General features: G+C 28.8%; 58 protein-coding genes and 2 pseudogenes (1 of these 60 running past the window's edge). 27 read left to right on the top strand and 33 right to left on the bottom strand.

What is annotated here, in order from left to right; translation table 11 throughout:
* Together ACH2BC_RS03320 and ACH2BC_RS03315 are read right to left on the bottom strand one after the other, a co-directional pair.
* Positions 1–1,819, bottom strand: the 5' portion of a protein-coding gene (locus ACH2BC_RS03320; protein WP_395052566.1) for a chloride channel protein. The gene continues 2 nt to the left of window position 1, outside the view; the window shows 1,819 of its 1,821 coding nt (coding positions 1–1,819); the start codon lies at positions 1,817–1,819; the stop codon is cut by the window's left edge — 1 of its three bases falls inside, at position 1.
* Positions 1,820–1,858: 39 nt separating this feature from the next.
* A complete protein-coding gene (locus tag ACH2BC_RS03315; protein ID WP_395052565.1) occupies positions 1,859–2,443 on the bottom strand; it encodes an ACP phosphodiesterase in 585 nt (194 codons plus the stop codon).
* Between the two features lie 242 nt (positions 2,444–2,685).
* Between ACH2BC_RS03315 and glmM the strand changes: the two genes are divergently transcribed.
* Together glmM and ACH2BC_RS03305 are read left to right on the top strand one after the other, a co-directional pair.
* Positions 2,686–4,086 carry a phosphoglucosamine mutase gene (glmM, locus tag ACH2BC_RS03310; protein WP_395052564.1) on the top strand — a complete coding sequence of 467 codons (1,401 nt, stop codon included), beginning with the start codon at positions 2,686–2,688 and terminating at the stop codon, positions 4,084–4,086.
* A gap of 208 nt (positions 4,087–4,294) precedes the next feature.
* A complete protein-coding gene (locus tag ACH2BC_RS03305) occupies positions 4,295–5,905 on the top strand; it encodes a S41 family peptidase (RefSeq protein ID WP_395052563.1) in 1,611 nt (536 codons plus the stop codon).
* 56 nt (positions 5,906–5,961) lie between these two features.
* Here ACH2BC_RS03305 and ACH2BC_RS03300 read toward each other — a convergent pair whose 3' ends face one another.
* The 4 genes from ACH2BC_RS03300 to ACH2BC_RS03285 all read right to left on the bottom strand — a co-directional run bounded on the left by ACH2BC_RS03300 (position 5,962) and on the right by ACH2BC_RS03285 (position 10,887).
* A complete protein-coding gene (locus tag ACH2BC_RS03300; protein WP_395052562.1) occupies positions 5,962–6,657 on the bottom strand; it encodes a hypothetical protein in 696 nt (231 codons plus the stop codon).
* Between the two features lie 82 nt (positions 6,658–6,739).
* Positions 6,740–8,062 carry a hypothetical protein gene (locus ACH2BC_RS03295; protein WP_395052561.1) on the bottom strand — a complete coding sequence of 441 codons (1,323 nt, stop codon included), beginning with the start codon at positions 8,060–8,062 and terminating at the stop codon, positions 6,740–6,742.
* A gap of 21 nt (positions 8,063–8,083) precedes the next feature.
* A complete protein-coding gene (locus tag ACH2BC_RS03290; protein ID WP_395052560.1) occupies positions 8,084–9,901 on the bottom strand; it encodes an OmpA family protein in 1,818 nt (605 codons plus the stop codon).
* Positions 9,902–9,927: 26 nt separating this feature from the next.
* Entirely contained in the window at positions 9,928–10,887 is a 960-nt protein-coding gene (locus ACH2BC_RS03285; protein ID WP_395052559.1) for a hypothetical protein, read from the bottom strand.
* A 300-nt stretch (positions 10,888–11,187) separates the two neighbouring features.
* Here ACH2BC_RS03285 and ACH2BC_RS03280 point away from each other — a divergent pair, with 300 nt between their 5' ends.
* From ACH2BC_RS03280 to ACH2BC_RS03260, 5 genes are all read left to right on the top strand, one after another.
* Positions 11,188–11,898 carry a hypothetical protein gene (locus tag ACH2BC_RS03280; protein ID WP_395052558.1) on the top strand — a complete coding sequence of 237 codons (711 nt, stop codon included), beginning with the start codon at positions 11,188–11,190 and terminating at the stop codon, positions 11,896–11,898.
* 10 nt (positions 11,899–11,908) lie between these two features.
* Positions 11,909–12,559 (top strand): hypothetical protein, encoded by a 651-nt coding sequence (locus tag ACH2BC_RS03275; RefSeq protein WP_395052557.1) that lies wholly within the window; start codon positions 11,909–11,911, stop codon positions 12,557–12,559.
* The gene (locus ACH2BC_RS03270; RefSeq protein WP_395052556.1) at positions 12,538–13,311 is read left to right on the top strand and encodes a sensor histidine kinase; all 774 of its coding nucleotides are present in this window, start codon (positions 12,538–12,540) and stop codon (positions 13,309–13,311) included. Before ACH2BC_RS03275 ends, ACH2BC_RS03270 begins: the two co-directional genes overlap by 22 nt.
* Positions 13,312–13,947: a response regulator gene (locus tag ACH2BC_RS03265; protein WP_395052555.1), complete on the top strand. Its 636-nt coding sequence runs from the start codon at positions 13,312–13,314 to the stop codon at positions 13,945–13,947. It abuts the gene before it with no gap.
* 364 nt (positions 13,948–14,311) lie between these two features.
* Positions 14,312–15,799 carry an aminotransferase class V-fold PLP-dependent enzyme gene (locus ACH2BC_RS03260; protein WP_395052554.1) on the top strand — a complete coding sequence of 496 codons (1,488 nt, stop codon included), beginning with the start codon at positions 14,312–14,314 and terminating at the stop codon, positions 15,797–15,799.
* A gap of 8 nt (positions 15,800–15,807) precedes the next feature.
* On the opposite strand, the gene ACH2BC_RS03255 is transcribed toward ACH2BC_RS03260, so the two are convergent.
* Positions 15,808–16,875 (bottom strand): branched-chain amino acid aminotransferase, encoded by a 1,068-nt coding sequence (locus ACH2BC_RS03255; RefSeq protein ID WP_395052553.1) that lies wholly within the window; start codon positions 16,873–16,875, stop codon positions 15,808–15,810.
* A gap of 290 nt (positions 16,876–17,165) precedes the next feature.
* On the opposite strand from ACH2BC_RS03255, the gene ACH2BC_RS03250 reads away from it, so the two are divergent.
* The 5 genes and pseudogenes from ACH2BC_RS03250 (at position 17,166) to ACH2BC_RS03230 (ending at position 19,590) form a co-directional block, all read left to right on the top strand.
* Positions 17,166–17,690 carry a DUF4920 domain-containing protein gene (locus tag ACH2BC_RS03250; protein WP_395052552.1) on the top strand — a complete coding sequence of 175 codons (525 nt, stop codon included), beginning with the start codon at positions 17,166–17,168 and terminating at the stop codon, positions 17,688–17,690.
* On the top strand, positions 17,690–18,151 hold the full coding sequence (locus ACH2BC_RS03245) for a hypothetical protein (protein ID WP_395052551.1): 462 nt from the start codon (positions 17,690–17,692) through the stop codon (positions 18,149–18,151). The genes ACH2BC_RS03250 and ACH2BC_RS03245 overlap by 1 nt, the downstream gene beginning before the upstream one ends.
* Before the next feature lie 24 nt (positions 18,152–18,175).
* Positions 18,176–18,838 (top strand): annotated as a pseudogene (gene mnmD / locus ACH2BC_RS03240) (tRNA (5-methylaminomethyl-2-thiouridine)(34)-methyltransferase MnmD).
* Between the two features lie 128 nt (positions 18,839–18,966).
* Positions 18,967–19,164 (top strand): hypothetical protein, encoded by a 198-nt coding sequence (locus tag ACH2BC_RS03235; protein WP_395052550.1) that lies wholly within the window; start codon positions 18,967–18,969, stop codon positions 19,162–19,164.
* 207 nt (positions 19,165–19,371) lie between these two features.
* Complete coding sequence (locus tag ACH2BC_RS03230) at positions 19,372–19,590, top strand: hypothetical protein (RefSeq protein WP_395052549.1); 219 nt, start codon at positions 19,372–19,374, stop codon at positions 19,588–19,590.
* Between the two features lie 90 nt (positions 19,591–19,680).
* Here ACH2BC_RS03230 and ACH2BC_RS03225 read toward each other — a convergent pair whose 3' ends face one another.
* The gene (locus ACH2BC_RS03225) at positions 19,681–20,622 is read right to left on the bottom strand and encodes a LysR substrate-binding domain-containing protein (RefSeq protein ID WP_395052548.1); all 942 of its coding nucleotides are present in this window, start codon (positions 20,620–20,622) and stop codon (positions 19,681–19,683) included.
* A 185-nt stretch (positions 20,623–20,807) separates the two neighbouring features.
* Here ACH2BC_RS03225 and ACH2BC_RS03220 point away from each other — a divergent pair, with 185 nt between their 5' ends.
* From ACH2BC_RS03220 to can, 4 genes are all read left to right on the top strand, one after another.
* The gene (locus ACH2BC_RS03220) at positions 20,808–21,044 is read left to right on the top strand and encodes a hypothetical protein (protein WP_395052547.1); all 237 of its coding nucleotides are present in this window, start codon (positions 20,808–20,810) and stop codon (positions 21,042–21,044) included.
* 67 nt (positions 21,045–21,111) lie between these two features.
* Complete coding sequence (locus ACH2BC_RS03215; RefSeq protein WP_395052546.1) at positions 21,112–22,767, top strand: SulP family inorganic anion transporter; 1,656 nt, start codon at positions 21,112–21,114, stop codon at positions 22,765–22,767.
* Positions 22,768–22,772: 5 nt separating this feature from the next.
* Positions 22,773–23,393 (top strand): carbonic anhydrase family protein, encoded by a 621-nt coding sequence (locus ACH2BC_RS03210; protein WP_395052545.1) that lies wholly within the window; start codon positions 22,773–22,775, stop codon positions 23,391–23,393.
* 89 nt (positions 23,394–23,482) lie between these two features.
* Positions 23,483–24,118: a carbonate dehydratase gene (gene can / locus ACH2BC_RS03205; RefSeq protein WP_395052544.1), complete on the top strand. Its 636-nt coding sequence runs from the start codon at positions 23,483–23,485 to the stop codon at positions 24,116–24,118.
* Here can and ACH2BC_RS03200 read toward each other — a convergent pair.
* The 7 genes and pseudogenes from ACH2BC_RS03200 to ACH2BC_RS03170 all read right to left on the bottom strand — a co-directional run bounded on the left by ACH2BC_RS03200 (position 24,115) and on the right by ACH2BC_RS03170 (position 29,121).
* Positions 24,115–25,308, bottom strand: a complete 1,194-nt coding sequence (locus ACH2BC_RS03200; RefSeq protein WP_395052543.1) for an LETM1-related biofilm-associated protein — start codon at positions 25,306–25,308, stop codon at positions 24,115–24,117. The genes can and ACH2BC_RS03200 overlap by 4 nt on opposite strands.
* Positions 25,309–25,366: 58 nt before the next feature.
* A complete protein-coding gene (locus tag ACH2BC_RS03195; RefSeq protein WP_395052542.1) occupies positions 25,367–25,933 on the bottom strand; it encodes a YdeI family protein in 567 nt (188 codons plus the stop codon).
* Between the two features lie 6 nt (positions 25,934–25,939).
* Complete coding sequence (locus ACH2BC_RS03190) at positions 25,940–26,464, bottom strand: superoxide dismutase family protein (RefSeq protein ID WP_395052541.1); 525 nt, start codon at positions 26,462–26,464, stop codon at positions 25,940–25,942.
* Between the two features lie 77 nt (positions 26,465–26,541).
* Positions 26,542–26,781: a hypothetical protein gene (locus tag ACH2BC_RS03185; RefSeq protein ID WP_395052540.1), complete on the bottom strand. Its 240-nt coding sequence runs from the start codon at positions 26,779–26,781 to the stop codon at positions 26,542–26,544.
* Positions 26,782–26,986: 205 nt separating this feature from the next.
* Positions 26,987–28,045, bottom strand: a pseudogene (locus ACH2BC_RS03180) (nucleoid-associated protein).
* Positions 28,046–28,100: 55 nt separating this feature from the next.
* Positions 28,101–28,460, bottom strand: coding sequence for a four helix bundle protein (locus ACH2BC_RS03175; protein ID WP_395052539.1), 360 nt, complete (start codon positions 28,458–28,460; stop codon positions 28,101–28,103).
* 118 nt (positions 28,461–28,578) lie between these two features.
* Positions 28,579–29,121 (bottom strand): hypothetical protein, encoded by a 543-nt coding sequence (locus ACH2BC_RS03170; protein WP_395052538.1) that lies wholly within the window; start codon positions 29,119–29,121, stop codon positions 28,579–28,581.
* A gap of 620 nt (positions 29,122–29,741) precedes the next feature.
* On the opposite strand from ACH2BC_RS03170, the gene ACH2BC_RS03165 reads away from it, so the two are divergent.
* Both ACH2BC_RS03165 and ACH2BC_RS03160 read left to right on the top strand, forming a co-directional pair.
* Positions 29,742–31,157 (top strand): hypothetical protein, encoded by a 1,416-nt coding sequence (locus ACH2BC_RS03165; RefSeq protein ID WP_395052537.1) that lies wholly within the window; start codon positions 29,742–29,744, stop codon positions 31,155–31,157.
* Positions 31,158–31,169: 12 nt separating this feature from the next.
* Positions 31,170–31,769 carry a DUF6705 family protein gene (locus ACH2BC_RS03160; protein ID WP_395052536.1) on the top strand — a complete coding sequence of 200 codons (600 nt, stop codon included), beginning with the start codon at positions 31,170–31,172 and terminating at the stop codon, positions 31,767–31,769.
* Between the two features lie 88 nt (positions 31,770–31,857).
* On the opposite strand, the gene ACH2BC_RS03155 is transcribed toward ACH2BC_RS03160, so the two are convergent.
* The 9 genes from ACH2BC_RS03155 to rsfS all read right to left on the bottom strand — a co-directional run bounded on the left by ACH2BC_RS03155 (position 31,858) and on the right by rsfS (position 39,116).
* Positions 31,858–32,820: a lipid A deacylase LpxR family protein gene (locus tag ACH2BC_RS03155; RefSeq protein ID WP_395052535.1), complete on the bottom strand. Its 963-nt coding sequence runs from the start codon at positions 32,818–32,820 to the stop codon at positions 31,858–31,860.
* Positions 32,821–32,865: 45 nt separating this feature from the next.
* Positions 32,866–33,468, bottom strand: a complete 603-nt coding sequence (locus ACH2BC_RS03150) for a T9SS type A sorting domain-containing protein (protein ID WP_395052534.1) — start codon at positions 33,466–33,468, stop codon at positions 32,866–32,868.
* A gap of 12 nt (positions 33,469–33,480) precedes the next feature.
* Positions 33,481–34,254, bottom strand: a complete 774-nt coding sequence (locus ACH2BC_RS03145; protein WP_395052533.1) for a superoxide dismutase — start codon at positions 34,252–34,254, stop codon at positions 33,481–33,483.
* A gap of 25 nt (positions 34,255–34,279) precedes the next feature.
* Positions 34,280–34,552 (bottom strand): acyl-CoA-binding protein, encoded by a 273-nt coding sequence (locus tag ACH2BC_RS03140; RefSeq protein WP_395052532.1) that lies wholly within the window; start codon positions 34,550–34,552, stop codon positions 34,280–34,282.
* On the bottom strand, positions 34,553–35,203 hold the full coding sequence (locus tag ACH2BC_RS03135) for a phosphatidylserine decarboxylase family protein (protein ID WP_395052531.1): 651 nt from the start codon (positions 35,201–35,203) through the stop codon (positions 34,553–34,555).
* Entirely contained in the window at positions 35,181–36,083 is a 903-nt protein-coding gene (locus ACH2BC_RS03130) for a phosphatidate cytidylyltransferase (RefSeq protein WP_395052530.1), read from the bottom strand. Before ACH2BC_RS03130 ends, ACH2BC_RS03135 begins: the two co-directional genes overlap by 23 nt.
* 2 nt (positions 36,084–36,085) lie before the next feature.
* Positions 36,086–36,685, bottom strand: a complete 600-nt coding sequence (locus tag ACH2BC_RS03125) for an LUD domain-containing protein (RefSeq protein ID WP_395052529.1) — start codon at positions 36,683–36,685, stop codon at positions 36,086–36,088.
* 112 nt (positions 36,686–36,797) lie between these two features.
* On the bottom strand, positions 36,798–38,726 hold the full coding sequence (gene ftsH / locus ACH2BC_RS03120; protein ID WP_395052528.1) for an ATP-dependent zinc metalloprotease FtsH: 1,929 nt from the start codon (positions 38,724–38,726) through the stop codon (positions 36,798–36,800).
* An 18-nt stretch (positions 38,727–38,744) separates the two neighbouring features.
* Complete coding sequence (gene rsfS / locus ACH2BC_RS03115; RefSeq protein ID WP_395052527.1) at positions 38,745–39,116, bottom strand: ribosome silencing factor; 372 nt, start codon at positions 39,114–39,116, stop codon at positions 38,745–38,747.
* A 96-nt stretch (positions 39,117–39,212) separates the two neighbouring features.
* Here rsfS and ACH2BC_RS03110 point away from each other — a divergent pair, with 96 nt between their 5' ends.
* Positions 39,213–39,944: a biotin--[acetyl-CoA-carboxylase] ligase gene (locus ACH2BC_RS03110; RefSeq protein WP_395052526.1), complete on the top strand. Its 732-nt coding sequence runs from the start codon at positions 39,213–39,215 to the stop codon at positions 39,942–39,944.
* A 155-nt stretch (positions 39,945–40,099) separates the two neighbouring features.
* On the opposite strand, the gene ACH2BC_RS03105 is transcribed toward ACH2BC_RS03110, so the two are convergent.
* Together ACH2BC_RS03105 and pyrE are read right to left on the bottom strand one after the other, a co-directional pair.
* The gene (locus tag ACH2BC_RS03105) at positions 40,100–40,492 is read right to left on the bottom strand and encodes an SRPBCC family protein (protein ID WP_395052525.1); all 393 of its coding nucleotides are present in this window, start codon (positions 40,490–40,492) and stop codon (positions 40,100–40,102) included.
* Between the two features lie 91 nt (positions 40,493–40,583).
* Positions 40,584–41,225, bottom strand: coding sequence for an orotate phosphoribosyltransferase (pyrE, locus tag ACH2BC_RS03100; RefSeq protein WP_395052524.1), 642 nt, complete (start codon positions 41,223–41,225; stop codon positions 40,584–40,586).
* Positions 41,226–41,232: 7 nt separating this feature from the next.
* On the opposite strand from pyrE, the gene ACH2BC_RS03095 reads away from it, so the two are divergent.
* Entirely contained in the window at positions 41,233–41,835 is a 603-nt protein-coding gene (locus ACH2BC_RS03095) for an NUDIX hydrolase (protein ID WP_395052523.1), read from the top strand.
* Here the strand turns inward: ACH2BC_RS03095 and ACH2BC_RS03090 are convergent, their stop codons facing one another.
* A complete protein-coding gene (locus tag ACH2BC_RS03090; protein WP_395052522.1) occupies positions 41,836–43,563 on the bottom strand; it encodes a M14 family zinc carboxypeptidase in 1,728 nt (575 codons plus the stop codon).
* A 291-nt stretch (positions 43,564–43,854) separates the two neighbouring features.
* Here ACH2BC_RS03090 and ACH2BC_RS03085 point away from each other — a divergent pair, with 291 nt between their 5' ends.
* Positions 43,855–45,198 (top strand): DEAD/DEAH box helicase, encoded by a 1,344-nt coding sequence (locus ACH2BC_RS03085; RefSeq protein ID WP_395052521.1) that lies wholly within the window; start codon positions 43,855–43,857, stop codon positions 45,196–45,198.
* 284 nt (positions 45,199–45,482) lie between these two features.
* On the opposite strand, the gene ACH2BC_RS03080 is transcribed toward ACH2BC_RS03085, so the two are convergent.
* Positions 45,483–46,535 (bottom strand): oxidoreductase, encoded by a 1,053-nt coding sequence (locus tag ACH2BC_RS03080; RefSeq protein WP_395052520.1) that lies wholly within the window; start codon positions 46,533–46,535, stop codon positions 45,483–45,485.
* A 126-nt stretch (positions 46,536–46,661) separates the two neighbouring features.
* Here ACH2BC_RS03080 and ACH2BC_RS03075 point away from each other — a divergent pair, with 126 nt between their 5' ends.
* The 4 genes from ACH2BC_RS03075 (at position 46,662) to ACH2BC_RS03060 (ending at position 52,316) form a co-directional block, all read left to right on the top strand.
* Positions 46,662–47,792 (top strand): hypothetical protein, encoded by a 1,131-nt coding sequence (locus ACH2BC_RS03075; protein WP_395052519.1) that lies wholly within the window; start codon positions 46,662–46,664, stop codon positions 47,790–47,792.
* Positions 47,793–47,894: 102 nt separating this feature from the next.
* A complete protein-coding gene (locus ACH2BC_RS03070) occupies positions 47,895–49,880 on the top strand; it encodes a KUP/HAK/KT family potassium transporter (RefSeq protein ID WP_395052518.1) in 1,986 nt (661 codons plus the stop codon).
* A gap of 119 nt (positions 49,881–49,999) precedes the next feature.
* Positions 50,000–51,214 (top strand): RsmB/NOP family class I SAM-dependent RNA methyltransferase, encoded by a 1,215-nt coding sequence (locus ACH2BC_RS03065; protein ID WP_395052517.1) that lies wholly within the window; start codon positions 50,000–50,002, stop codon positions 51,212–51,214.
* A 10-nt stretch (positions 51,215–51,224) separates the two neighbouring features.
* Positions 51,225–52,316, top strand: coding sequence for an endonuclease (locus ACH2BC_RS03060; RefSeq protein ID WP_395052516.1), 1,092 nt, complete (start codon positions 51,225–51,227; stop codon positions 52,314–52,316).
* 70 nt (positions 52,317–52,386) lie between these two features.
* Here the strand turns inward: ACH2BC_RS03060 and ACH2BC_RS03055 are convergent, their stop codons facing one another.
* Positions 52,387–53,427 (bottom strand): RluA family pseudouridine synthase, encoded by a 1,041-nt coding sequence (locus tag ACH2BC_RS03055; RefSeq protein ID WP_395052515.1) that lies wholly within the window; start codon positions 53,425–53,427, stop codon positions 52,387–52,389.
* Positions 53,420–54,046 (bottom strand): PASTA domain-containing protein, encoded by a 627-nt coding sequence (locus tag ACH2BC_RS03050; protein WP_395052514.1) that lies wholly within the window; start codon positions 54,044–54,046, stop codon positions 53,420–53,422. The genes ACH2BC_RS03055 and ACH2BC_RS03050 overlap by 8 nt, the downstream gene beginning before the upstream one ends.
* An 83-nt stretch (positions 54,047–54,129) precedes the next feature.
* On the opposite strand from ACH2BC_RS03050, the gene ACH2BC_RS03045 reads away from it, so the two are divergent.
* On the top strand, positions 54,130–55,116 hold the full coding sequence (locus ACH2BC_RS03045; protein WP_395052513.1) for a D-alanine--D-alanine ligase: 987 nt from the start codon (positions 54,130–54,132) through the stop codon (positions 55,114–55,116).
* A gap of 25 nt (positions 55,117–55,141) precedes the next feature.
* Entirely contained in the window at positions 55,142–55,600 is a 459-nt protein-coding gene (gene coaD / locus ACH2BC_RS03040; RefSeq protein WP_395052512.1) for a pantetheine-phosphate adenylyltransferase, read from the top strand.
* Positions 55,601–55,761: 161 nt separating this feature from the next.
* On the opposite strand, the gene ACH2BC_RS03035 is transcribed toward coaD, so the two are convergent.
* From ACH2BC_RS03035 to ACH2BC_RS03025, 3 genes are read right to left on the bottom strand one after another with little or no spacing between them, the layout of a single operon-like run.
* Positions 55,762–56,268 (bottom strand): sensor of ECF-type sigma factor, encoded by a 507-nt coding sequence (locus ACH2BC_RS03035; RefSeq protein ID WP_395052511.1) that lies wholly within the window; start codon positions 56,266–56,268, stop codon positions 55,762–55,764.
* 10 nt (positions 56,269–56,278) lie between these two features.
* A complete protein-coding gene (locus ACH2BC_RS03030; protein WP_395052510.1) occupies positions 56,279–56,692 on the bottom strand; it encodes a hypothetical protein in 414 nt (137 codons plus the stop codon).
* 30 nt (positions 56,693–56,722) lie between these two features.
* Positions 56,723–57,265 carry an RNA polymerase sigma factor gene (locus ACH2BC_RS03025; RefSeq protein ID WP_395052509.1) on the bottom strand — a complete coding sequence of 181 codons (543 nt, stop codon included), beginning with the start codon at positions 57,263–57,265 and terminating at the stop codon, positions 56,723–56,725.
* Positions 57,266–57,671 lie beyond the last annotated feature (406 nt).

Genomic DNA, 57,671 nt, shown 5'->3' with positions numbered 1-57,671 from the left:
ACTCAATTGTCATTTCTTTCAACTGTTCACGATAAGTTTCAAGAATGTCAACTTTAGAAAGTAATCCAAAGAATTTTCCGTTTTTTAAAACTGGTAGAATGGTTTCATTTGTGTTTTCAAATTTCTCCATTATGGTTTCCATTCCGTCATCGTGAAGAATTAATTCTTTAGGTTGCGATAAAACTTCTTTTATCATTGTGAATTTTATTCTAAACGGATTAAAAATTATTGGACGAATAATTTCAAAATCTACAACGCCAACAAGTTTACTTTTTTCATCCAAAACAGGAACCAAATGCTGATTGGAAGTTGATAAATGTTCGACCAAATTTTCTAACGATTTTTCTAAAGAAATTGTTTTAACATCGGTTGCAACCAAATTAAGAAAATCGATACTTTGCAAGATGTTTTTGTCTTTATCACTTGTAAAAACATCACCTTTATCGGCAAGTGCTTTTACATCCATTGAATGTTTTTCAAATTGTTTAGAAACTGCATAACTTATTGAAGATACAATCATTAACGGAACCATTAAATTATAACCGCCAGTAATTTCGCCAATTAAGAAAATAGCAGTTAATGGTGCGTGAAACAATCCGCTAAGAATTCCAGCCATGCCAACAATTGCAAAATTGGTTATTGGTAAATTATTTGTAATACCAATTAAATTCATTGATTTTGCTACAAAAAAACCAAGATACGAACCAACAAACAACGAAGGAGCAAAGTTGCCTCCATTTCCACCAGAACCTAATGTTAATCCTGTTGCAAACGATTTTAATAAGACAATTAGTCCAACAAAAACTAATAAAAACCAAGGATTATTTTTCTTGCTTGCCAAAAAAGTATTTTCTAATAAAACTTCTGGATGCGAAGTTGACAACGCTTTAATACTTTCATAACCTTCTCCAAAAAGTGCTGGAAAAATCACTATTAAAATGGCTAAAATACTTGCTCCAAACAAAGCTTTTTTATAAACACTTCCTTTAAATTTACTGAAATAATGTTCTACTTTTCTAAAATTTCTGGCATGATATACTGAAACCAAACCTGCTAAAATTCCGAGTAAAATATAATATGGAGTGTTGTGATAATTAAATGTTTGAACATTATTAAAACTTAAAAGTACTTCTTGACTCAACAACACTTTAGAAACTAAAGCGCCAGTTGCAGCCGAAATAATTATTGGAATAAAAGCAGAAATACCTACATCTGTCAAAATTACTTCTACAGCAAATAAAACTCCAGCAATTGGTGCGTTAAATGCAGCTCCAATTCCGGCAGCAACGCCACAAGCAAGAAGCAAAATTCTGTCTTTTTGTGATAATTTATATTTTTGTGCAAAGTTAGAACCAAATGCTGCGCCAGTAATTACAATTGGACTTTCTAAACCTGCAGAACCACCAAGACCTACTGTTAATGAACTAGTTATGATTTGTGCATACATTTGTTTTTTGGGAATAATTCCACCTTTTTTTGCAACAGCATACAATATTTTCGAACTTCCTTTTTCTAATTCGCCATTTAAAACTCTTTTTACAACAAGAACAGTTAGCAAAATTCCAATAATAGGAAGTATAAAATTAAAAAAAGGAAACTTTAAAAATCCATTAATATAATTGGCAAAAACAAAAACGTTGTGCGCAAAACTTTTTAAGATAATTACCGCAAAAGCACAAGAAATTCCTACCAATACGCACGATAAATAAATAAAATTTCGTTCAGATAAAAGTTGCTTGCATAGAAAAATAATCGCTTCTAAACGACGTGCTACTTTTCTAAATAATAATCTAAATAGTGCTGAGAATTTGTTTGGCATTATAAAATTTTGGAAATGCAAAAATAGTTATTTTAAATCTTAAAGTTGCGATAATTTTTCTTTAGAATGCAGTATCAATTCTTCAAAAAACAATGTAAATTCTTCTTCAATTTCTCTATAAAATAATTTCACTTCAACAATTGCTTCTTGCATATTGGCTCTATGTTTGGTTCTATAATCCATTTGAAATAAAATCATTTCCAAACCTTCTAAACTTGCATAACTTACCAACCAATTTCTTCCTATCATATATGGTAGCATTTTTTGAGTTTTTACTGTTAGTATTTCAAAATTATCTTGTAATAATTTATAGAAATTTGCGGCATAATCTTCTAGTTTTTCGTCAGAATAAGTATTCCAATTTTTAGCTAAAAAATGATCATAAACAATGTCCATAATTACACCAGAATAGTGTCCGTATTTTTCGTGAAGACGATGCTTACTTTGTCTGTAAATAGAGTTTGCATCTGTAAAAGTGTCAATATATCGATGCAAAAGAATTCCTTTTTTTACTTCTTCTGGAAAATTTAAATAATCGTTACCACGAATTCCGTCTGCCATAAAATTTCCAATTTTTAGCAAGTCGTTATTTCCAGAAAGATAAATGTGTGCTAGGAAGTTCAATTTTTTTGTTGTGGGTTTTGAGTTGTGAGTTTGAACTCGAATAAATTTTCATTATAATTGTAAATGTAGAAAAAAAAATTTGCTTTACTTAATAATTAATTTTGTAAAATATATATTTGTAACTTCATGGTAAATGTTAAATTTATTATCAGTAAAAACTCAAAACTCAAAACTCAAAACTCAAAACTCAAATCTCACAACTCACAACTCACAACTTAAAACTCACAACTCACAACTAAAATATGACACTCATAAAATCTATATCAGGAATTCGAGGAACAATTGGCGGAAAAGTCGGCGATAATTTAACGCCAGTTGATGCTGTAAAATTCGCTTCGGCTTACGGAACTTTCCTAAAACAAGGAAAAGTGAAGAGTGAAGATGGAAGAAAATTGAAAGTTGTAATTGGAAGAGATGCAAGAATTTCTGGACCAATGATTCATAATTTAGTGATGAATACCTTACTTGGATTGGGAATTGATGTGATAGATTTAGGTTTGTCAACAACGCCAACGGTAGAAATTGCTGTACCAATGGAAAATGCTGATGGTGGAATTATCTTAACAGCATCGCACAATCCGAAACAATGGAATGCCTTGAAATTATTAAATTCTAAGGGAGAATTTTTGAGTGGAAAAGAAGGCGAATTGATTCTAGAAATTGCAGAAAGTGAAGCATTTGATTTTGCAGATGTTGATTCTCTTGGTGAAATAACTGTGAATGATGCTTATATGGATATTCATATTGATGAAGTTTTAAATCTTCCTTTGGTTGATGCAGAAGCTGTTGCCAAACGAAAATTTAAAGTTGTTGTTGATGGTGTAAATTCGTCTGGCGGAATTATTATTCCGAAATTGTTGGAGCAAATGGGAGTTGAATGTGTAAAATTATATTGCGAACCAAATGGTCATTTTCCTCATAATCCAGAACCTTTAAAAGAATATTTGGGCGATATTTGTAAATTAGTTTTAGAAGAAAAAGCCGATTTTGGAATTGTTGTTGATCCAGATGTTGATAGATTGGCGTTTATTTCTAACGATGGCGAAATGTTTGGCGAAGAATATACTTTGGTTGCTTGCGCAGATTATGTTTTGAGTAAAACTCCAGGAAACACAGTTTCTAATATGAGTTCTTCTCGTGCTTTACGTGATATTACAAACAAACACAATGGAAATTACGAGGCAAGTGCTGTTGGCGAAGTGAATGTTGTTGAGTTGATGAAAGCTACAAATGCTATAATTGGTGGCGAAGGAAATGGCGGAATTATTTATCCAGAATCTCATTACGGAAGAGATAGTTTGGTTGGCGTTGCCTTGTTTTTAACACATTTGGCCAATTTAGATGTAACTGTAGCTGAACTTAGAGCAAGTTATCCTCAATATTATATGAGTAAAAATAAAATTGAATTGACACCACAATTAGATGTTGATGCAATTTTGGTTGCAATGACAGAAAAGTACAAAGAGGAAAATATTACTACAATTGATGGAGTAAAAATTGATTTTTCAGAAAATTGGGTACATTTAAGAAAATCTAATACAGAACCAATTATTAGAATTTATACTGAAGCCGCAACGCAAGAATTGGCTGATGATTTGGCGGAACGAATTATTGGTGAGATTAAGGTTATTGCTGGGATTTAATCTGAATTTAATCTGAATTTATTTCAGATTCTTTTCATATATACCGCAAAATTTTTCACCACGGATTAAACGGATCAAAACAGATTAAAACGGATTTAAATTTGTAAATAATTTTAAATCCGTGGAATCCGTGAAAATCTGTGGTAAAATTAAATCCAAAAAAATAAAATAATCTGAAATAAACTCAGATTAAATCAAATAAAATTCTATGAAGTTAAAATTACAAAAACAATTACTAATCCTTTCAGTTTCATTAATATTAGTAAACTGCTCTTCGGTAGAAAAATACAATTACAAATTATCACAAACAATTACTGTTGCAAAACTTCAAAAAGACATTAATTATACCCAACATAAATTAGAAAAATTGTATCCAAATTTATACGGTTACATTACTAAAGAAAAACTCAATTTTAAATTTGATAGTATTCGTAAAGTGGTTACAAAACCTATGACAAGTAAAGATTTTTACTTTGTTATAAGTCCAGTTGTAGCTTCTGTTCGTCAAGGTCACATGAGTATGACGCAAGTTTCTAAACGAATTCCTAAAAAAGAAGCCAAACGATTAAAAAAAGCTGGCGATGGACCATTATCGCAATTTGTTTATGAATATCAAAACGATAAATTGTATGTTATAAAAAATAAACCAAAAAAAGTAAAGATAAAATTAGGAACAGAAGTAGTATCTGTAAACGGAATTGTGCCAAGTGCTGTTTTTAAAAAATATAGGAATTCAGTTACTTCTGATGGATTTAATCAAACATTGTTTAGAAAGTATTTAGTAAAAAGATATGTAGGTTATATGACTAACGAAATTGGAATAAATGATAGTTTAACATTTGTTTTAAAACTAAAAGATTCTGTTTTTACTAAAGTGATTTCTAGAAATAAAATTGTAAAAAAAGCAGTTGTTAAAGATGATATAAAAGTAAAAAAAGATAAAGATTCGATAACTAAAATTGCAAAAAATCCGTTAGAAAAAGCAAAGTTAAAATTAGAAAAAAAGAATAAAAATCTTTATGGATACGACTATACTACTAAAGAATATGTAAAAAGTTTTAAAGTTGTTTCAAGTGATACTACTGTTGGAATAGTAAGAATTAAAAATTTCTCTGATGGAAGATTTAAAGAAGCTTATGCAACAATTTTTGATAGTATAAAGTTAAAAAATATTCAAACTCTAGTAATTGATATTCGTGGAAATCCAGGTGGAAGAGTTAATGATGTTGTAAATTTATATTCCTATTTAACAGATAAAGAATACACGTTATTGAAACCAGCAGAAGTTACTTCTAAAACCAGTTTGTGGAAGCTAGGAATGTTTGCCAAATTACCAAAATTGGCATACCCAATTGGAGCTGTTTTTTATCCAATATATATGGGATTTTCTTATTTTAGAACTACAAAAAATGAAGATGGAAGTTATCAATATAAATTAGTTGGTTCAAAACCAAAACCAAATAATCAAAACTATTTTAAAGGAAAAATATATGTAATTATTGATGGTGGATGTTTTTCGGCAGCTTGTATTTTAGCATCATCATTAAAATCTAATCCAAACGTAGTTTTTATTGGCGAAGAAACTGGAGGAAATTTTAATGGAACTGTTGCAGGAATAATGCCAGTTGTGAAATTACCAAATTCTAAAATTGCTTTACGATTGGGCTTAATGAATATTCAAACCATAAATCAAACTGAAACTATTGGAAGAGGAATTTTTCCAGATAAAGAAATTGTGCCAACTGTAGATGATAAAATCTCAAATAAAGATCCAGAATTAGAATGGATTTTGAGTGAAGTAAAAAAACAAAAACCTTGATAAGATTGACTCATCAAGGTTTTACATAAACAAACTAACTTAACAAATTTATTTTTTTAAGGACAACATTGTGTAAATTTAAAATTATCATACCACCATTGTTCAGCAGGATTTGATCCACTATCAATTGGGAAAGATATTCCATCAATGTTTACAATTAATGCATTAAATGCTGCAATATCCGCTGGAGTTGGAGTAGACGAACCACCAATTAAAACCCAATCGCCATAAGCATTGGATGGCAAAGTGCTTCCAGATGCAAGTGATAATGGTACAATTATATTTTTAGTTGTTGCTCCACTTACAATTAAATGAGGTGCTTTCAATACAAAAGCTGCTCTACTTGTAAAAGTTAATGTTGAAAAATTTCCTTTATATATTGATATACTATTTGTTGTACTTGGAGCATTTGAAGTTCCAGCATCATATTCTACATCATAAGTAAATTCGCAACCAGCTTGGGTTAAATCTTTAGGAAAATCAATTGTATTGTATGCATTTGAACCACCTGAACCATCTCTAAAATATAATTTTTTAGAACCCGATTTTACTACCACTTGCATAAAAGTTAGAAATTGTTGTTGCCAATTTCCAGCAGTTCCAATAGTATAATCTTCAAAATCTGTGAGCAATGTGCTTGATGGTACGCAAGGTATTGTTTGATCAGCATCATATCCGCAAGTTTCATCGTCTGCACAAGAAATGCTTACTAAAAGTAAACATATACTAATATTTTTTATGTATTTTTTCATTTTTATTGTTTTAAATTTAATTTTATAAAAGAGTTAGATTTTTTAATTTCTAACTCTTTTAACTAACTAACAAAATTTATTTTTAATTGTTACACGGACAAGAAGAATCAAAAACATCTACATCGCCAATGCCACCTTTGTAATTTGTACTATTATTTCTATCTATAAATAAATCGGTACTTCCATAGGTTGTTGGACTGTTTCCATTGCTACTAATACCTTGAACACCATAAGTTAAATAACTTGTATTAAAAGGATTTGCATAATTTTGAGAAACCCAAACTATATCGTCTGTAGTAAAACTTCCACCAGATTCTCTTGCTCCATAATCAACTCCACCAGCCGAACTTTTTCCTACATTAAAATTATCGCCAGCATAAAACGGTACAGTAACTGTCCAAGTGGTTCCAATTTTTTCATATTCAAATACTGATGCGTTATGATCTGCACCTCGTTCTGCCAACATCATTTTGCCAGTGCAAGAAAATTCTATATCAGTAATTTTATTTTGATTGCCAATTTTTTGAATTACATTTTTAGAACTTGGTGCAGTATCGTTAAAAACATTAGCTTGTAATGGTTGTGGTGTTGCAATAAATTCTCCAGAAGCATTGAGTTGAATAGACCAAATAGAATTAAATCCGGCTTGAGTTCTTGCAAAATATACTTCGGTAATTCCGTTTTGAGTTAACACTCCAATTCCCCAAATTCGTTCGCCAACTGCAACCATTCCGTTGCTAGGAATATCTAATGAAAATGGATCAAAAACACTTTTTACATTTCCAGTTGTTGGATCAAGTCTGTAAATTCTACCATCTTCAAGATTAGTTGCAAACAATTGATTATTGGCTTTATCATAAGCAATATTTCCAATGCTATTTCCAGTATCAAAACCACTATTTGGTAATTGATTGGTTAACGCATAATTCCAAGCATTACCTGTAAAAGTGGATACCAAAGTTGTAGTTGTACCCAGCGAATTGACATTAGTTTTATAAATGCCGCATCTTCCACCAGTTGCACCAAAAATAGTAGAAGCAAAACTGTCATAATTATAAACATCGGTTGCACTTAAATAAATATTAAACGATTTGTCTAATGCAATACCAAAAACATTTCCTATTATATTTGACTTCCAGTTGGTTGGATTTGAACTAACTACTTGACCAGTTCCTAAACTTGGATCGTTCCAATCGCCACCAATTGGCGCATTAGAATTAAAAGTGGTTTCATGAATTACGGCTACATTTCCATTACCATCATTAGCATTAGTACAAACCATAAAACCTTCGGGTTTGTTTTGCACACATTCTGTAACGTAGGCACACGATTCTTTACTGCACGATGCAAATAAAACTAGTAATAACAGACTATTAATTACAAAAATTATTTTTGAATTTTTCATTTTTAAATAATTTTATAGTTATTAGTTTTTAGGAGGACAAATTACCTTCATCTCTGTTCTTCTGTTAATGCTGTGTTGCGCTTCGGTACAATTTACGCCATCGGCACATTCATTTAGTAAAACAGTTTTACCATAACCTTTTCCTGTAATTCTACTTCTTTCAATGCCTTGAGAAACAACGTAATCTACAGATGCATTAGCTCTATTTTGAGACAACGTTTGGTTGTAAGCAAAGCTTGATCTACAATCGGTATGCGAACCAACTTCTACTTTTACAGATGGATTGTCTTGCATAAAACGAACCAATCTGTTCAACTCAGTTTTAGCAATATCTTTAATGAAATATTTATCTAAATCGAACAAAATATTTTTTAGATTTAATGCTTTTCCACAATCTACTTTTTCGGCACACATTTCTAATTTTACATATAAATTTTTATCTCTACTATAATCTGATGCAGAAACCTGTACTATTTGAGAAAAATAATTTTCTTTTCTGCCATATAAATCAAATACTCCAGTTTCTGGCAATTGAAGTAAAAAATTACCTTGTGCATCTGTCATTGTGGTTTTTTTAGTTGCCAAATCTTTATTTTCTAACGTTACATTAATTCCTGCAATTGGAACCGTTGTGTTGCATTCAAATGCACGACCTTTTATAATAAAATTTCTATCGCCATATAAAATTTCTTTAGATATAATTCCATTATTTGCTTGACAATTATTAAAATCGGTAATTGTGATAAAACCATCTATTAAATTCACACTATTTAAACTTCCTTTAATAGAATAATTATCTGGTTTTACATTATCAAAAACCACTACACCAAAACCATTAGTTTTTCCAGAATTGGCTGTTTGACCTGCACCATTTACCAAAACAATATCGGTATCTGGCAAAATTTCTTTGGTATATTTATCTCTAGCTGTAATGCTTACTTTGCAACCACAAGTTGTACAAGCACACATAGGTAATGCGTGGGTTTTTCCACAAACAGTACATTTTACACATTCCATACACTTAGCTTTAGGCGTATTGTTAAATTTGAATGTTATTCCTGCAAAAATTCCAATAGAAGCTAAATCACAATCGCAAGGTGCAACTCTAGATGTTAAATTATTTCCAACTAGTATTTCGCTAGATTGTAAAGTTTGATTTAACGTTTGGTAACCAGCAGAAATTCCTAAAGTTGGATCTACAAGTTCTGTTCCTTTAAAGTGTTTTAAATAATATCCACCAACATGAAATCCTAAACTTCTAGTAAAGAAATAAGTAAATCGTAGTTGTGCTTTCGCAGATAATACGCTAGTTAAATCGTAACCTGCATGAAAATTCAATAATTGATTAGCACTTGTTGAGGTTTCTCTAAGTTCTACTCTTCCACCTTTAATAGATGCTAATCCTACTCTTGTGTTTAACTCAGCTTGAAACCTGTTGTTGTTAGATAAATATCTAAAATCGGGTCCAATGCCATAAAACATTCTAGTAATTTTATTTTCTTGAAGTGTAAAATTAGTTAACGGAATTCCAGAAGTAGTTACTAAATTAGTTAACGGATAAGTACTTTTAGAACCATTATTGATGTAATCAAAATCTACTCCTAGTCCAAACCAAGTCCAATAATAATTTAATGAAGTTCCTAGCTCTAATCCGCCTTTGTAATCAATATAAGGTGTATTATTTTTAAATAACGGAATGTCATATCCTGCTCTTAATGATAATTGTAAACCAGAATTATTTACTGGCGCAGTTGGTGTAATAGTTGGTGTAACTTGAGAATAATTTAATGCAGTTATTCCCAAAAACAAGAGTATAAATATTTTTTTTAAATGTTTCATTATTGTAATTTTTAGTTGTTTTATAGTTAAGGTAAAGCGTTAATTGCTGTAGTTAATTCTTCTTTTGTACCAAGCGTAGTCTCAGATAAATTAAAAGTAGCTTGATGATTGGCTGTAAGAATTTGAGGTTTAATGGCATATCTAAATTTGCCACTTTGTTCAGTTACAAATACTAAATAACAATCCAATCCAACAGGAAATTGCCCAAATGTTTTTCCAAGAGAATTTGGAATAGATTTTACTACAAGAAATACATCACTGTTTCCGTTACCAAATCCAGAAGGAACAAAAGTTGTAATGGCAGTTTTTGGTCCAGCATTATTGTAAAATCTATCGCAATTAAACCAACCGAAACCATCTAGAATCACATTATAATTAAAATTAGTTGTGCCTTGTACTGGCGCAATAAATAATTCTACAGTTGGTGCTTGCGTCCAAGTTAATTCTCCTTCTGCATTTATAGTTCCTTTAAATGGTAACATTGCTGCATCAGTTCCACCAGTTAATGAAGTTGGAATTTGTAATGTTATAGGTGAAGCTAATGTTAATTCTACCTCTTCTTGATATGCTTTAATAAAAAATTCGCCACCAGAAACTAGTAAATTTTGTTCGCCACCATTGTTTCCCATTGTAGCTTTGTTAGCGGTTAACATTGTTCCTTTATCAAAAAGTTCTATGTATTTAACTTTGATTTGACCAGTTACAGGATTTCCATTTTTTCTTAACGAACTTCCGTTAATAGTAAGTTTAACACCTTTAGGAGATGTATAATTTAATGTTGTACTTGCGTCAAATGTTTGAACTGTTGTAAGCGAAGCTAGTTTTCCATCGTATAAATTGTTTAGCGCTTGTGTTGTTGGCAAGTCATCGCCAATAACTGTGTACTCATCTTTGTTGCAACTTAGTAAGCTTGCAGAAACTACTAGTAAAAGTGCAATTGCTTTTGTGTAGTTTTTCATTTGGATACTCATTTTAATGTTTTTCATAAGGGTTTGTTTTAAATTTATATTTGCTAATTTTAATGATATCAATTTCAAGTAAGAATTGTTACCTACAATAATTAATTTTCTTAAAATTTTACTTTACAAAACTGCAAACAAACTGATAATCAATTGATGAGATATTAACTGAAATCACTTTGTGCAATTCACTAAAAAAATACCGTGAAAACACCTAGAGGTTAAATAGTGATAATCCTAAAAAAAATATTTAATAAGTTACATTCCTTTGTAAAATAATTTTAACTATTTTTAACAATTGATACCTAACCCTAAAACAACTTTTTTATGAAATCACAACTTTTAAAATGTTTATTACTTATGCTGTTAACAGCTTTGTTAACTTATTTTATTACCTGCTACTTTTTTTGCAATGACAAAGACAATGGCGGAACAAGAGATTTGGCTTCCATTTGTATGAATTATGAAAGTCAACCGCCAGCAACATTAACAACTAAAATGATTTCAAGTATGGTTGGTCAATATTCTGGAAAGCAATTAAACAGTATACAATCAGATTCGTTAAATCAAATACCTAAAGATGCAAGAGCAATATGGTTTGATTTAGAAACATTAAAACAATTTATGTATCAAATAGAATACAATGCTGGGAAAAACTTCGCAGAAAGTAAGGATAAAAGATTAGGAGTAAGAATTTATTATGCTGCTTATCCAGAAAATGATAAAATGAGAGCAATGGAACCATCTCAAACTGATCCTAATTTTAGTTATAATCCAGCTTACGAAAAATTGCATACTTTAGTAATGATACCAACTATTGCAGAAAAAGAAGGTGTAGACTATGATTTTAATCCACTAGATGTTTCTACTTATAATGGATATACAAGAATGCCAAAAACTGGTAAGTATTATACTGATGAAACTTATTCTGGAATATCACTTGGTTCTAGTAGTAGGGCTCAAACTGGTGAAAATGTTAGTGCTAGAAACCACGGAATGTTATATCCACCAGATAGTATGACAGGATTTGGATTTTAATAAATAATATATGAGTCAATTACAAACCATTTTATATAATACAATTATTTTTAGTGAGATAATTTGTGCAATCATAAGTATTTTTTATTTTAAGAAAACTAATAAAACTTATTGGAGATGGTTTGTAATATATTTAATTTTCATTGCGTTAGCTGAGTTATTTAGTAAATTTGGTTTGAATTATATTCCAAAATTAAGAAGGTATTATTACAATTTTTTTATTATACCAGTAGAATTTATTTTCTTTTATTGGTTGTATGCAAAAAAATCTTTAAAATCTGATAAATTATTTTACTCAAGTTTAGCAATATATTTTATGTTTTTCATCCTTCATTTTTATAGTTTAGATTCAATTAGAATGATAAGTTCAATGACATATACGGTTGGAGTATTTCTTTTAGCAATTATGGTTTATTTAGAGTTTATAAAACAAATAAAATCAGATGAAATTTTAAATTTTACAACTAATAAAATGTTTTATATCAATATTGGAGTTATGTTTTTTTATATTGGAACATTGCCTTTTTTTGCTTTAGACAAAGATATGTTCTTTAGTGATAAAGAATTATGGAGTAATTATAAAACCTTTTTTTTATTCTCAGTTAACATAATGTATTTATTATTTTCAGCATCATTTATATGGGGAAAATCGAAAACATAATACCACTTTTATTATTTAACGGTTTCTTTATTTTATTTATTGCTGGTATTATAACTTTCATCAAGCAATACAAACTAAAGAAAAAAGAACACACAGCTATGCTTCAATTTCAGAAACAAGAATACCAAAAAGAATTACTTGCCACACAACTAGAAGTGCAACAGCAAACCATGCAGCATATAGGTAGAGAAATTCACGATAATATTGGTCAAAAATTAACTCTTGCAAGCTTGTATACGCAACAACTTGCCTACGAAAATAAAGCACCACATATTAATGAAAGCATAGAAAATATTAGCACAATTATAAATCAATCGTTGTCAGAATTAAGAGAATTATCTAAATCATTAACTGATAACACCATCGAAAAATCAGCAATTTCTCAACTTTTAAAATTAGAAGCTGATAAAATAAACGAGCTTAAAATTTGTAATGTAAAATTTGAAAATGCAACTCAAAGTTTACAATTATCCTATCAAACAAAAACAGTTTTACTTCGCATAACACAAGAATTTATTCAAAACAGTATCAAACATTCGCATTGTAAAAATATTTCTATTTTACTATCATCAACTTCTAATTCAGCCAAACTAGAACTTAAAGACGACGGAAAAGGATTTGAAATATCAACAACTAAATCCAACGGAATTGGCTTAAACAATATGAAAAAAAGAGCTGAAATGATTAACGGAAAGTACCAATTTGAAAGCAATAAAAACGGAACAAAATTAACCATTGAAATACCAATTTAAATGAAAAACTCAATTGTTATAGTAGACGATCATATTTTAATTGCCAAAGCATTACGTGGTATTATAGCCAATTTCGAAAACTTTGAAGTACTTTACGAATGTGAAAATGGTAAAGATTTACAAGACAAGTTTAAGGCGAACAACCCAATTCCAAACATAGTTTTGTTAGACATAAGTATGCCAATTATGGACGGATTTGAAACTGCAAAATGGTTAAAAGAAAACCATCCAGAGACACTAATTATGGCGTTGAGTATGCAAGATGATGAAAAAAGCGTTATAAAAATGGTAAAAAATGGTGCCACAGGATATTTATTAAAAAACACACATCCAGCCGATTTAGAAAAAGCACTTCTTGCCATCGTAAAAAACGGATTTTACTATCCAGATTGGGCTGCAAGTAAGGTTTTTGCAAGCTTAAACGATAGAAATAACTACAACGAAATTAAAATAACTACCAGAGAATCAGAGTTTTTAAAATACGTTTCTACCGAAATGAGTTACAAAGAAATTTCCGAAAAAATGTTTTGTTCACCAAGAACTGTAGAAAGTTATCGCGACAATCTTTGCGAAAAATTAGAGCTTAAAACCAGAGTTGGTCTTGCCGTTTACGCCATTAAAAATGGTTATGTTTAAACAATTTTTTATCAAACAAAAACAGTATCAATTTAATAGATGATGTCACATTGAGCTTGTCGAAATGTTTTTATAATAGAAATGCAAAAAAAAAAGCACTTCGACAAGCTCAGCGAGACAAGTTTGAATTTAAATAGCAATTAAATAATATTTTAAAATAGCTTTTTCAAACGAATTTTGCACTATCAATTTTTTAATTAATAAGCAATAAATGGCTTGGGCTTTATCTAGTTATGTAATTCCTATTTTCCATATCAATACTTTTTTTAATTGCTTTGGGTTTTAACCCAAAGCATATTCAATTTTTGTAAACTTTTAAAAATCAACCAAAAAGTACTATATTTACAATCAAATTCTAGTACTAATGATTGCTACCGAAAACGTTACCGATTTAGAAACTTACTTCAGTCAATTCCGAAAAAACATAATCGGAATCAATCAAGAATTCGATTCACCTTTTGGAAAACAAAAAATTATTTATACCGATTGGACGGCAAGCGGAAGATTATATCGACCAATTGAAGAAAAAATTACAAACGAATTCGGACCATTTGTAGCCAACACACATACCGAAACTACTATTTCTGGAACTGCAATGACAATGGCTTATCACAAAGCACGACATATTATAAAACATCATGTTAACGCCAATGATAACGATGTTTTAATTAATGATGGAACAGGAATGACTGGTGTTGTAAACAAGTTTCAACGAATTCTTGGCTTGCGAATTCCAGAAAATCTTAAAGAATTTGCAACAATTCCATCAGCAGTAAAACCAGTAGTTTTTATCTCACACATGGAACATCATTCTAATCAAACCTCTTGGTTAGAAACTATAGCCGATGTGGTTGTAATTCCAGCTTGCGACGAAGGATTATTTTGCATAGACAATCTTAAAGTTTTATTAGAACAATACCAAGATAGAGTTTTTAAAATTGCTTCAATAACTTCGTGCTCTAATGTTACAGGAATAATTACGCCATATCATGAAGTTGCTAAGTTAATGCATCAGAATAATGGTGTTTGTTTTGTAGATTTTGCTTGTTCTGGACCATACGTCAACATCAATATGCATCCAGAAGATGCCGAAAGTTATCTTGATGCAATTTTCTTTTCACCACATAAATTTCTTGGTGGTCCAGGCACTTCTGGAGTTTTAATATTTAATAAAAATTTGTATAAAAATAATGTTCCAGATTGTCCTGGTGGAGGCACAGTTTCTTGGACAAATCCTTGGGGCGAACATAAATACATAGACAATATTGAAGACAGAGAAGATGGTGGAACGCCAGGTTTTCTTCAAGTTATAAAAACTGCTTTGGCAATTCAGCTTAAAGAAAAAATGGGTGTAACTAATATTTTAAAACGTGAACACGAACTAATAGAATATGTTTTCGAATTATTAGGAACTACTGAAAATATTAAAATTTTAGCACCAAATCAAAAGGAACGATTAGGAGTAATTTCTTTTTATATAGAAGAATTGCATTTTAATTTAGGAGTAAAATTATTAAACGATAAATTTGGTATTCAAACTCGTGGAGGTTGCAGTTGCGCAGGAACTTATGGTCATCATTTATTGCACGTAGATCACGAAATGTCTAACGATTTAGTCTGTCAAATAACGCAAGGCGATTTAATAAAAAAACCAGGATGGATTAGAATGTCCATTCATCCAACAACTACATTTGAAGAAATTCAAAAAGTGTGTTCTAGCATTTTAGAATTAGCAAATAATCATAAAATTTGGAAAGAAGAATATATTTATAACTCTAAAACCAACGAATTTTATCATAAAAACGCTATTGATTCTGAAAAAGAAATGGTAGAAAAATGGTTTTCTGTTTAAATTTATGTTTAGATTTTTACAGTCCAACCAAAAGTATCATCAGCCAATTTATATTGAATATTGGTCAATTTATCTTTTAATTCTAAAGCAATAGAATCTTCAATTTTTGGCAATTCATAATACACATCTTGATAAGAAAATCCTTTTATCGGATTAACAACTGCAGCAGTTCCTGCTCCAAAAATCTCTTTCAAAGTTCCGTTTTTTGAAGCTTCAACAAGTTCAGAAACCAAAACCGAACGCACTTCTACGTTAATTCCATCACGTTTTGCAATATCAATTAAACTTTTTCTGGTAACACCATCTAAAATTCTTTCACTTGTTGGCGCAGTTAATAATGTGTCGTTTATTCTAAAAAAAACGTTCATTGTTCCTGCTTCTTCTAGTTTGGTATGTGTTGCGTCATCAGTCCAAATAATTTGTTGGAAACCTTTATCATTAGCTAATTTTGTTGGGTAAAACTGTGCAGAATAATTTCCAGCAGCTTTTGCAGCACCAATTCCACCATTAGCAGCACGAGAATAATGCTCTGCAATAATAACTTTTACTTCACCAGAATAATACGAACGAGCTGGCGAAAGAATAATCATAAATCTATATTGAGTTGAAGGTTGGGCAATTACTCCAGAGCCAATTGCAATCATAAAAGGTCTAATGTATAAAGTATTTCCAAGTCCTTTTTTTACCCAATTTTTCTCAATTTTCAAAATCGTTTTTAATCCATCAATAAAAATATCTTCAGTAATTTCTGGCATTGCCATTCTTTTAGCCGAATTGTTAAAACGTTTGAAGTTTTGATCTGGTCTAAAAAGCCAAACGTCGTCATTTTCATCTTTATAAGCTTTCATTCCTTCAAAAATTGCTTGTCCATAATGAAAAACTTTAGCAGAAGGATCAATTAAAAAAGGTTCGTAAGGTTTTATTGTTGGTTTTTGCCACTGACCATCTTTAAAATCGCAAAGTAGCATATGGTCTGTAAAAACATTTCCAAAGGCAAGATTTTCAAAATCTACCGAATCAATTTTTGATGAAGAAGCGCTAACTATATCGATTTCGAGCGTAGTTTTTAAACTCATATAATAGGTTTTATAGTTTAAAATAATTCTATAATTTAATCAAAATCAATTAGTTATATAAAAATTTTAAAAAGTATTTATTAATTGTTTTATTTTTTGCTAAACTAATAAAAAATTAGATGCTAAAATTACGAAATTTCAATAAATTGTTTCGATTTTTCAATCTTTTAAACTATTTTTAAATTTGTTAGTTAATTCTCAAATAAATTAAAAAAAAGTTGTTTTATTGTATCAAAGTTTTCAATAAGTGATTATTTTTGCCTTTGAATTAAACTCAAAATAATATAAAAATGAAAAAAATATCTATTTTAATGTTTTTGGTTGCACTTTTTATTGGAAGTACTGTAAATGCACAAGTTGAACCTAAAAAATCTAAAAAAGCTAAAGTCGTTGCAACAACAATAAATACTAATGATTATGCACTTTTTGGAGAAAAATTTGATGCAAATAAAGTATTGACTAATAAAGAAATGCTTAAAAAGTATAAGACTTTAAAAAAAGGCGATTCAATTGCTGTAAAATTCAAGTCTACTATTAAAGAAGTTTGCAAGAAAAAAGGATGTTGGATGCAAATGGATTTATCTGAAAGCAAACAATCATTTGTTCGATTTAAAGATTATGGTTTTTTCGTTCCATTAAATGCAGATAATTCTGAAGCAATTATAAACGGAATTGCCTATATAGATGTAGTTTCTGTTGAAGAATTAAAGCATTATGCTAAAGATGCAAAAAAACCGCAAGCAGAAATTGATGCCATCAAAAAACCAGAAATTACATTTGCTTTCAAAGCAACTGGGGTTTTAATTAAGAAATAATGAATAAATTTTTAGTAGTTTTTGTTGCTTCAATGATGCTTTTTTCTTGTCAAAAGAAAGAAGTTGTTAAGGTTGATAATAAAAAAGATTCGGCTAATTGTGTTTCAAAAGAAAAAAAGTTTGAAATGTACGAAATGTCAGAAATGGCAGCATTGATGGAACAAATGTATGTTGAGAATTTACGTTTAAAAGATAAAATTTCTAAAGGCGAAACCGTTGGTAAATTTCCAGAATATTATTCAAAAATTCACACTTCTAAATTTACTGATGAAACAGATAATGATGCTTTTTTTAAAAAACATGCCACTTTATTTATTGCTACGCAAAAATTAATTTATTCTGATACAAATGCAGAGAATGCCAAAAAGAATTACAATTTAGGTATAGAATCTTGTATAAAATGTCACGAAAATAAATGTGGTGGACCAATTCCTAAAATTAAGAAATTGTATTTAAAGTAATATTTAAATATAGAATTAAGTTTTATGCAAAGACAAATTCAAATAACAAAAGACGGTTCAACCACTATACATTTACCAGAATTAAACGAAAGTTACCATTCTAAACACGGCGCAATTCAAGAAGCGTATCATGTTTTTATAAAATCGGGTTTCGAATTATTTTCTCAAGAAAGTATTTCTATTTTAGAAATTGGCTTTGGAACTGGTTTAAATGCTTTTATAACTTTTTTAGAAGCTCAAAAAAACAATAAAACTATTGATTATGTTGGAGTAGAAGCATATCCAGTTGCTTTGGAAGAAGCAATGCAAATGAATTATGTTTCAGAATTAAATTCTTCGGATAAAAACGAAATATTTAATGAAATGCATGAATGTACTTGGGAAGAAAAACATAAAATTTCTCAAACTTTTTGTTTAACCAAGCGAAAACAATTTTTTGAAGATATTATTGATGAAAATTGTTTTGATTTAATATATTTTGATGCATTTGGTTTTACTGTGCAACCCAATTTATGGAATGAAATTATATTTGCTAAAATGTATAAATCACTCAAATTTGGTGGCGTTTTGGTTACTTATGCTTGAAGAACATCCATTAAAAACGCAATGCTATCGTCAGGGTTTTCTGTAGAAAAATTACCTGGCGCACCAGGAAAACGTGAAATGCTAAGAGCTACAAAAAATTAACAGCAACGTTAAACAATTTTTAACTTAGATTTTAGATATCGAATAGATTTTTTTTTTACTTTTGATACTAATTAAAATAATAAAACGTTCTTAAATATAATTATTCTAACCAAATCACCAAGAAATCTATGTCAAGATTAATTTACGACTATTCAAAGTCGGTGTTAGAAAGAGTTAGCTTTGACTCTAAACTTTTTTGTAAAGAATTAGAAAAAGCAGTTAAATTACTACTACCTTATGAAATTGAAGAACTTACAGAATGGTTACTTAGTTTCGTAATTGAAAAACCAGAATTAAGGCACAGTTTACTGATTATCAATAAATAAAAACTAAAGGAACTTAAACGGTTCCTTTTTTATTTGCTGTAAATTTAATTGTAAGTTTATTGATATGTATTTTTACTAAAATTGTAATTTATCGTCTAAAAATGTATTTAATCGATAAATAAATCAATTTTTTCTAGGTTGGTACTATTAATTAATTGTAAATTTACTTTACCTATTAATATAAAGATAACCCTAAATCTTAAAATTATGCCTAGAATGATTTACGATTACACTAAAAACGAGCTTGAAAGTGTAAGTTTTGATTCTAACTTGTTTAAGCGAAGTCTTAAAAAAGCGGTTAGAAATTTATTACCTTATGAAATAGATCAATTGCAAAATTGGCTTTCTTATTTTACGGTAAACAAACCCGAACTACAAATCTGTTCTTCAGAAATATTTGAAGATACAAAAAAAGGATTTTGTTAGTTTTACTATTTAATTTATCTAAAACTTATCCACGAATTTTAAAACTTTTTTCTAAATGAGATTAGAATGGTTTAATATTCGTGGATATAATTATTTTATTGGTTTTGGACTTATAATTTCTACATTCTGAAAAACTATTGCACCTTTAATAACTCCAGCAATTGTTGATCGTAAGGCATCAATAATATGAATTTTAAGTTCGGTTTTTGGATAAATAAGACTAACTTCTCTTGCAGGTTTTGGTTCTTTAAAATGACGTAATTTAGTTTTATTTTTCTCACTTAAATCTAAGGTGTGAAGAAATGGAAGCAAGGTAATTCCCAATCCTTCATCGGCAAGTTTAATTAAAGTTTCAAAACTTCCGCTTTCTATCTGAAAATTAGATTTCTCAGATTTATTTACGTTTTTACATAAATTTAAAATTCCATCTCTAAAACAATGTCCGTCTTGAAGCAACAAAATTTCATCTAAATTCAAATCTGAAACTTCAATTTCTTTTTTATTGTGTATTGAATTATTTTCTGGAATGTAGGCAACAAATGGTTCAAAATAAAGTACAATTTCTTTAATTTTATCTTCATTTAATGGTGTTGCAGCAATTGCAGCGTCAAGATGACCATTATTTAACTTTGTAATAATTTCATCTGTATTTAACTCTTCAATTATCAAATTTACTTTTGGATATTTTTTTATAAAATTATTTAAAAACATAGGTAAAAGCGTTGGCATTATAGTTGGAATAATTCCTATTCTAAAATCGCCACCAATAAAACCTTTTTGATGTTGCACAATGTCTTGAATTCTATCTGCTTCATTTACAATATTCTTTGCCTGATTTACAATTTTTAATCCAATATCTGTAAGTTGAATAGGTTTCTTGGTTCTGTCAAATATCTGAATACCAAGTTCTTCTTCAATTTTTTGAATTTGCATACTTAATGTTGGTTGTGTAACAAAACATTTTTCGGCAGCTAGTGTAAAATTTTTGTATTCGGCAACAGCCAAAACATATTGTAATTGAGTAATTGTCATTATAGTAAAATTTTATACAAATATAAAAACTATCAATTTAACTTATGGTAAATGAGTTTGTTTTTTTTAATTTTTCAATGTTAAATTTTTTATAATACTATTTAACAATTAACTTGATTAGTTACTTTTGCTAAATGAAATTTGCAGTTAATTTTTTTCTTATTATTTTTATTTCTTTTTTAGCAATGCCTACTATAGTTACATTGATAGAAGAGAAAGTTAACGTTACTGCATTTTACTCAACATCTGAAGAAGAAATTCAAAAAGAAGTTAAAGAATTGAAATTAGTTTTAAAAGAGTATTGTTTTCAAGATATTTTACAATTTGAATTCAATTCTAACATTAAAATTTTTAATGAAAATCAATCCAATCTTGATTTAATTTCTAGAGATATTTTAATTCCACCACCTAAATTAATTTAATACAAACAACAGTTTTATTTTAATTTCACATCGTGTGAGGTTATGTTTTGTATTAAATTTTTTAGGAATGACAAAAAAAATCAATCTTTTTGCAAACCTTAAATCTGATTTTGCCTCAGGTTTAGTGGTATTTTTAGTAGCACTTCCGTTGTGTTTAGGAATTGCATTGGCATCTGGCGCACCATTATTTTCAGGAATAATTTCTGGAGTAGTTGGCGGAATAATTGTAGGTTATTTAAGCCAATCACATTTAAGTGTTTCTGGTCCAGCAGCAGGATTAACAGCTATAGTTTTAACTGCAATAACCGATTTGGGAGCATTTAACGTTTTTTTACTAGCAGTGTTATTAGCAGGAATTATTCAACTTTTATTAGGATTTATTAAAGCAGGAACTATTTCTAATTATTTCCCTAACAATGTAATTGAAGGAATGCTTGCCGGAATTGGAGTAATAATTATTTTGAAACAAATTCCGCACGCATTTGGATACGATCCAGATTTTGAAGGTGATGAATCATTTTTTCAAATTGATGGTGAAAACTCATTTTCTGAAATTTTCCAAGTATTAAATCATATTCAATTGGGTTCAGTTTTAATTGCTGTAATTTCTTTATCTATTTTAATAGTATGGACTAAAGTAGTTTTTTTAAAGAAATTAAAATTAGTTCCAGCAGCATTAGTTGCAGTAATTGTTAGTATACTTTTAAATGAATTTTTTATAAAAACTGGAAGCGCTTTTGTAATTTCTAAAGAACATTTAGTGAGTTTGCCTGTTCCAAAATCTTTTGATGAATTTAAAAACATTATTGTTACACCAGATTTCTCTGCTATAACTAATACTAAAGTTTGGATTGTTGCGGTAACCATTGCTGTTGTTGCATCAATTGAAACTCTTTTGTGCATTGAAGCATCAGATAGAATGGATGTTTCTAAACGATATACTGATACTAATGTTGAACTTAAAGCACAAGGAATTGGAAATATTATTAGTTCATTAATTGGTGGATTACCAATGACATCTGTAGTTGTAAGAACTACTGCTAACAATGCTGCTGGCGCAAAATCTAAAATGTCTACAATTATTCACGGAGTTTTATTAATGGTTAGTGTTTTATCAATACCATTTATTTTAAATAAAATTCCTTTGGCTACGTTGGCTGCTGTTTTATTAATGGTAGGTTATAAATTGGCAAATCCTAAAACGGTTAAACATTTTTGGGACAAAGGAAAATATCAATTTATTCCATTTATTGCTACTTTTATAGGAGTTGTATTTACAGATTTATTAAAAGGTGTAGCTTTGGGAATGGTTATTAGTGTAATTTTTATTCTGAAAGGAAATATGAAACGTGCTTACAGTTTTAAAAAAGAAGAATATAAAGATGGCGATATTATTCATATAGACTTGGCGCAAGAAGTTTCTTTTTTAAATAAATCGGCAATTAAATCTACACTTTCATCTATTCCTGCTAATTCTAAAGTTATAATTAATGCAACAGATACTGTTTATATTGCTCACGATGTATTAGATTTGATTAAAGAATTTAAAAAAATAACTTCTAAAGATGAAAATATAAAAGTAAAACTTATTGGATTTAAAGAAGCATACGAACTAGAAAATACAGAAGGATTTAAAAATACAGTTACTTATGAGCATAAATATGATGCTATGAAAAGACAAACTGTAAAAGTTGAAGTTAATACAATTGATTTTAAAGAATAATAAAGATGAAAACATTAAATAAAGAAATGCAATCTGCCATAACACCAACTATGGCTGTAGAAATTTTAAAAGATGGTAATAAAAGATTTATGAATAATCTAAAAGCCAACAGAAATCTATTAGAACAAGCTAATGAAACGTCTGATGGTCAACATCCGTTTGCAGTGATATTAAGTTGTATAGATTCTAGGACTTCGGCTGAACTTATTTTTGATCAAGGTTTGGGTGATGTTTTTAGTGTTCGTATCGCTGGAAATATTATTAATGAAGATATTTTAGGAAGTATGGAATTTGCTTGTAAAGTTGCTGGTTCTAAAGTTATTGTAGTTTTAGGACACTCTAAATGTGGCGCGGTAAAAGGTGCTTGTGATCATGTTGAAATGGGTAATCTTACAGCTTTGTTAAGTAAAATTCAGCCAGCAGTTTATGATGAAAAAACCGAAACTGAAAACAGAAATTCAGCTAACGCTGAGTTTGTTGAGAAAGTAGCTTCAATAAATGTAAAGAGAACTGTTAATGCCATTATGGAAAGAAGCCCAATTTTAAAAGAGATGATTCTAAATGGAGAAATTGGAATAATTGGCGGAATGCATAATATTGCAGATGGTGAAGTTTCTTTTTATTAATTTTTTAAATTATAATAGTTGCTAATAGATCTCTTCTTTTTTGTGCAGAATAAAATTTGTAATTAAACAATTCCTTAATAAATAATACTATGAGTGATTTTTATAAGAAAATAATTGACAACAATAAAACTTGGGTAGAAAGTCAAGTGGCTATTGATAAAGATTATTTTAAAGATTTGGCTAAAGGTCAAAGTCCTACGTTATTGTGGATTGGATGTTCAGACAGTCGTGTTCCTGCAAATGAAATTATTGGTGCAAAACCTGGCGAAGTTTTTGTTCACAGAAACATTGCAAATATGGTTGTTCATAGCGATATGAATATGCTTAGTGTTTTAGATTATGCAGTTAATGTTTTAAAAGTAAAACACGTTTTGGTTTGTGGTCATTATGGTTGTGGTGGAGTTAAAGCCGCAATGGGAAATGATTCTATAGGAATTATTGACAATTGGATTCGTCATATAAAAGATGTGTATCGTTTGCATAATATTTATCTAGATTCAATTTTAGATGACGATGAACGTTTTAATAAATTTGTAGAATTAAACGTAAAAGAACAAGTTTTTGATTTGTCTAAAACCTCTATTGTACAAGCAGCTTGGCGAAACGGTCAAGAATTAACTTTGCACGGTTGGGCTTATGGTTTAAACTCAGGTTATGTAACCGATTTAGAGGTAAACATTAGTTCTAACAAAGATTTAGATGAAGTATATCAATTAAAATTTTAATCTTCTTCAAGATTTTCATTAAATGCAGAAGGTAATAATTGCGGAATAAATTTTATCAATATTGGCAATAATAATGCGCCACCAGGAAGTAAAAAAATAGTTAATGATGGAATGCTTTTGCAAACATCTAATACTTGTTTTTTTACTTTCTTTTTTTCTTCTTTACTCAAATCTTTGTTGGTAGATTTTGCCAAAAGAGCTACTAATTCTTTACTTTCAGATAATTCTTTTATCAACCTTTTTTTGTTTCTTTTTATTAAAACTTCAACACCATTGGTAGTTTGGTCATAAAAATGTTTTACAGGATTAGAATAATTAAAATATTGAATATCTTTTTTATTTTCACCAATAAATGTATTTGTATTTGAAATACTTTCTTCAACGAAATGGGATGATAAATTTAGTTTTTCACCCAGTTTATGCAGAAAATAAATTTCATCATTTTCTACAATACCATCATTCCAAAGTGCCATTCCTGCCAAATCTAAAAGATAAAATCGTTCTAAATCATTAGTAAAAAAATCGAAAGATAAATTTTCTAAAGAAACAGATTTATTTAAATCAGAAAATTTGGTATATCTAACAGAAGCTTCGAAAAGTTTTATAAGCAAATCGTCGTTGAGAGTCTTTTTAGTTTTTAATTGTAATGCTAACGAAATTATTGTTAGAATTATTTCTTCTGTTTTTTGTAGATATTTTTCAGAAATTTCGCCTTTTTCTAGATACATTTTAAAAGCTAAAATGTCTAAAAAAAGCAAAGCATTTGTTACAATATGCGAAAAGTTTTTACTGATACTGTCTTTGTTGGTTTGAACTCTTTGATTAATTAAATTTTCTAATTTTTGAGAATTAGTATTTGAAAGTATATTTTTAAATAATGAAAATCCTTTGGGATGCATTTCATTATAAAAAACTACAGCTTTTTCTATAAATAAAGTAGAATTGGAGTCTTTAGTTTCAATGCAATGGGTTAAAAATAAAGAATTTAATAACGCAACTTTAGATATTTCATCACTTTTCCAATTAGTAATATCAATAGTTTTAGAAGCATTTAAAGTAATAATATGTCCAAATATAAAACCACTTTCACGAATTTTTTTATAAAATGACAAGGTACTTTCTGAAGAAAAAGAAGCTATATTTTCAGAAAAATATTTGTCAATCCAGCCGTTTGCCGATGGGTTTATCATACTAAAATTTTGTATTGCAAAGCTATGATTTTTTTTAACACAATTGCTTACTAAATTGTTATCTAGATTTTATATTTTGCTCACAAAGAAAAATAATTTGTGCTATTCTAATTTGTCTAGTTTCTTCTCTTTTAGCTTGATTTAACCAATACAAGTAGTTTTTTCTGTACGATGGACTAAAGTTTTTATAATTAGAAAAAGCAATTTCATTTTGGCTGAAAGCAATTTCTAAGTCATTAGGAATTATTAAATTTTCAACATCATCTAGCGATTCCCATGATCCGTTTTGTTTGGCAATTTCAATTTTACTCAAACCACTTTCGTGCATTAAATTTTCTTGAATAAGTTTTTCGATGTATGATTTATTCAATTTACTCCAAACACTTTTAGTATTTCTAGGTGTAAAAAGTTGTCTTCTTCGTTCATCATCCAATTTTTTTACTGTAGAATCTATCCATCCATAACATATTGCAACTTGAACAGCTTCTTCCCAACGCATACTTTCATATTCGCTGTTTACTTTATAAAAAATTAAATAAACTCCATTCGAAGAAATATGGTTATTGTGCAACCAATTGCGCCATTCTTGAGAATTTTTAAAGTAATGATGTTCTTTTTCTTCCAATTAAAACTATTTTATTATTGCAGAACAAGCAACTCTTCCACCAGCATTTCCTGTTGGTTGGGTTGTAAAATCGTCTGGATTTTCGTGAATAATTAATCCTTTATTTAAAATATCTTTAGTAACATCAGTTCCGCCAATTGCCCATTTATCAGTTTTAAAATAAACTGTTCCGTTACCATAAGTGTCTGTTGTAAAATTACCAATATCACCAGAATGATGTTCGGCTTCACCCCATTTTCCGTGTTTTTTAAAAGTTGGATTCCAATGTCCGCCAGCAGAAGATGCATCAGCAGCAGAACAATCTGCTTTTTCGTGAATGTGAATGGCATGAACTCCAGGTTTTAGTCCAGAAATTTTTGCCTCAAGAATAACAAAGCCATTTTTTTCAGTAAAAGTTGCAGTTCCTTTTACTTCGCTACCGCTTTTTGGTTCAAGAGAGATTGTAACTACATTAGTAACAGAAGTAGCATTAGATTTACAAGCTAGTATTACAAGAGTTGCAACAATAAAAATTAAAAGAAACTTTTTCATAGTATTTGATTTTATTCAAATTTAATGATTAAAAAATAGGTTTCTTTAAAATTTATCTTAAGATTTTAAATATTTTTTTAAACTAAATGATGCCTTTTATTATAAAAGTTAAATAGCGTTTCATTTACATCTCTTAAATGTGGCGTTAAAAATGTTTTTTCACCTTTAGCATTATTAGTCAATTCTAAATGACATGTTGTACATTCAAATTCTCTAAAGTTTGGTGTTACATTTCTTTTAATTACTAAATTATGTCCAAAAAAAGAGCACAATAATTTTTTTGAAAGTAGGTTTTCTTTAATTTCTAGCGCATTCATAATCAATAAGTTGTTGGTTGGGATTTTAAAAGTATATTATTACAGACAAACCAACAAATATATTCGATGAAATACTTAAATTCTCTATTTTTTTAAATAAAAAGCTACAAATAAACAGCATAAAACATTAATTTATTATCAATAAAACAAAAAAATCGTCAATTAAATGAATAATTGACGATTTAATTTTATACTAGTTATTTTATTATGATTTATTTTCTTTGTTAAAATAAACCAAGTAATAATACATTTGTTTTTCTTCGTCCCAACCTTATTCTACATACTTTTCTGCACTTTCTGGATTTATAAAATCTAGTTTTATTTGAATATTGGTATCAAGATTAATTACGTTTTTTATACTTTTTCTAGCATCAGTTACGGCAGCATTTGCAATAGGAAAACTCGTAACGTCTTCTATACTAAACTTTTCGCCTTTGTCTACTTTATAGTTTTTAAACTCTGGAATTAAATCTGGGTTGTCTAAAACTTCGTTTAAAAAAGCGGTTTCTTCAAAGTTGTCATTTTTTGCAAAATGATTCACAGCTCTGTTCATAAACATTACTTCTTCCTTTTTATCTTCGGCAGGAAAAACTACATCTTTGGCAAAACTTTGACAGAATTTCAAGTATTTCTTGGTCATAAAGTTCTCATCTTGAAACGCATCTACACTTAAAAAATGTTCTAACCAATAACGAGCATCGTATCTGTTGCTATCTACAGTTAAAATTTTGTAACCTTCTTCTTTTTTGTAATTAAAAATTAAACAACCTTTATCTAGTTTATTTAAATTAATTCCTTCTTGAAGAATCATTTCTAGGTTGCTATTTTTTTCTTCAAATTGTAAAAAATCAGTTCGCAATTCACTTTTAAAAATACCTATTGCATCAACAATGTTATTATCTATTGATACATTGGTTAAATGTGCCACATAAACTTCTCCATTTTTTATGTGAGGATGATTGGATTGTTCAAATAAATGTTCTGTAATTTTTTTAGAAATCTCGTGAATTTTTGACGGATTTTCAAAAACTTGCGTCGCAAAATTGAACATTTCATTGTATTCTAAATCAACTTCGTGAGCAAATTGATAATAGTTTTCTTCTTTGTCTCTAAAAGGTTTAAAAAAATATTCTTTCAGTAATGGAACAATTTCATCGTTTAAAGAATAGTTAGTTTCAGACAAAAAGATTTCTTCGTTTCGGCTTTTATTTCCAATTCTATGAATGGATAAATTTTCTATGTGCGTGTTAAATAGGTTTATCATTTTTTTTTAGTTTCTTAGATGCCAAGATTCTTAGACTTTAATAGTTTATTTTATATTACTTATTTTCTTTAATTTTATTTGTAAATGAAACAATCATACGTTCTAATTCTCTAGTGTCTTCGAATATTTTGTTAAATTGTATATCATCTAAATACTCTATATTTTTAGAAATTTCAATTTGAGTTTGTAATTCAAAAAGTGAACTAATAGCAATGTTTAAAAATTTTAAATAATCTTTTATTCCATCTCTTCCGCTTCCTTCTGCTATATTACTTGGAATTGATATTGCACTTTTTCTTATTTGAGATGTTAAACCAAATAATTCTTCTTTTGGAAATATTCTTGTTGTTGTATAAATTAATGTTACTAAATCCATAGATTTTTGCCAAATGATAAGTTTTCTGTAATTAGTCATGATTTTTTTGATTTAAATTAATCATAAATATAGTAAAAAATTAATTCTTAAAATCTAGACAATTTGGTAACTTAAAAAACTTAGAAACCTTATATCTTAGTAACTTAGAATCTTTCTTCTAATTCCAATTCTCTTCAAAACCGTAATCTTCAAAACTATCATCGCCAAAAGAATCTAAATCGTCGTCGTCTAAATCGTCTTCATATTCATTATAACTTTCCTCTTCTTCAAAATCGGCTTGAAAGTGTTTTTCCATAGCTTCTGCTGGCATTTCGCCATGAGAAAACAACAAACTTGGATAAATTACACCAATTTCTTGTGCTTCTTCAACAGCGGCAAGTTCTACTAGAAACGTCCACATATTTATAAAATCATATACATATATAATTTTGGTATTTTCTCCATCAAGAATATCAATAAGTTGATAATCGCTCATTATTTTATTTTCACCAGGAATATCTCCGGCGTCAAACATTGGAATTTCATCTTCTTGATTCCAAGTATCATCACAAGTATAAAACGAGGCAACTTCTAAACCATCAAAGCCAAAAGCATTGACAATTGCATTGTGTAAATCTTCTAAAGTATCGTCTTGAAGTATAGCAATATCTCTAAAAATATCTTCTTCAGCATCTAGAATCACTCTAAATTTATAAACCATAATTGTAATTTTATTTTGAAAGTTCAAAGGTAAAATTAAAATTTAGAATATAGATTTATCATTTCATATTGTTGATAAGATTTTAATGAGTTTTTTTTGGAATGGATATTAGAATTAGATAATAAATGTTTTGAATATTTTAAATTTTTATTTTTTGTGATTCCTTAATTTTAATACGTTTTTAAGTACTTCGAAAAATATCATAATATGTTTTTTTAATACAAAACTAAATTCTATCAAAAAAAATATTATATTTGAAAATCAATCTAAAAAAAATGGCATTATAAAATAAATTTTAATAAAGTATAAATAGCGTTTCGCTTTAAAATTTTCTGTATCTGAAATCGACAAAATTTAAGTAACCACAGGAAAAGTAAGGAGTAGAAACGTCTGCGATATGCGCAGGCGTTTTCTTTGCTTTGTGGTAAAGGTTTTTGTCGAACCTCAGATACTAGCATTTGAAAATTAGCTTGCGTTGTTTTTTTAAATAATCGCAGTAGTATGAAAATTGATCAAAGGAAAATTATAAGAAAACGAGTTCCTCCGTAAATATTACTTCTCGTTCCAACCTTTTAAAAAAAAAGGTTCTCTCATAATCACAACCTTAAACCAATTTAAAAATGAAGAATCGAATAAAACAAATTACAAAATTTATTGCTGTTTATGCACTTCTTATGCTAGGCAGTTGTGCAGAGGAATTGTATAAAGACGAACCTCTCAACCAATCCAAGATTAAAGTTAGTTACGTAAATGAAATAGCTTTAGAAAACAATAATCTTTTAATGGAAAAAATAAATAATAGTGCTTTATTTAAAAAAAATGCAATGAATAGAATAATAACAGATACACTAACTGGATATTCTATTGATACTGATAAAGTAAAATATATCGTTGGAGAAAATTTCAATTCCTATACTTTTGAAATAGTAACACCTCAACAAACTTATTTAGATAATTTGGTTTTAATATCAAAAAATGGTGGAGAGTACAAGCCATATGCTATGAGATATACATTAACAGAAGAAGAAAAACTAAAACTTTATACAGATGAATACATTGATTTTACAAATAAATGTAAAGCCGCTGAAATTGATAATGGTGAAACTTTAGAAGAAATATTGTCTAAATATTCTTATAATGAGGATTGCAACATGGTTTATACTTGGCAAGAGACTATTACCATTACACCATGTACAATAGATGGCTGTCTTAATAGTCCTTGGGCATCATTTAGTTATGGACATGTACTTATCGGAACTCTAGTATGTTCAGATGGCGGTAGTTCTGGAGGAGATATGGGTTCTGGTGATATAGGGACATCACCACATGGTGGTGGTGGAGATTTACCACCAAATCCTTGTTTATCTTTAAAAAAACATTTGTCGACCACAACAGGTGTAAAACTTAAAGCACCATCAATGGTGCCAGCTTTGAAGTTAACACTCAACCAAACAGGCGAGAATGGAAGGTCTTTAGTAAAAAACAATAATATTTATACAACACCAACATTAGCTCCAACTCCAGGATTAGCTATTATTGCATCATATGGAGCGAAAATTTTTGGTAGTGTGCACACACATCCCTATCCTAGTGGTGCACCCATGTTTTCATGGACAGATGTATATTCGCTAGTATTATTTAATAATAATGTAGAAGCAAGCTTAATTCCTGAGGTCGTAATTTTTTTAGTTTGTAAAGATGCTAATGGAGCAGATCAATTGTATGCATTAAAGATTGATGACGAAGCTGTTTTTGCAGATGCATTAACTGCTGATATTCAAGCAAACATTTCACCATCAGAATTAGAAGGTATACCTGAAGAGCAAAAAACAGAAAAAATGCTAGGGTTAATGGATAAAGAATTGACACTAGATTATCAACGAAGTCCTGATAAAGAGTTAGGTTTTCTTAAGAAATTTTCAAATTTTGGAATATCATTGTATAAAGCAAATAGTACAATGACAAATTGGTCTAAATTAACACTTCAAAACCCTGCTTCTACAAACCCTACAGTATTACCAATACCGTGTAAATAAAAAATAAAAATTATGAAAAATATTATATACATATTATTTGCTTTAATTAGCTATTCTAGTACATCTCAAATAATAAATATTAGAGATAGAGGTACTGTGGATGTTGCACCCGGACAACATTATAAAGATTTGGATAATCTACTAAATCCATTTGAAGGTGAATGGATTTTTAATGATGGTACACACTATTTAAAAATTATTTTGGCAAAAAGAATAAATCATTACAATGGTATTTATACCAACGATTACATTTATGGTGGTTATGAATATAAAGTTAATAATCAATCGTTAGTTAATACTTTAGTTGATGCAAGTTCAATTTATAATTCTAGACTTAAATATAGTATTTTTGGCAATGGTATATTAGAAAATAGTGACCAACCTGTTTGTAATAATTGCAACGTTAATGATGTTAGGTTGTTTATTAGTTTATTTGATCCTACAACTAATTTGAGTGGCACTTTAATAATTCAAAAAATAATTGTGAATGGTCAAGAATCAATAAAATTAAATTTATCAGGTAGCGGTTCTAGATATTATTTAGAAGGTACTACTTCACCTCCAGATGATACAATACTTCCTTCTGGAGAGTATATTTTAATTAAACAGTAAGCTTTATTAAAGCGGTTTTCATTGTTGTGAAAACCGTTTTTAAGTTGTTAATTACACAAATAAATTCAATTTGTTTAAATTCTCAATTTTAAAACTTAAACCCAATTTTAATTCCACCATATTTTGCAGCAGTTCCAGTTTCAAATTCTTTTGTAAGCTTTACTCTTGAATATTCTAAAAACAAACTTTTGGTTTGAAGTACCAATCCATAATTAAGTTGTGCTGTAAATCGTTCTATAGAATTAGAAGAAATTATATAAGGACTTTTGGTGTTAAATAATCCACCTTGAAGCGTTGCATCATAACCAACAGCAATAAAAACTGGCTGAGAATATAAATAAACTTGAAACTTATTTTTACTTTTAACTGATGTAAATGCATTATTTATAATTCCTAAAGTTGCATTTAAACCTACAGAAGCATTTGTAAATAAAGTTCCCAATTTTACATTACTATTTGCTTGAAGCGAAAATAAATTACGATAACGAACAAGTTGTTTTTCGTAATTTATTTCATAATTTAAAACAACATCATTCTTAATTTGATGTCGCCAACCTTGCGGAATAATATTTCCTGTAGCTTTATGAATACCAACTTGCATTTCTTTTCCAAAAGCGCCAGGACCAATTAATCCAACATTTATAGCTGATGAAATTCTAGATTTATTTAGTGTATCTGTAACAATGGCAAAACTTTTTAGCATTATTGCAGCAGCAAAAGGTCTGTCGCCAACTTGAATTTGATTACTTTTTATGTTAAAAGGTGTAAAACCAATATGTTCTATTGAAAGTCCATACTTGGTTTCTGAGTTTTTAGGTTTTAGAAATAAATAATTTACAGGATTTTTTTTAAAAAATGGTGAAACTAATTCAAAGTTATAACCTTGTGTATAATTTTGATCAGACGAACCAAAATAGTCATTGTCATAATTAAACCTGAAATAATTTACATCTTTTATATCTCTAAACGAAACCGTATTGTCTATTTTTTGTGCAAATAAACAAGTTTGAAATAGAAACAAAATTATAAGTAATGTGTTTTGTTTTTTCATTCTTTTAATTACGAAGAATGAAACAAGAAAGTTTTGAGATGTTGGTTAATTTTTAATCAACTTCTGATTATAAATTTTTCCGCTTTCATTTTTTATTTGAATTAAATAATTTCCAATAGACAATGTTTCAACAGAAATTTTATCGTTAAATTTCGATTTTCCTTTTGCAACAACTCTACCTGTTAAATCAACTATTTTATAATCAAATGATGAAGTATCATTTAAATTTTCTACAATTACAAAATCTGACGATGGATTAGGATAAATAATTACATTTTTTAGATAATTTTCATCTACATTTAATACTTGGCTTAACGTCATTGTTCCGTCTAAACATCCTGTATTTACCCAACCAGTAAATGGTGGTAAAAGTCCATCTGGTACAGAAAAATTACTAAATCCATCATCTGTAATATCTCCATCTAAATATAAAACCCACTTAACTCCATCAAATCCTAATTCTATTAATGTTGTTGTACCATCAAATATAAATGTTTTTTCATAATTATTTTTACCGTTTACAAGTCCATTAAAAGTGTAATTTTCGCTTACATCACTACATTCTCCTGTAATTGTTACATAAATTGGATCTTGAGCGTAAATAATTGATGTAAATGCTAATAATAATAGTAAAGTAATTTTTTTCATGATTTTTAAATTTTAATTTTTAATTGCTTCTTCATACTTCTCACCAACTTTTTTCCAGTTTATAACATTAAAAAAGTTGTCTATATATTTTTTTCTTTTGTATTGATATGATAAATAATAAGCGTGTTCCCAAACATCTAATGCTAAAATTGGAGTTCCAGAAACAACTGCTTTTGGCATTAATGGATTGTCTTGATTTGGTGTGCTTGTAACTACTAATTTACCAGTTTTATCTACAACCAACCAAGCCCAACCAGATCCAAATTGTTTTGTAGCAGCAACTTTAAATTGAGTTTTAAAATTTTCAAACGATCCAAAGTCTTTATTTATTGCACCAGCCAATGTGTCTTTGGCAACTCCACCAGCTTTTGGAGCCATAATTTCCCAAAATAAAGTATGATTATAATATCCGCCAAGATTATTTCTTAAATCAGAATTACTCATATCCAATTTTTTAAAAATATCATTAATTGGTAAATCTTCTAAATCTGTTCCTGCAAGAGCTTTATTCAAGTTATTGGTATACGTTAAATAATGTTTAGAATAATGAGTTTCCATTGTAAACGCATCAATATTTGGCGCAAGCGCATCATAGGTATAAGGAAGCTTTAACATTTTAAAAGCTCCTTTTTCTGCTGTTACATCTTCTGGCGAACCTAAAGTTAATTTTTGTTCATTAATAGGTAAAGGAACATCAACTTTTACTTCGGTATATTTCTTTTTTCCACAAGATTCTAAAGAAATTATAACCACAAAACTTAAAATAAGTACTTGTATTTTTTTCATAATAATAGTGTGAATTTATTTAATGCTATTTTTTATTGGCTAATTCTAATATCGATTCAATATACATTTCCTTGGCTTCATTAATAGATAGATGACTTATTTGCATCCAAGCATTGGTTTTAAAAGCACTTCTAATATCATAATTTGGAGAAACTCTGGTATCAATTATGCCTTGTGTTGCTTGTTTGTAAAAAGCATAAAGACGTAATTGCACATCTTGTGGCAACTCTGCTTGAGTCATTTTATTGGCAATATCTATTGCTTCTTCAAATCGTGTATCTAAATCTTTTTCTTGCATTTATAAACTAGCAACTATCGTTTTTGCTCCAGTTGCAACATCTTTTAGATTTACATTTATTTTTGTTCCTAAAGGAAAATAAAGATCTACTCTTGAACCAAATTTTATAAATCCGGCATCGTCACCTTGAACAACTTCTGTTCCTTCTTCGGCATAGTTTATAATTCTTTTAGCTAATGCACCAGCAATTTGACGGTACATAATTTCTCCAAAAACTTTATTTTCTAAAACTATTGTAGTTCTTTCATTTTCAGTACTAGCTTTTGCATGCCAAGCAACAAGATATTTTCCTGGATGGTATTTGCTATATTTTACAATTCCACTTATTGGATAGCGAGTTACGTGAACATTTATTGGCGACATAAAAATAGAAACTTGTAATCGTTTGTCTTTAAAATATTCTGGTTCAAATACTTCTTCAATTACTACAACTTTTCCATCAACTGGAGCCAAAACGTAATTATCACTTATAGCAGCAATTCTAATTGGATTTCTAAAAAATTGTAAAACTATTATTAAAAAAGCAACAGCAGTTATTTGAATAGTCATTTCTAACCATTTAATTGGAATAAAATAACGTGATAATAACAATACTGCAAGCATTGAAACAATTGAAATAAAAATAATTTTAGAACCTTCTTTGTGAAACATAATATAAAATTTGATATAATAAAAATATAAATGGTGCTGCAAATATAACACTATCTAGTCTATCTAGAATGCCACCATGACCAGGCATTATTTTTCCGCTGTCTTTTACGCCTGCAATTCGCTTAAATTTAGATTCAATTAAATCGCCAATTGTTCCCATAATTCCAACAATTACAGCTATTAAAATCCAAATTAATATTGATCTTTCGCTAAATTTTGGATTTGGACGAATATAAAATTTAGAGATTAAAAATCCAGCTATAATTGCAAATACAATTCCGCCAACAAATCCTTCAATAGTTTTTTTAGGCGAAATTCGTTCTAGTAATTTATGTTTACCTATAGATTTTCCAACAATATAGGCAAAGGTATCGTTTGTCCAAATTAAAATAAAAAGTCCAATTACTATTTTAGGATTGTAATCAGTTTCACCGAAAGATATTTTTGTAATGAATATAAATGGTAAAATTATGTAACCTAAGATATATAAATATTTAGATGAAACACTTATTTTTTGAATTTTATCAAAAAATAAAAACACGATACATTTTATAGAAACAACAATATTTATTACTAATAAAATTAAATTAAGTTGATTGATATTAACAGCAATATCAATTTTTTTATTTAAGTATTGATTTAAAAAATTTTCGGTTTCTACTCTGTAAAAACTCACAGATGTAACACTTATGTAGATTGTTGATGCTAATAAAATTGGAAATATTTTATTAATTTCAACTAAATTACAAAATTCATAAACTGTAATAATTAAAAATATTCCAAATAAAAGGAAGAAACTTTCAGTAGAAAATAGGATAGAGGCAAGCAATAAAACAATATAAATGACTCCAGAAATTCCTCGCTTTAAAGTTTCATTCATTGTTACAAATCTTCAAGTAGCAGTAAATATAGATTTTTTGCAGAACTTCCATAAGTTAAGAAATCTTCATCTTGAACTTTTTCAAAATATTTTATGGTAGTAATATTTGTTGGATAATCTTTATCGTATTTTTTCTTAATTACACGTAATCCATCACTTTTAGATTCAAGAATTTGACTAGTTGTAGCAAGAATTACAATGTTATCTGGCAATTCATTAGGTTTTAATTGCTTTATTTGATTAGAAGAAAATAATACCGAACCTTCATCTGCAATTAAATTTTCGCAACCTGCTAATAAAAATTTTGGTTGTTTAGTATTTAAATAAATTACTTTATTTTCGTCAAGTAAATTAAACAATTTGGCTTCGTTACACAATGCTTCACTTTCAAACCAATCGTTTTCTTCTAGTATATTTTCAAATTGTTCTTTTACTTCATCAAGATTTTCACAATAAATAAACTTGCCTCCATTTTTTTTAAAATTAAAGGTAAACAATTCATCTACAGGAAGATTAGAATGGTGGTTAGTGTTATATTCGCTTTGGTTTTCCTCTTGCGAAGGAACGCTGCTAGAACCAAATATTTTTTTAAAAAGACTCATAGTTTCAATAAAATTTTTAATTTACTTCTTGAAAACATCCAAAGATAAAAAAATCTTAATTCAAAAATTGATTTTGAATTAAGATTTTAAGTTTTTATGTGAAAATTATTTATTAAGCTTTAATTTCAAGTAAATCTTCGATGTCTTTTTGATAAGGTCTTTTACCAAAAATGTTCTCTAAATCATCTTTAAAAATCACTTCTTTTTCAATTAGAATATCAGCTAGCATCATCAATTTATCTTTATTATCATTCAAAATTTGAATGGCTCTTTGGTATTGTCCTTCAATTAAAATTGAAATTTCTTTATCAATAGTAATAGCTGTATCCTCAGAATATGGTTTGTTAAAATTATATTCACCTTGTCCAGACGAATCGTAATAAGTTACATTACCTAATTTTTCGTTTAATCCATAAATGGTAACCATTGCACGAGCTTGTTTTGTAACTTTTTCCAAATCTGATAATGCACCAGTAGAAATAGTATCAAAAACTACTTTTTCTGCAGCTCTTCCACCCATTGTTGCACACATTTCATCAAGCATTTGATCTGGACGAACTATTAATCTTTCTTCTGGTAAATACCAAGCTGCGCCAAGACTTTGTCCTCTTGGTACAATGGTAACTTTTATAAGTGGTGCTGCGTGTTCTAGCATCCAACTTACAGTTGCGTGTCCTGCTTCGTGAACTGCAATTGCTCTTTTTTCTTGTGGTGTTACAATTTTATTTTTCTTTTCTAAACCACCAACAATTCTGTCTACTGCATCAAGAAAATCTTGTTTATCTACTGCAGTTTTATTATTTCTTGCTGCAATTAATGCTGCTTCGTTACAAACGTTGGCAATATCTGCACCAGAAAATCCTGGTGTTTGTTTAGCAAGAAAATCGGTATCCAAACCTTCAACTTTTTTCAAAGGTGTTAAATGCACTTCAAATATTTCTTTTCTTTCACGAATGTCTGGTAAATCAACATAAATTTGTCTGTCAAAACGACCAGCACGCATTAATGCTTTATCTAAAACATCTGCTCTATTGGTTGCTGCTATAACAATTACGTGAGTATTTGTACCAAAACCATCCATTTCAGTAAGTAATTGATTTAGAGTGTTTTCACGCTCATCATTTCCTCCAGACATACTGTTTTTTCCTCTTGCTCTTCCAACTGCATCAATTTCATCAATAAAAATTATAGCAGGCGATTTGTCTTTGGCTTGTTTAAATAAATCTCTAACTCTAGAAGCACCAACTCCAACAAACATTTCAACAAAATCTGAACCAGATAATGAGAAAAAAGGAACTTTAGCTTCACCAGCAACGGCTTTTGCTAATAGTGTTTTTCCTGTTCCTGGAGGTCCAACTAATAAGGCACCTTTTGGAATTTTAGCACCAAGAGCTGTATATTTTTCTGGATTTTTTAAGAATTCTACAATTTCTTGTACTTCTTCTTTTGCACCTTCAAGTCCTGCAACATCTTTAAATGTAATTTTAACATCGGCTTTTTCGTCAAATAATTTTGCTCTAGATTTTCCAATATTAAAAATTTGTCCACCTGGACCACCACCAGCGCCACCAGACATTCTTCTCATTATGTAGATCCAAATTCCAATTAAAACTATAAAAGGTAAAAATCCAACAAGAATTTCTGTCCAATCACTTTTTTGTTTAAAATCATATTCTTTAATTTTATTATCTTGAACTGCTTTTATTAATTTATTTTCAAAATTTTGAGCATCAGCAATTTCAGAGGTGTAATGTGGTCCTTTATTTGGATTTCCAAAAACATCTTTTGCAATTTTTTTATTTGCTTTGTCTTTCATCGCTGCAGTAGTTAAAAAAACTTCTGCCTGCGATTTATTAAAAACGTTTATTTTATCAACTTGACCAGCATTTATTAATCCATCTAGTTTAGAGGATGATATTATTTTAGGATCTTGAGAACTAGTTCCACTGGAAATATTCAATACAATTAACATTGCAATAATAATTCCCGAAATCCACCAAGGACTAAATTTTATTCCGTTTGGTTTTTTATTTTCTGCCATTTTTTTTAGTAAATATTTTTAGTAATTGTTAGCAATTGATGTAATTTTGGCATCACCCCAAAGTCCTTCTATGTTGTAGTATTCGCGAATTTCTTTTTGAAAAACGTGAACAACTATACTTACGTAGTCCATTAAAACCCATTCGGCATTGTCTGTACCTTCAATGTGCCAAGGTTTATCTTTAATTTCTTTAGAAACTAATTTTTGAACCGAACCTACAATAGCGTTAACTTGTGTGTTTGAATTTCCGTTACAAATGACGAAGTAGTCACAAACGGCTGAATCTATTGCTCTTAAATCAAGAATTTCTATGTCATTTCCTTTAACTTCTTCTATTCCTTTTATTATATTTGCTAATAAAACATCTGTACTAACTGTATTTTTTGTCATTTAATTTTTTTGTATGTAATTTGCAAAGGTATCAAATTTTGTGATTATTTTTGATGCTTAACATAAGTTTAAACACTGTTTCACAAAAATACTTTTATGAATATTATCAAACTCGATGCCATAGATTCAACAAATGATTATTTGAAAGAATTATCTAGAGCTAAAATTGTAGATAATTTCACTATTGTTACAACAGAAAATCAAACTAAAGGCAAAGGTCAAATGGGTTCTGTATGGAAATCTGAAATTGGTAAGAATCTAACTATGAGTATTTTGATTAAAGATGTGTTGTTAAATGTAAATCAAATTTTCGATTTAAATATTGCTATATCACTTTCTGTTATTGAAGTTTTACAAGAGTATTCTATTCCAAAATTAACTATAAAATGGCCAAACGACATAATGTCAGAAAATAAAAAAATTGGTGGAATTTTAATAGAAAACAGTTTTAAAACTGACAACAAAATAGAATCTGTAGTTGGAATTGGGTTGAATGTGAATCAAAACCATTTTTTAGATTTACCAAAAGCTTCTTCTTTAACATTAATTTCTAGTTTAGAATATGATTTAGTAGAATTAATTTCAAAAATATTTTTACAAATTAAATTTAATTGCAAAAATTTAATTGCTAATAAAATAGATTTACTTTGGGAGAAGTACCATCAAAATTTGTTTAAAAAAGGAGTTCCAATGCCATTTGAAGCAGAAAATGAAACTAAGTTTATGGGAATTATGCTAGGTGTAACCAAAGAAGGAAAATTGGAAATTTTATTGGAAGATGATAGTTTGAAAACTTTTGGGATTAAGGAAATTGCGATATTGTATTGACTTATTTTACACAAAGGAATTTTAACCTCAAAGTTTGTCATTCTGTAGGAATCTCAAGTATCATTTATTTGTATAAAAAATTCCTACGGAATAACATCAGAAGTTAAAAATTGGATTTCTAAAATAAATTTGTCTCTTTTTTCTATATTTTTCTACTAAAGTTTACCCATATTCTCTGCCAAAGTCTCAATAAATTTAGATATTGGTCCTTTTATCATCATAGCCATCATTGCATTAAACTCTCCTTCAAAATGCAATTGTACTTCGCAAGAATTTGCTGCTAAAGTTTCAATAGTTGCAATAAGCGAAAATGGTAATTTATCACTTGCAGCATTTAAAATTATTTTAGAATTAGGAATTCCTTCTTTCAATCGTAATTTAATTTCTGGCATTCCTTTTAATCCAAAGTTAAAAATATCTTCGCCAAGAACTTCAAATTTTGAAATAGTTTCAGGCATTAATTTTTCGTAGTTTTTAACATTCGACAAGGCATTAAAAATATATTCTGATGATTTTTCTACGGTTACTTTTGGACTTTCTAAATTCATTATAAATTGTTTGTTGTTTTTAGTTTGTTGTTTGTTGTTTAAAATTGTCTTAGTCGTTAACCTTAAACTAAAAACTATAAACAATTTTATTTTATTTATTCCAAGTTGCTGGACTTTTTCTCCATTCTTGAAGTGTAATTTGTTCTTTTTCAGTTATGTATTGTTTTTCTACGGCCAATTCTAAAAGATGTTCGTAATTACTTAACGTGTGTAATTCTACATTTGCATTTTTAAAATTTTCTGTAGCAACATCAAATCCGTAAGAGAAAATTGCTAACATTCCTTTAACATTTGCTCCAGCTTCTTTTAAAGCTTCAACAGCAAGTAAACTACTATTTCCTGTAGAAATTAAATCTTCAATAACTACAATATTTTGTCCTTTTTGTAAAAAACCTTCCACTTGATTTTGTCTTCCGTGCTTTTTTGGCTCTGGTCTAACATACACAAATGGAAGCCCAAGCTCTTCTGCAACAAGTATGCCAATCCCAATTGCACCAGTTGCTACGCCAGCAATTACATCTGGTTTTCCATAAATTTGTTCAATTTGTTTAGAAAACTCATCTCGAATGTAATTTCTTATCGCTGGAAATGAAAGTGTTAAACGATTATCGCAATAAATTGGAGAATTCCAACCTGATGCCCACAAAAAAGGTGTTGATGGATTCAATTTAATTGCATTTATTTGCAAAAGTAATTCGGCAGTTTTTTCGGCTGTATCTTTATTAAAAATCATACTACAAATGTATAAAGTTTTTGTGAACGACAAACCACTTTTTTTGACAAATGAAATCGCTAAAGAAACCGATTTTCAATTGTTTTTACTTGAAAGTATTGATATTGAACAGCTTATCATTAAAATGTTTAATAATAAAATTTCTAAGGCATATTTGTATTATCCAGATGAGAAGGAAATTCTTAAAAAACTGAAAGAACAAATTCCGGTTAGAAAAGCTGGTGGCGGATTGGTTTACAATAAAAAAGGCGAAGTTTTATTTATTTTAAGAAACGGAAAATGGGATTTGCCAAAAGGTGGAATTGAAAAAGAAGAAGAAATAGAACATACAGCTTTGCGCGAAGTTGAAGAGGAAACAGGAGTAAATAAATTGCAGATTACCAAAAAGTTACAAAAAACATATCACATTTTTAAACGCAACGGAAAATACCGATTAAAGATTACACATTGGTACGAAATGACAACTACTTTTGAAGGAATTCCTGTTCCTCAAGAAAATGAAGGCATTGAAAAAGTAGCTTGGCTTAATCCAGAACAAATTAAAGAAGCACTTAAAAATTCTTATGAAAATATTAAGTTATTGTTTGAAGAGGAAATTTTCCAAAGATAATTAATTCAAAACTCGATAAATAGGATATTGCAAGTGAGCTTTTTCATAATAAATTGAATTTTTATGAACCCATTCTAGTTGTGCTTCTGGGTTTTCTGCAAATGCTTTATTGTCTTTTTTCTTTTGTTCTAATTGTTCTCTTAATTTCGGATTTTTGTTCAAATAATCATTCGCCAAATCTTCGAAAACATATTCAGAATATCCTTCTTTTTGTTGCAATATTGTATCAAAAAAATTCCAATTAAAATAACTGTCAACTGCATCTGGTTCTAATGTTTCTAATAAAAATTTAACTCCTTTTTGCGCTGTAGAAACTATATAATCTCCTTTTATAAATAACATTTTTACAATAGATTTAGTTATAGTTGTAGCATTATGAGGATAATGTCCTTCATAGGCATTTTTAGACGTTTTATAATCGACAATTTTATAACTTTCTACTTCAATAATTGTATCATTTTTTATTTTTGAAAAAGCAATTTTATTCAATTTTAATAAATCAATTACTGGCCAAAATCCTTGCGGAATTACATAAGCATTTGGAATAATTATTTCCTTTGCGGATTTATAATCTGCTAAAAACGGAATCTCTTTTTTATAAGGTTTTGTTCTGTCATAAAACAATCGTTTTCCTGTAGTTACATCGCTTTTTTTATAACTTCCTTCATAGCCCAAAAACGGAATTTTAGTAACTTTAGTTGTGTCAATTGCCCATTTTAAAGTGTATGTGTCATTGGGTTTAAATTGGTTTTCGTTTTCAATTCGTTTTTCTTTTATGGTTTTATAATTTTCATTGGTATAATTCATCGTGGCAACCATAAATTCATAAGTTACTTTAACTCGTTCAGCATATTTTTTTAGCATATGTGTTTCAACAACAAACCCAATAGAATTAAACAACGAAGTGTAACCTGTTGCATATCTTGGACTATCAAAAAATTGTTCAAAACCATTTTCTGGTGTACCTTTCCAAATATTAACATAAGGCGTAGTTTCAATCTTTTTTTGTTGCAATTCTTTTAAAATTGAAGGAGATAATTTATCTCTCATAAAATTGCCCAATGTTGTTCCTAATTTTTTAGGTTCAGTCATTATATAAGTCAATGTATATTGATAATCTGCGCCATTACTAACATGATTGTCTATAAAAATATCTGGATTAAAAGTGTGATAAATTTCAACAAAACTTTTGGTATTTTTAGTATCACTTTTTATAAAATCTCTATTCAAATCGAAATTTCTTGCGTTTCCTCTAAAACCATATTCTTCTGGTCCGTTTTGATTTACTCTAGTCGTTGAATTTCTGTTTAAAAAACCACCAATATTATAAACTGGAATGGCAACTAAAATTACATTATCAGGATTTTTTAATTTATCAGTAGCTAAATCTCTGTAAAACTGCATTGTAGCATCAATTCCGTCTGGTTCGCCAGCATGAATTCCGTTATTTATTAAAATCACAGCTTTTTTAGATGAAGCATCAAAATTGAATTTTTTATCTTTATCAAATAACACTACTTGCAGTTTTTCACCACTATCAGTCAATCCCATTTCAATAACTTTTATGGTTTCAAAATCAGCATCTAAGTTTTGATAATAATTTATACATTGTTGATATGTAGTTGTTTGATTTCCGTTTCCTTTTTCAAATGGTGTTTGAAGTGTAACCGTTATTTGTGAAAACATAGAAGTCGAAATCAGTAAAAAAAGAAATTTTAAAAATCGCATAATGGTATTTTTATTTGATTTTCAAATGTAATTAAAATTTTCAACTTCAAAAATCAATCTCAATTTCAAAAATCAATCTCAACTTCAAATGTCAATCTCAACTTCAAAAATCAATTTCAACTTCAAAAATCAATATCAACTTCAAAAATCAATATCAACTTCAAAAATCAAATTTGTTCAATAATTAATTTCAAAAATTATATTACAAAACCTTAAACTCGAAACCTTAAACTTGAAACCTACAACTTGAAACCTTAAACTCGAAACTTAAAAAAAACCTACCTTTGCAAAATGAATAAAAATATACATTCCAACAATTTACTTTTAAATCTTGGTATTGAAAGTTTAAATGAAATGCAAGAAATGGCACAAAATGCTATTTTAAATGATGCCAATATTTTATTACTTTCTCCAACTGGTTCTGGAAAAACGTTAGCTTTTTTACTTCCGATATTTGAAATGTTGCAACCAGAAATTGCTGGAGTTCAATGTTTAATTTTAGTTCCATCAAGAGAATTGGGTTTGCAAATTGAGCAAGTTTGGAAAAAAATGGGAACAGATTATAAGGTAAATGTCTGTTATGGCGGACATTCTATTGATACCGAAATTAAAAATTTATCTAATCCACCAGCTGTTTTAATTGGAACTCCAGGTAGAATTGCCGATCATATTGACAGAGCAACTTTTAAAACTGATAAAATTGAGACTTTAATTCTGGATGAATTTGATAAATCATTACAACTTGGTTTTCATGAGCAAATGTCTTTTATCATTGGAAAATTAACTAAATTAAATAAACGAGTTTTAGTTTCGGCAACGTCGGATATTGAAATTCCAAAATATACACGAGTAGTAAATCCAACAGTTTTAGATTTTATTCAAACAGAAGATGAGAATTCTAATTTGTCTTTAAAAATGGTAGTTTCTAAAGAAAAAGATAAAATTAATTCACTTTTTAACTTAATTTGTTCTTTAAAATCGCAATCGGCAATTGTTTTTTGTAATCATCGTGATGCTGCAGAACGAATTAGCGATTCGTTGAATGAAAAAGGAATTTATTCAACCTATTATCATGGCGGAATGGATCAAGACGAACGTGAACGAGCATTGATTCAGTTTAGAAACGGAAGTGTGAGTTATCTTGTTACAACAGATTTAGCCGCAAGAGGTTTGGATATTCCAGAAATGAAACACGTAATTCATTATCATTTACCATCAAAGGAAGATGAATTTACTCATAGAAATGGTAGAACTGCCAGAATGTTATCCTCAGGAACAGCTTACATAATTGCTCATGAAAGTGAGAAAAAAATGGAGTATTTAGATTATAAAATGACAGTTTTAAATGTTGATAATGCTAAGTCATTACCAAAACCACCAGAGTTTCAAACCATTTACATAAGTGGTGGAAAGAAAAATAAATTGAATAAAATTGATATTGTAGGTTTCTTTTCTCAAAAAGGAAAACTTGAAAAAGGTGATTTAGGATTGATAGAAGTAAAAGATTTTATTTCGTTTGCGGCAGTGAAATTCAATAAAGTAACTCCTTTGTTAGCCAATATTCGTGAAGAAAAAATGAAAGGTAAAAAGTTTAAAATTGAAGTGGCTCGAAAAGTTGTTAAGAAAGAAGAGTAGTTTTCTTAGTATTCAGTGATCAGTTTTTAGTGATCAGTTTTAAAATTTGCAGATTTTCAAAATTAAAATTCTACTAAAACTTTTAATTTTTAAAAAAGTGTCATTGATTTAAAAATTTTATTCGATTTGACAGAACACTAATTAGTGGTCATTTTTAAAATTTGCATATTTTCAAAATTAAAATTCTACTAAAACTTTTAATTTTTAAAAAAGTATCATTGATTTAAAAATTTTATTCGATTTAACTGAACACTGAATACTGAACACTGATCACTGAATACTACTTAATTCTTAAATAAAAGTTTCACAATTTTATCTTTTCCTGCGGCAATTGCAGTTGTATCATTTATAAATCGTATTGTATACAAGGTTGTGTCTGATGAAAATTGTTTCCAAGAATCACCGCTATCGCTAGAGTAAAATAAACCATTTAATCCTACACAAACCAATTGATTTCCGTTACTGTTTGGGACAAATTGAATGCAAGAAGCATATCCAAAACCTGTGTTTTCGCCAACCAATTTCCAAGTTTTTCCTCCATTTTTGGTTATCGCTTTGTTTTGAAAGTTTTGATTTGGTTTTTCATAATTTCCTCCAGCTATAAATCCTATTTTATCATTATAAAAATCGGCAGTAAAAATTCCGGTCATAGCTTCGCCTTGAACAATTGGAGTTTCATACACTTTCCAAGAATTTCCTTTATCCGAAGAAAAGAAAACTCTAGATTTTTTTCCGCCAGAAACTATCCAAGTATTATTGTCTTTAATAATTATATTGGTATTGCTTGCTGCAAATGCTGCTTCGCCTTCAATAATTTTAGGTAATTTTTCACACGGAATTTTGTTCCAAGTTGCTCCGCCATCACGAGTTACAATAATGCAAAAACAATTTTCTATTGGATCGCCAATTGCAATTCCTTCGTTATCGTTCCAAAACTGCATGCTATCATAAAATACTTTTTCATTTTTTTCTTCATATACTAATTTCTTTTGAACCAAATCTTTAGAAAACTTATATAACAAAGCAGGATTTCCTACGTTTAAAATAAAAATTGAATTGGTTGTTTGTGCAATACTTCTAAATTCCATTTTAATAGAATCTTTATTTAATTGACGTTGCATTTTATTTTCATCAATAATGCTTAAAAATCCAACTCTGTTTTTATCTGCAGCGTACCAAATCTTATTATTAGAAACTGTAATTGCTCTTATGCTAATTTTATCAATTAGAATTGTATCAATTTTTACAGATGTAAAGATTTTTTCTGTTGCAATATTAGATGATTTACAAGAAATTAAAACAACAGAAATTAATAGCAGGCATAGCGTTTTATTCATAATAATAGTTATTAATTTGATGCTAATATACAAATAGTAATTGTTAATGATTTGTGAATACAGATTATTGGCACAAAAATTGGAATGCTCAAAAAGTATGCTATTATAAACTAAAATATATTTATTATGAAATCCAAATTATTTTTATCATCGTTATTGAGTTTGCTTTTCGCAAGTTCATTGGTTGCTCAAGATAGAACAACAGTTAACGCAACAAGTTCTGAAATAAGTGACAATCTCGATTTGAGAGCAGTTGCATCAATTTTTGGAGATTCTAAAGATCTAGAAGATTTTGAAAGACGTTTAAATGATCCAGAAACACAAATTTCTAATTTAGATTTAAACAATGATAATCAAGTAGATTATTTACGAGTTATAGAATCTGTAGAAGGAAACACGCATTTAATTGTTGTACAATCTGTAATTGGAAGAGATGTTTTTCAAGATGTAGCGACAGTTGAAGTTGAAAAAGATAGAAATAATAATGTACAAGTTCAAGTAGTTGGTGATGTTTATATGTATGGTTCAAATTATATTTATGAACCAGTTTATGTTACTAGACCAATTATATATACTCATTTTTGGGCTCCAGTTTACACGCCTTATTATTCTTCTTGGTATTGGGATTATTATCCAACGTATTACACATTTTGGAATCCTTGTCCAATTTTTAGATACAGACATAATGTTGGACTTTGGATAAACTTTAGCCACAGTTATAATTATTCTTATACTAGAAGATGTGAAGTTGCCTACAATAATTATTATGGAAGAAGAAGTAATGGTTATGAAAGACAATATCCAAATCGTTCGTTTTCAGATAGAAATTCTGGATACAGTAATCGTCGTGAATTAGAAGTTGCAAGACCAACTAGAGATGTTGCTTTTGCAAATGATAGAAATACTACTAGAAATAATGCGAATACACCAGTAAGAAATTCTACTACAAGAAATAACAATTCAACAGTTAGAGAATCAGGAACTATTAGAACATCTGAAAATACACCAGTAAGAAATTCAACAACAAGAAATAACAATTCAACAGTTAGAGAATCTGGAACTATTAGAACATCTGAAAATACACCAGTAAGAAATTCTAATGCATCACCAAGACAATCTGTAGAACAAAGACAAAGTTCAACCCAGCAAAGAAGTTACGAATCTGCTCCAAGACCAAGTACTCCACAAGCATCTTCTTCTAGAAGTTCTGGTGGTTCATCTAGAGGAAATTCAGAAACTAGAGCAAGCAGAAGATAAATCTTATAAAATTAAATCTAAAAGCACTGAAAAATATTCGGTGCTTTTTTTATTTCAATTATTTAAAAGTGATACCTTTGTACTCTTTTTTAATAAATATATATGAGTTCTCAAAATCATAATCAACTTCATTCAAAACTTTCGGCTGCAGGTTTACTTATTACATTAGGAATTATTTATGGTGACATTGGTACATCGCCACTTTATGTAATGAAATCTATAATTGGCGGATATGCAATTTCTAGAGACATTGTTTTAGGTGGAATTTCATGTGTGTTTTGGACATTAACATTACAAACTACTTTAAAATATGTTATAATAACCTTGAGCGCAGACAATCATGGCGAAGGAGGAATTTTTGCATTGTATGCACTAGTAAAAAGAACAAAAGTTCAATGGCTAATTGTGCCAGCAATTATTGGCGGAAGCGCACTACTTGCAGATGGAATAATTACGCCACCAATTTCTGTTTCTGCAGCGGTTGAAGGTATAAAAACATTTTATCCTTCAATGACAACTGAAAATATACAGATAATTGTAATATGTATTTTATTTTTACTATTTACTATTCAACAGTTTGGTTCTAAGTTAGTTGGAAAGTTTTTTGCGCCAATAATGTTATTGTGGTTTACAATGCTTGGAGTTTTAGGTATAATTCAAATATCAAATGATTTTTCTGTTTTTAATGCTATAAATCCATATTATGCCTATGAGTTATTGATGATTCACCCAGAAGGATTCTTTGTACTTGGAGCAGTTTTTTTATGTACTACCGGAGCAGAAGCATTATACTCTGATATGGGACACTGTGGTAGAAAAAATATAAGAATAAGTTGGATTTTTGTTAAAATAATGTTGCTTCTAAACTATTTTGGTCAAGGCGCTTATTTAATAAGTCAAGAAGGTAAAACATTAATTCAATTAGGTGGAGTTGATGGAAATCCATTTTATTTAATGATGGAAACATGGTTTCAGCCAATAGGAGTAATAATTGCAACAATGGCAGCTGTAATTGCTTCTCAAGCTTTAATAAGTGGTTCATTTACATTGATAAATGAAGCAATGAGATTGAATTTTTGGCCTAAAGTAAAAATAAAATATCCAACTGAGTTGAAAGGGCAACTTTACATTCCATCTATAAACTGGTTACTGTTTTTAGGATGCGTTGGAATTGTTTTATATTTTAAAAAATCCAGTGAAATGGAGCATGCTTATGGATTAGCAATTGTACTTTGCATGATTATGACAACGGTATTGTTAAATTTTTATTTAATAATGAAAAGAGTAAAATGGTATTTTATTGGTGCACTAATTTCAATTTATTTAGTAATAGAACTTAGTTTTTTAGCAGCAATTTTACCTAAATTTATTCATGGTGGTTTTGTAACTTTAATTATTGCTATAGTTTTAATTTCTATAATGGCAACTTGGTATATGGCCAAAAAAATAAGCCATAGTTATACTAAAATTGTAAAGATTAATGATTACAAAAAAGTACTTGCAGAGTTGAGTGTAGATTTATCAATTCCAAAATATGCAACACATTTAGTATACATGACTAATGCTAATAGAGTTGAAGAAATTGAAGAGAAAGTAATGTATTCTATTCTTCAAAAACGACCAAAACGTGCTGATATTTATTGGTTTGTACATGTTAATATTTTAAATGAACCTTACAAAAAAGAATTTAGAGTTACTCCGATAGTAATTGACGATATTTATAGAATTGATTTTTATTTGGGCTTTAGAGAACCTACTAAAATAAATCTTATGTTTAAAGAAGTAATTAAAGATATGGTTAAAAATGGAGAAGTAGATATTACAAGTAGGTATGAGTCATTAAATAAAAATAATATTATTGGCGATTTTAAATTTGTTCTGTCTGAGAAATTTCTTTCTAACGATAGTGATTTAACTTTCTTTGAAAAAGTGGTTATGAATTCCTATTTCTTAATGAAAAAATTTAGTTTATCTGAACAAAAAGGTTTTGGATTAGATAATAGCTCTGTTAAAATAGAACAATTTCCAATGGTTCTTCACGCTCCAGAAATTATAAATATGAAACGAAGAGAATGTCCTGTTGATTAATTAATTAAATAGCATTTCAACAATTTTAAAGAAGTATTCTAAAAATCTAAAAAGGTTTTACAGAATACTTCTTTGTTTCTAGTAAAAAGCAATACCTTTGCACGCTGATTTTTAATACCATGAGATTACACCGAAATTTAGTTTACACCACAATAGATTCTTTAAATGCAATATTTAATGAAGCAGAATATGCTGATAAAGTAGTTGCAAGAGCACTAAAAAAAGATAAACGTTGGGGAAGTTCTGATAGAAAATTTGTTGCCGAAACCATTTATGAAGTCGTTAGATGGAAAAGACTTTATGCTGAAATAGCTGAGGTTAAAGAACCATATACTAGAGATAATATTTGGAGAATGTTTGCCACTTGGGCAGTTTTAAGAGGTTACCCAATTCCAGATTGGAAACAACTTGAAGGAACACCAGAACGCAAAATTAAAGGAAGATTTGATGAATTGTCTAAAATTAGAGCAATAAAAGAATCTATTCCAGATTGGATGGATGAACTTGGTGTTAAAGAACTTGGAGAAAAAGTTTGGAGTAAAGAAATTACAGCTCAAAACCAACAAGCTAAAGTTATTCTTAGAGTAAATACTTTAAAAACAACCAAAGAAAAATTACGTGCTACTTTAATGGATTTGAATATTGAAACCGAATTTATTAAAGACAATACAGACGCTTTAGTTTTAAAAGAAAGAGCCAATGTTTTTTTAACAGATGCTTTTAGAGAAGGAATGTTTGAAGTACAAGATGCATCGTCGCAACTTGTAGCAGCATTTTTAGATGTAAAACCAGGAATGAGAGTTGTTGATACTTGTGCTGGCGCAGGCGGAAAAACATTACACATGGCATCTTTGATGGAAAATAAAGGTCAATTAATTGCAATGGATTTGTATGAAAGCAAACTAAAACAATTAAAATTAAGAGCCAAAAGAAATGGTGCTTTTAATATTGAATATAAAATTATAGATTCTACCAAAGTAATAAAAAAATTACATGAAAAAGCAGATAGAGTTTTAATTGATGCGCCTTGTAGCGGACTTGGAGTATTAAAAAGAAATCCAGATGCTAAGTGGAAATTACAACCAGAATTTATTGAAAACATAAAAAAAATTCAAGCTGAGGTTTTAGAAAGCTATTCTAAAATTGTTAAGCCAGGAGGAAAATTAGTATATGCAACTTGTTCAATTTTACCATCAGAAAATCAAGAACAAATTAAACATTTTTTAACTACTGATATTGGTAAAAGTTTTACCTTTGTTAAGGATTCTAAATTATTGGCATCAGAAGATGGTTATGATGGATTTTACATGGCATTATTAGAACGAAAATTATAAAAAACCCCAAATGAAAAAAAACTTTACCCTACTAGTATTTTTACTTATTTTTTCAATAGGTTATTCTCAAGTTCCTTCAGGATATTACAACACTGCAACTGGAACAGGTTATACTTTAAAAACGCAATTGTATAACATAATTAATAATCATGTAGATCAAGGTTATTCGGGTTTATATACAACTTATTTAACTTCTGATAAAGATTTTTTTTACGAAAATGATGGTACATTATTAGATATGTATACTGAAAATCCTACTGGACCAGAATGTTCATTTACTTATGGAACAAACCAAGATGATGGTTCTGGAGGAACAGCAGAATGTGAAAAGTATAACAGAGAACATATAATTCCACAATCTGTTTTTGGTAGTGGAGTTACACCAATGTATTCTGATGCTCATTCTGTAGTACCATCAGATAAATATGTAAATGCTCAACGTGGTAATTTTCCATATGGAAGGGTAAACATAGCTACTAATACTTACACCAATGGAGGAAAAAAAGGTAATAATTTAGATTCAGGATATTCTGCTGGATATTCTAGCACGGTTTTTGAACCTATAGATGCCTTTAAAGGAGATATTGCAAGAATGATTTTATATTTTGCCACACGTTATGAAAACGAAGTTGGTAGCTGGACTTATACTATGTTTAACGGAACTTCCAACCAAGTTTTTACTACGACTTCATTAAATATTTTAATAACTTGGCATAATAATGATCCAGTTAGCAATAGAGAAATAGTGCGAAATAATGCAATTTATAATCGTCAAGGAAATAGAAATCCATTTATAGATCGTCCAGAATATGTATGTCAAATATGGGCTTCTGCTTGTGCAGCACTTAGTAATCCAACTATTGAATTTGCTTCAATAAGTGTTTATCCAAATCCAACTACCGATAACAAAATTAATATTGATAGTGAAATTGCAATTGAAGAAATTCAATTAATAAACATCAACGGTCAAATTATAAAAGAAATTAAAAATCCAATTTTTACAAATAATTCCTATTCTTTAGAAAATTTGCCTCAAGGATTTTACTTCTTAAAGTTAACATCTAACAATCAATCTTTAGTTAAAAAAGTTGTTATAAATTAATATTTTTAGAAATAAAAAGTATAAAAAAATACCTCATAAATTTTATGAGGTATTTTTTTATGTAAAAATTTTATTCTTCTTCTTCAACTTCGTGAGAGTTGGTATAACTACGCCATTTATCAATGCAATCTGCCATATCTTTTGGGATTTCAGTATCAAAACGCATAAATTCTCTAGTTGTCGGATGTTCAAATCCTAACGTTTTTGCGTGCAATGCTTGTCGAGGCAAAGTTTTAAAACAATTGTCTATAAATTGTTTGTATTTTGTAAAAGTGGTTCCTTTTAAAATTAAATTTCCACCATAACGTTCGTCATTAAAAATAGTATGACCAATATGTTTTAAATGAACACGAATTTGATGTGTTCTTCCAGTTTCCAATTTGCAAGAAATTAATGTAACATAACCTAATCTTTCAAGAACTTTATAATGTGTTATTGCTGGCTTTCCAATTTCAGGATCGGCAAAAACCGCCATTTGCATTCTATCTTTTACATGTCGTGCAATATTTCCTTCAATTGTTCCTTCTTCTTCTTTTACATTTCCCCAAACTAGTGCAATGTATTCTCTTTCAGATGTTTTAGCTTCAAATTGTTTGGCTAAATGTGTCATTGCAGCATCAGTTTTTGCTACAACCAAAAGTCCTGATGTATCTTTATCAATTCTATGAACTAATCCTGGTCGTTCAGAACTATTTAAGGGTAAATTATCAAAATGATAGGCCAATGCATTTACCAATGTTCCAGTATAATTTCCGTGTCCTGGATGAACTACAAATCCTGGAGGTTTATTAATTACCAATAATGCATCGTCTTCATAAACAATATCTAAAGGAATATTTTCTGGTAAAATAGTATTGTCATAAGGTGGATGTGTAAGCATAATGCGAACTACATCTAATGGTTTTACTTTGTAATTCGATTTTACAGCAACATCATTAACATAAATATCACCATTTGTAGCAGCATTTTGAATTTTATTTCTAGTAGCATTCTGAATAAAACCCATCAAAAATTTATCTATTCGTAAAAGCGCTTGACCTTTAGGAACTTCAACCTTAAAATGTTCAAATAAATCGTCTTCTAGTTCTGGAACTTCGTTGTTATTATTCATTCGGAATGGTGTCTAATATCTTTTTTTCAGCTTCTTGAACTATAGAATCGGTTTCAGTTTCATCAAATACTACTTTTCCGTCACCAAGAACTAAATCAATCTTGGTAGATTTTAAAACTTTCATACCTTGTTTAACTTCTTTTCCGTTCATCATCATCTTTAAAACCATGTCTTTTCCAAGATATGGAACATAAGTAATTGTACCTTCTTGAAGTCCAATTGCTTTTAATGTTGGCACAGCTTGACGATAGGTTTTCTCAATTAAATCTGGTATTGCAACCATTTTATATGTAGCAGCATTTATTTTTAAATAAATTGTTCTTCCACCTTTTACTTTAGATCCAGCAGTTGGTTCTTGTTGTACAATTGTAAGTTTTGGAAAATTTGGTCTATAATCTACAGTATCAATAATTTCATAAGTTAAATTAAGAGCATCTAGTTTATCTTCAACTTGTTCTGGTGTAAGTTTTGCCAAATTTGGAACTGTAGTTTCATCACCATGATTGGTCACAAAAGTTATCCAGTGAAAAAACAAATAGGTTACAACTGCAAGAATAGCAATTGCTGCAAGTAATTGTGCAAAAAAGACGCGACTAGTGAGATATTTTGTAAAACTCATATAAAATTTATTTATCGCAAAGATATAATTTTTAGTATCAACATTTATGCTATTTTTGTGTAGTAATTAAAATAAAATATTCAATGAACGTAGCAGTAGTTATGGGCGGATATTCTGATGAATCAGTAATATCTTTGCGAAGTGGACAATTAATTCTGAATCATATTAATAAAACAAAATACAACTCATTTGAAATTCATATTTTAAAAGATGCTTGGTATTGTTTACTTGATGGAGAAAAATTTCCAATTAACAAAGCCGATTTTTCATTTGACAAAGAAAACACAACTACAAAATTCGATGTAATTTTAAACACTGTTCATGGTACACCAGGAGAAGATGGACATTTACAAGCGTATTGGGAATTGCTTGACATTCCATATTCTGGTTGCAATTATTATCAATCTAGTTTAACTTTTAACAAGCGCGATACACTTTCTGTCTTGTCTAAATTTGATATTCCAAAAGCCAAATCTATTTATATTTCTAAAGGTGATGCAATTAATCCGAACCAAATCATTGACGAATTGGAATTGCCATTTTTTGTAAAACCCAATCAATCTGGAAGTTCGCTTGGCGTTTCTAAAGTTGATAAAATTGAAGATTTGAATAAAGCATTAGAATTTGCTTTCGCCGAAGACAATGATATTTTAATAGAATCCTATTTAAAAGGAAGAGAAGTTTCGGTTGGAGTTTTAAAATACAAAGGAGAAACTAAAGTATTAGGAATTACAGAAATACTTTCTCAGAATAATTTCTTCGATTATGAAGCTAAATATTTAGGTAAATCGGAAGAAATTACGCCGGCAAAATTAGATTTAGAAATAGAAAATAAAGTTATTGAAACGGCCAAAAAAGTGTATGAAGCACTTGGAATGTCTGGATTTTCTAGAACAGATTTTATAATTATGAATGATGTTCCACATTTTATAGAAATTAATACTAATCCAGGTTTATCTCCACAAAGTATTTTTCCGCAACAGGCAACATTTGCTAAAATTGAAATGATAGATTTGTTGGATAATGAAATAGAATTGGCTTTGAAAAGAAAACCTATTTGGAAAAAATAAAATTTTAATTAGAAATTTTTAAATTATGAAAAAAGCACTATTTCCAGGTTCGTTTGATCCAATTACACTTGGACATTTTGATATTATTAAAAGAAGTTTACCACTTTTTGATGAAATAATTGTTGCCATTGGTGTTAATGCAGAAAAGAAATATATGTTTTCACTTGAAGATAGAAAACGTTTTATCGAAGAAGCTTTCGCTGATGAACCAAAGGTTTCTGTAATAACTTATGAAGGATTGACAATAGATTTATGTAGAAAACTAAAAGCGCAATTTATACTTCGTGGATTAAGAAATCCAGCCGATTTTGAATTTGAAAAAGCCATTGCGCACACCAACAGAAGATTGTCTAAAATTGAAACTGTTTTTCTTTTAACAGCAGCCAAAACCTCTTATATTTCTTCGAGTATCGTAAGAGATGTTATTAGAAATGGTGGCGAATATGAAATGCTTGTACCTGATTCTGTGAGAGTTGTAAAATAGTTGTGAGTTGTGAGTTTTGAGTTGTGTGTTATGGTTTAACTATACTTCTTCTTTCATAATGTAAGTAGTGATCACAATTTCTAATTATTTTATAAACATAAAATCTGTCAAAACTTAAAATTATAAACTCACAACTCAAAACTCATAACTCACAACAAAAATTAGCGTTTAACTTTTTTATCACGATACTGTTGTAATAATTTTTTGCTAAAATCTTCTTCAGCTTTTTTAAGTTTTAAAATTTTTACTGCAGGTAAAACTCCTTTTAAACTCGCAACAAATTTTTTCTTTAATTGATGTAATTCCTCATCATTACTTTCCATTTGATTTAGAATAGTTGTTGCTTCTTTTTCGGTTAGTTTATCAATAGAATCTTCTTTAGATCTATCTATAAAACTTTTCATTTTCTGTTTTCTTATTTCTTGTTGTTTCTCGTCAAATGCATTGTACAGAGGCCAGAATTTTGCAGCTTCATCACTAGTTAAATTTAATTCAGTAGTAATATAAGCTATTTTTAACGCTTTAATTTGTTCCTTTTTTTCTTTAAAATCTCCTTTTCTTTGTCCAAAAGAAACAATTGATAATAATAAAAGTAATGCAGTTATAAATTTAATTTTACACATATTTTTAGTTTTACTTTTTTGGAATTCGTTACTCTTTAATTTCATAATTATTTTTTTAGTTTGTAATATAATTTTCAATATTTGAATCCTCTAAAATTGCATTTTCAAGTGTTGCATCATCTAGAGAAGTTTCTTGTTTCAAGTTCGCAATATCACCATCGTCTAGCAAATTTATAATGTCATCATCAGTAATTGTCGAATGGTTAGAAATGTAATATTCAAGTTCTGTATTGTAATTTTCATCAGCATTTTCATTAAATATATTCATTACAAGAATTGTAAATGCTATAACCAAAATTGCTGCAACACTGTAAAACCAATTTTTATTTCTACCATAAAACGAAATCACTTTAGGTTCTTCAACTGCTAATTTCGCTAACAATCTGCTAGAAAAATCATCAAAGTAGTTGTCTGGAGTTTTAAATCCAGTAGCTATTTTTGGGTTAGTTTCAATTTTAAAATCATTCATATATATAAGACAATTAATAATGTAAAAGGTTTAATTGGTTTTCATAAAATCTTCAATTTTTTTCACAGCAATATGATACGATGCTTTTAATGCACCAACAGAAGTTCCAAGAATTTCGCTCATATTTTCATATTTTAACTCTTGAAAATACTTCATTTTAAAAACCAATTGTTGTTTTTCTGGTAAAAGCGCTATTGCTTTTTGCAACTTTATCTCAATTTCATTTCCGTTAAAGTATACGTCGCTTTGCAAATTTTCTACAATTTTACTTTGCATTTCTTGGCTTGTAGTGCTGTTTCGCTTGGCTTTACTGTTTATAAAAGTAATCGCTTCATTGGTTGCAATTCTATACATCCACGAAAAAAGTTTGCTTTCACCTTTAAAATTTTTCAAATATTGAAACACTTTTATAAACGTATTTTGCAACACATCATCAGCATCATCGTGGTTTAAAACAATAGTTCTAATATGATTGTACAAAGGTTTTTGAAAATCGCGCACCAATTTTACAAACGCAACATTTTGCGTCTGCGGATGCAATAATTCTTTTATAAAATCCTTTTCGTCTTGCAAAGTCACAATTTAACTATTAGAATAAAGATACTTGAAAAGGTTTAATCTGAACTTGTTTCAGATTCTTTTTAAAATATTTTAGAACTTGTTTCAGATTCTTTTTAAAATATTTTAGAACTTGTTTCAGATTCTTTTTAATATATTTTAGAACTTGTTTCAGATTCTTTTTAATATATTTTAGAACTTGTTTCAGATTCTTTTTTAAAATATTTTAGAACTTGTTTCAGATTCTTTTTAAAATATATTGATTTACTCTGAACTTGTTTCAGATACTTTTTAATATATTTTAGAACTTGTTTCAAATTCTTTTTTAATTTATTTTAGAAGCAAATGTTTTGGGAATAGTTATAATCCATTTTCCAGCTTTCCATTGCAATCTTTGGTTGCGGTTTTAGCAAATCGAAAA

Source organism: Flavobacterium sp. (assembly GCF_043760115.1).
Classification (GTDB): Bacteria; Bacteroidota; Bacteroidia; order Flavobacteriales; family Flavobacteriaceae; genus Flavobacterium.
Note: the sequence above shows the minus strand (reverse complement) of the source record. Positions and strands in the feature narration are given on the sequence as shown.

What these genes read in the sequence shown, in the direction of transcription:
- ACH2BC_RS03145 (WP_395052533.1), bottom strand. Translation starts at nt 34,254, where the DNA reads ATGAAAAAAATACAAGTACTTATTTTAAGTTTTGTGGTTATAATTTCT.
- ftsH (WP_395052528.1), bottom strand. Translation starts at nt 38,726, where the DNA reads ATGGCAGAAAATAAAAAACCAAACGGAATAAAATTTAGTCCTTGGTGG.
- can (WP_395052544.1), top strand. Translation starts at nt 23,483, where the DNA reads ATGAGTGATTTTTATAAGAAAATAATTGACAACAATAAAACTTGGGTA.
- ACH2BC_RS03285 (WP_395052559.1), bottom strand. Translation starts at nt 10,887, where the DNA reads ATGAAAAACATTAAAATGAGTATCCAAATGAAAAACTACACAAAAGCA.
- ACH2BC_RS03075 (WP_395052519.1), top strand. Translation starts at nt 46,662, where the DNA reads ATGAAATCCAAATTATTTTTATCATCGTTATTGAGTTTGCTTTTCGCA.
- ACH2BC_RS03035 (WP_395052511.1), bottom strand. Translation starts at nt 56,268, where the DNA reads ATGAAATTAAAGAGTAACGAATTCCAAAAAAGTAAAACTAAAAATATG.
- ACH2BC_RS03105 (WP_395052525.1), bottom strand. Translation starts at nt 40,492, where the DNA reads ATGAATTTAGAAAGTCCAAAAGTAACCGTAGAAAAATCATCAGAATAT.
- ACH2BC_RS03275 (WP_395052557.1), top strand. Translation starts at nt 11,909, where the DNA reads ATGAGTCAATTACAAACCATTTTATATAATACAATTATTTTTAGTGAG.
- ACH2BC_RS03245 (WP_395052551.1), top strand. Translation starts at nt 17,690, where the DNA reads ATGAATAAATTTTTAGTAGTTTTTGTTGCTTCAATGATGCTTTTTTCT.
- glmM (WP_395052564.1), top strand. Translation starts at nt 2,686, where the DNA reads ATGACACTCATAAAATCTATATCAGGAATTCGAGGAACAATTGGCGGA.
- ACH2BC_RS03050 (WP_395052514.1), bottom strand. Translation starts at nt 54,046, where the DNA reads ATGAGTTTTACAAAATATCTCACTAGTCGCGTCTTTTTTGCACAATTA.
- ACH2BC_RS03235 (WP_395052550.1), top strand. Translation starts at nt 18,967, where the DNA reads ATGTCAAGATTAATTTACGACTATTCAAAGTCGGTGTTAGAAAGAGTT.
- ACH2BC_RS03250 (WP_395052552.1), top strand. Translation starts at nt 17,166, where the DNA reads ATGAAAAAAATATCTATTTTAATGTTTTTGGTTGCACTTTTTATTGGA.
- ACH2BC_RS03065 (WP_395052517.1), top strand. Translation starts at nt 50,000, where the DNA reads ATGAGATTACACCGAAATTTAGTTTACACCACAATAGATTCTTTAAAT.
- ACH2BC_RS03300 (WP_395052562.1), bottom strand. Translation starts at nt 6,657, where the DNA reads ATGAAAAAATACATAAAAAATATTAGTATATGTTTACTTTTAGTAAGC.
- ACH2BC_RS03155 (WP_395052535.1), bottom strand. Translation starts at nt 32,820, where the DNA reads ATGAAAAAACAAAACACATTACTTATAATTTTGTTTCTATTTCAAACT.
- ACH2BC_RS03055 (WP_395052515.1), bottom strand. Translation starts at nt 53,427, where the DNA reads ATGAATAATAACAACGAAGTTCCAGAACTAGAAGACGATTTATTTGAA.
- ACH2BC_RS03110 (WP_395052526.1), top strand. Translation starts at nt 39,213, where the DNA reads ATGAATATTATCAAACTCGATGCCATAGATTCAACAAATGATTATTTG.
- ACH2BC_RS03280 (WP_395052558.1), top strand. Translation starts at nt 11,188, where the DNA reads ATGAAATCACAACTTTTAAAATGTTTATTACTTATGCTGTTAACAGCT.
- ACH2BC_RS03140 (WP_395052532.1), bottom strand. Translation starts at nt 34,552, where the DNA reads ATGCAAGAAAAAGATTTAGATACACGATTTGAAGAAGCAATAGATATT.
- ACH2BC_RS03125 (WP_395052529.1), bottom strand. Translation starts at nt 36,685, where the DNA reads ATGAGTCTTTTTAAAAAAATATTTGGTTCTAGCAGCGTTCCTTCGCAA.
- ACH2BC_RS03130 (WP_395052530.1), bottom strand. Translation starts at nt 36,083, where the DNA reads ATGAATGAAACTTTAAAGCGAGGAATTTCTGGAGTCATTTATATTGTT.
- ACH2BC_RS03210 (WP_395052545.1), top strand. Translation starts at nt 22,773, where the DNA reads ATGAAAACATTAAATAAAGAAATGCAATCTGCCATAACACCAACTATG.
- ACH2BC_RS03175 (WP_395052539.1), bottom strand. Translation starts at nt 28,460, where the DNA reads ATGACTAATTACAGAAAACTTATCATTTGGCAAAAATCTATGGATTTA.
- ACH2BC_RS03030 (WP_395052510.1), bottom strand. Translation starts at nt 56,692, where the DNA reads ATGAATGATTTTAAAATTGAAACTAACCCAAAAATAGCTACTGGATTT.
- ACH2BC_RS03230 (WP_395052549.1), top strand. Translation starts at nt 19,372, where the DNA reads ATGCCTAGAATGATTTACGATTACACTAAAAACGAGCTTGAAAGTGTA.
- ACH2BC_RS03080 (WP_395052520.1), bottom strand. Translation starts at nt 46,535, where the DNA reads ATGAATAAAACGCTATGCCTGCTATTAATTTCTGTTGTTTTAATTTCT.
- ACH2BC_RS03085 (WP_395052521.1), top strand. Translation starts at nt 43,855, where the DNA reads ATGAATAAAAATATACATTCCAACAATTTACTTTTAAATCTTGGTATT.
- ACH2BC_RS03170 (WP_395052538.1), bottom strand. Translation starts at nt 29,121, where the DNA reads ATGGTTTATAAATTTAGAGTGATTCTAGATGCTGAAGAAGATATTTTT.
- ACH2BC_RS03290 (WP_395052560.1), bottom strand. Translation starts at nt 9,901, where the DNA reads ATGAAACATTTAAAAAAAATATTTATACTCTTGTTTTTGGGAATAACT.
- ACH2BC_RS03045 (WP_395052513.1), top strand. Translation starts at nt 54,130, where the DNA reads ATGAACGTAGCAGTAGTTATGGGCGGATATTCTGATGAATCAGTAATA.
- ACH2BC_RS03305 (WP_395052563.1), top strand. Translation starts at nt 4,295, where the DNA reads ATGAAGTTAAAATTACAAAAACAATTACTAATCCTTTCAGTTTCATTA.
- rsfS (WP_395052527.1), bottom strand. Translation starts at nt 39,116, where the DNA reads ATGACAAAAAATACAGTTAGTACAGATGTTTTATTAGCAAATATAATA.
- coaD (WP_395052512.1), top strand. Translation starts at nt 55,142, where the DNA reads ATGAAAAAAGCACTATTTCCAGGTTCGTTTGATCCAATTACACTTGGA.
- ACH2BC_RS03190 (WP_395052541.1), bottom strand. Translation starts at nt 26,464, where the DNA reads ATGAAAAAGTTTCTTTTAATTTTTATTGTTGCAACTCTTGTAATACTA.
- ACH2BC_RS03200 (WP_395052543.1), bottom strand. Translation starts at nt 25,308, where the DNA reads ATGATAAACCCATCGGCAAACGGCTGGATTGACAAATATTTTTCTGAA.
- ACH2BC_RS03265 (WP_395052555.1), top strand. Translation starts at nt 13,312, where the DNA reads ATGAAAAACTCAATTGTTATAGTAGACGATCATATTTTAATTGCCAAA.
- ACH2BC_RS03255 (WP_395052553.1), bottom strand. Translation starts at nt 16,875, where the DNA reads ATGAGTTTAAAAACTACGCTCGAAATCGATATAGTTAGCGCTTCTTCA.
- ACH2BC_RS03220 (WP_395052547.1), top strand. Translation starts at nt 20,808, where the DNA reads ATGCCTACTATAGTTACATTGATAGAAGAGAAAGTTAACGTTACTGCA.
- ACH2BC_RS03165 (WP_395052537.1), top strand. Translation starts at nt 29,742, where the DNA reads ATGAAGAATCGAATAAAACAAATTACAAAATTTATTGCTGTTTATGCA.
- ACH2BC_RS03225 (WP_395052548.1), bottom strand. Translation starts at nt 20,622, where the DNA reads ATGACAATTACTCAATTACAATATGTTTTGGCTGTTGCCGAATACAAA.
- pyrE (WP_395052524.1), bottom strand. Translation starts at nt 41,225, where the DNA reads ATGATTTTTAATAAAGATACAGCCGAAAAAACTGCCGAATTACTTTTG.
- ACH2BC_RS03135 (WP_395052531.1), bottom strand. Translation starts at nt 35,203, where the DNA reads ATGTTTCACAAAGAAGGTTCTAAAATTATTTTTATTTCAATTGTTTCA.
- ACH2BC_RS03185 (WP_395052540.1), bottom strand. Translation starts at nt 26,781, where the DNA reads ATGAATGCGCTAGAAATTAAAGAAAACCTACTTTCAAAAAAATTATTG.
- ACH2BC_RS03070 (WP_395052518.1), top strand. Translation starts at nt 47,895, where the DNA reads ATGAGTTCTCAAAATCATAATCAACTTCATTCAAAACTTTCGGCTGCA.
- ACH2BC_RS03095 (WP_395052523.1), top strand. Translation starts at nt 41,233, where the DNA reads ATGTATAAAGTTTTTGTGAACGACAAACCACTTTTTTTGACAAATGAA.
- ACH2BC_RS03270 (WP_395052556.1), top strand. Translation starts at nt 12,538, where the DNA reads ATGGGGAAAATCGAAAACATAATACCACTTTTATTATTTAACGGTTTC.
- ACH2BC_RS03160 (WP_395052536.1), top strand. Translation starts at nt 31,170, where the DNA reads ATGAAAAATATTATATACATATTATTTGCTTTAATTAGCTATTCTAGT.
- ACH2BC_RS03260 (WP_395052554.1), top strand. Translation starts at nt 14,312, where the DNA reads ATGATTGCTACCGAAAACGTTACCGATTTAGAAACTTACTTCAGTCAA.
- ACH2BC_RS03295 (WP_395052561.1), bottom strand. Translation starts at nt 8,062, where the DNA reads ATGAAAAATTCAAAAATAATTTTTGTAATTAATAGTCTGTTATTACTA.
- ACH2BC_RS03090 (WP_395052522.1), bottom strand. Translation starts at nt 43,563, where the DNA reads ATGCGATTTTTAAAATTTCTTTTTTTACTGATTTCGACTTCTATGTTT.
- ACH2BC_RS03150 (WP_395052534.1), bottom strand. Translation starts at nt 33,468, where the DNA reads ATGAAAAAAATTACTTTACTATTATTATTAGCATTTACATCAATTATT.
- ACH2BC_RS03060 (WP_395052516.1), top strand. Translation starts at nt 51,225, where the DNA reads ATGAAAAAAAACTTTACCCTACTAGTATTTTTACTTATTTTTTCAATA.
- ACH2BC_RS03215 (WP_395052546.1), top strand. Translation starts at nt 21,112, where the DNA reads ATGACAAAAAAAATCAATCTTTTTGCAAACCTTAAATCTGATTTTGCC.